The following is a 44928-nucleotide window of genomic DNA, read 5'->3' on the forward strand; positions in this document are numbered from 1 at the left end:
GGCGAGCTAAAGTCCATGCCCAAAGGAGCAACAGCACTGGATTTTGCCTTCCATATCCATACCGAAATAGGCATGAAGACACGAGGGGCCAAGGTGAACGGCAAATTGGTGCCTCTGGGTTCCGAACTGCAAAGTGGAGATCAGGTGGAGATCATTACCTCGGAAACCGCAAAACCCACCCAAAGCTGGTTGGATTATGCGCAGACCGCGCGGGCAAGGTCTAAAATTAAATCCTCTTTAAAAGAAGAGAAAAAGAGCGTTGCCGAGGAAGGGAAGGAAATTCTCCGCAGAAAATTGAAATCCCAAAAAATCAACCTCAACGAGGATACGGTCAACAAATTGGTCACGTATTTTAAACTAAAAACCAGTTTGGACCTGTTCTATCGGGTGGGCATTGGGGTCATCGACAATGAAAAACTGAAGGATTTTGCGTCCTCCTACCATAATGCGTTCCTCAATTTCTTCAAAAACCGCATCCGACGGACACCAGCTCCCAAGGATGTCGATAAGGATGAAATCACCACCAAGTACGACATGCTTGTATTTGGTAAGGAGGAAGAAAAATTGAACTACAAGCTTTCACAATGCTGCAATCCCATTCCCGGGGATGACGTTTTTGGTTTTGTGAGTGTGACCGATGGTATAAAAGTGCACAAAAAGAACTGCCCGAATGCCATTTCCCTCCAATCCAACTATGCCTATCGAATCATCAGTGCCAAATGGATAGATTCCACACAGGAAGAGTTTTCCGTGGACATTCAACTTACGGGAATCGATAACTTGGGATTGGTCAATGATATTACCAATATCATCTCGGACAACATGCACGTAAACATGAGAAACCTTAATTTCTCCTCCGATGGCGGCACCTTCAAGGGAAAGATCACCCTTGTGGTAAAAAACAATAACATCATTAAAAAGTTGATGGACAACTTAAAGCAGGTAGAGGGAATCGACAAAGTGACCAGAATTTAATTTTTAGCTGTACCTTTGTGCATTAGCATAGGTAAAAGCCATGGGAAACAACAAAAATCAGGAAATAGTAAAAAACGTGTTCACCGCTTTTCTTGAGGAAAAAGGACACCGCAAAACCCCTGAACGCTACGCCATTTTACAGGAGATTTATAATAGTGACGATCATTTTGACGTGGAATCCCTCTACATCAAAATGAAAACCAAGAATTATCGTGTAAGCCGGGCTACCTTGTACAATACCATTGAGCTTTTACTGGAAAGCAAACTCGTTCGGAAGCACCAATTTGGCAAAAATCAGGCGCAATACGAAAAATCTTATTTTGATCGCCAACACGACCATGTCATTTTGACCGACACTGGTGAAGTTGTTGAATTTTGCGATCCCCGTATCCAATCCATAAAGAAGACCATTGAAGAGGTTTTTGACATTAAGATCAATAACCACTCACTGTATTTCTACGGGACCCGAAACAAAGAAGAAAACCTAACTGAATAACCAAAACATTTCATGGTAGATTTATTGCTTGGACTCCAATGGGGGGACGAAGGAAAAGGAAAAATTGTTGATGTATTAACCAAGGAATACGACATCATAGCCCGATTTCAAGGAGGTCCCAACGCTGGGCACACCTTGGAGTTTGATGGCATTAAACACGTTCTGCATACCATTCCATCAGGGATTTTCCATGAAAATGCCATTAATATTGTGGGCAACGGGGTGGTCATAGACCCTGTAATCTTTAAAAAGGAATTGGAAAACCTTGAAAAGTTCAACATCGATATTGTATCCAAACTGCTCATTTCCAGAAAAGCCCACCTAATCCTTCCCACACACCGCTTATTGGATGCTGCATCCGAAGCCTCCAAGGGAAAGGCAAAAATAGGTTCTACCCTTAAGGGTATTGGCCCAACTTATATGGACAAGACCGGCCGTAATGGAATGCGTGTCGGGGATTTGGAATTTGACGACTGGAAGTCAAAATACCGTGCCCTTGCCGATAAACATGAAGCCATGATTGATTTCTACAACGTGGAGATCGAATACAATCTGGCCGAATTGGAAGCCGAGTTCTGCGAAGGTGTGGAAGCCCTCAAAAAGTTGACCTTTATTGATAGCGAGGAATATATCTTTAAGGCGCAGGCCGAAGGAAAAAAAATACTCGCCGAAGGCGCCCAAGGTTCCTTGTTGGATATTGATTTTGGGACGTACCCCTATGTGACTTCCTCCAACACCACCGCGGCAGGTGCTTGTACCGGGCTGGGAGTGGCTCCCAATAAAATTAAACGGGTTTTGGGAATTTTCAAAGCATACACCACCCGTGTGGGTAGTGGTCCCTTCCCTACCGAATTGTTTGATAAGGACGGGGAGACCATGGGACGTGTAGGCAACGAATTTGGTGCCACCACGGGCAGACCTAGACGATGCGGTTGGTTGGATTTGGTAGCCCTAAAATATGCAGTCCAAATCAATGGGGTAACCGAACTTATGATGATGAAAGCCGATGTCTTGAGCGGATTTAAGACCATCAAGGTCTGTACGGCTTACAAGTACAAAGGTCAAGAAATACAACACCTCCCCTACAATATTGAAAGCAAGCATGTAACTCCGGTCTACACAGCGTTGAAAGGCTGGGCCAAAGACCTCACCCAAATGACCCAGGCTGAGGAATTACCGCAGGCTCTCAATGATTATATCGCCTTTTTGGAGGAACAGCTTAATGTGCCCATCAAAATAGTCTCCGTGGGGCCAGACCGGTTGCAGACCATTCATAGGTAACCACTCAGGGGGCATTGTTTCTTTTTTAGTATTTTTAGATAGGGGAAAGTCACTCAGCACTGCTGTTGTGATGCTTCTTCTGCACTAACTAACTAAACAATGCTAACATGAACAAACTACTAGCTCTCGCTTGTATTGTAGGGTTTCTTATATCCTGTAGTCAAGAAACCGTAACGCTTTCCGTAACATCGCCCGGTAAAATCAATACTATTGATTTTCATCTTTCAGCGGATGGAGAACCCACTTATCTTGTGAGTCACAATGAGAAAGTCATCATTGATGCTTCTTCAATGGGCTTTGATTTTAAAGACCAAAAAGCGCTAAAGGATAATCTCAAAATCCTAAGTTCAGAAAAAAAAGCGGTTTATAAAACCTGGGAAATGCCTTGGGGCGAACAAAAAGAAGTTGTAAACAATTACAACGAATTGATGATTGCATTGGAAGAAAACTCAGCACCCCATCGCAAAATCAACCTGTATTTTAGAGCCTATGATGATGGAATAGGGTTTCGTTATGAATTTCTGCCACAACAAGGGGTGGACAGTCTGGTGATCATGGATGAGAACACCGAATTTCAACTCACTGAGGACTACACAACATGGTGGATTCCGGGAGATTGGGATATTTATGAGCATCTGTACAACACCACAAAACTCTCAGAAATTGATGCCACCACGAAAAGGAACAACCCCAATTTGGCACAGACCTACATTCCTGAAAATGCCGTGAACACTCCTGTTACCATGCGAGGTAGTGATGGCATCCACCTGAGCTTTCACGAGGCCAACCTTACCGATTATGCCGGAATGACCTTAAAAGTTGATACTACATCGCTTAAATTGACCAGCGAACTGGTGGGTTCGGACAGATTGGGGCACAAAGTAAAACGGGCACTCCCTTTTAAAACGCCCTGGCGTACCATTCAAATAGCCGAAAAAGCAACTGAGTTGATAGACTCCAAACTCATTGTCAACCTAAATGAGCCCAACAAAATTGGGGATGTAAGTTGGTTCAAACCAAAAAAGTATGTAGGTATTTGGTGGGAAATGCATATTGGAAAGTCCACTTGGGACTATGCGGGTTCCCAAGACATGAATTCGTTCACCACAGATGCAAAACCACATGGAAAACATGGAGCCACTACAGAAAACACCAAAAAATATATTGACTTTGCCGCAGAGAATAATATAACCGGAGTTTTGGTAGAGGGATGGAACACTGGATGGGAACATTGGATTGGGTTTGAGGACCGTGAAGGGGTCTTTGATTTTGTGACCCCCTACCCTGATTACGATTTGGAGGAACTCAACCAATATGCAAAGGATAAGGGCGTGGAAATTATAATGCACCACGAAACCTCTGCGGCTCCGCGTACTTATGAGCAACAATTGGACACCGCTTATCAACTCATGCACAAGTTGGGCATCCATTCCGTAAAAACCGGTTATGTGGGCAAGATCATTCCCAAAGGCGAATACCACCATGGCCAATGGATGGTGAACCATTACCGAAAAGTTTTGGAGACAGGCGCCAAATACCAAGTGGCCATCAATGCACATGAGCCCATTAAGGCAACCGGAATCAGAAGAACATACCCCAATGCCATTGCCCGGGAAGGTTTGCGAGGTCAAGAGTTCAATGCGTGGGCCGCAGACGGTGGCAATCCTCCAGAACACTTGCCCATTGTGGCATTCACAAGGATGCTGGCCGGGCCCATAGATTTTACTCCCGGGGTTTTTGACATTGGCCTTCCTTCCAAGGAAGACAACCACATCAGTACAACCCTTGCGCAGCAATTGGCCCTATACGTGGTCGTTTACAGCCCCGTACAAATGGCCTGTGACCTTCCTGAAAATTATGAAGGTCAACCCGCTTTTCAATTTATTAGGGATGTTGGGGTGGATTGGGACCAAACCGTGGTCTTGAATGGCGAAGTGGGCGACTTTGTCACCATTGCACGAAAAGAAAGGGAAACAGGCAATTGGTTTGTGGGTGGAATCACCGATGAAAACAAAAGGGAAATCAGTCTTGATTTTGACTTTTTGGACGAGGGTATCACCTATGACGCCATTATTTACAAAGATGCTGAAGATGCCCATTTCAAGACAAATCCAACGGCCATTGCTATTGAAAACATGGAAATCAACAAGGAAACATCACTTTCCATACCCATGGTAGAAGGGGGCGGTTTTGCCATTAGCTTGATTCAGAAAAACTAAAACACTCTGGACTTGAAGTCCAGAGATTTAGAAGGGCAATGAAATTGTCATGGTTATTAGGTTATTGAGTTATTCAATAATCACATGGTAACTCAGTAACCCAATAACTCATGGATACACAAAAATTTATAGAAACTAAAATAACTGCAATTAAACCTGACTGCCGTCAGGCAAGTTTGCAGGGTTTTAATCTTTAACTGGATAATAAAAAGGTTTTTCGGTTTGTGTGACTTAGGTCACTTCAAGAGCACCTCACATTCCATATCTTTCGGATTGAAAATATGCTGTGTCAGCGACCAATTTTTTGGTCTTCAACCTTAAAAATTATCACTTATGGCAAGTACCTTAAATCAAATCGGACTGGATAAAAAAGCCTCCGGTTCTTTAGCGGACAAATTAAATGAGCTACTGGCGAACTATCAATTGTTCTATATGAACGCCAGGGGTTTTCATTGGAACATAAAGGGCAATAAGTTTTTTGAACTGCACCTTAAATTTGAAGAATTGTACAACGATTCACTGGTAAAAATCGATGAAATCGCCGAAAGGATATTGACCCTTGGCTTTACACCGCTCCACACTTATGCGGACTATTCTGGGATTTCCAAGATCAAAGCGGCCAAAAATGTTTCCAGTGGCATTGAGGCCATCAAGGAAATTTTAAACGGGTATGAGGTACTGTTACCTTTGGAACGGGAATTATTGGAATTGTCCGGGGAGTCCAATGATGAAGGAACCAACGCCTTGATGAGCGATTACATCCGCGAGCAGGAAAAATTGATTTGGATGTATTCGGCCTATTTGGGGTAAGCAGACCAAGAGAAATCCTATTCGCAATTCCCAAAGCTTTCTAAAGGCTATATGCCACTTTCCCTAAAAACCCTACTTTTGGGCAAAATTCCATGGATTTTGAAAAGGATTTCTTTTTTCATTCTGTTCCTCACCTTTTTTATGGCCACTGCCCAAGAAGAAACCCAGGGTAGACAAATAAACATTGTTTATGGGGCCAACTTCACCAAAGATGAGGCCAAATTTCCAGGTGCATCCATCTTTAGCAAGGATGATGAACGCCAGGTACAGTTTGAACACCAGGGCGCAGACCTATGGTGCGATATCGCCATTTTTTACAATCAAGAAAATAGATTGAGGGCCATTGGTAATGTGCGACTTCAACAAGGGGATTCCATTGAGATGAACAGTGCAAAATTAGATTGGAACGGTAACACCAGTCTGGCCAAAGCTTGGGAAAATGTGGATTTATCCGATGGCAAAATGACCTTGACTACCGACACCCTTTATTTTGATCGCGAAAAACAGATTTCCTATTACAATTCAGGAGGCAAGGTAGTGGATTCTGCCAATGTGCTTACCAGTAAGATAGGCACATATTTTACAGAGCTCAAAAAAGTACAATTCAAGAATAAAGTTCATATTGACAATCCTGAATATATTATTGATTCAGAACAACTGGATTATTACCGCACCTCCAAAAATGCGTATATGTACGGGCCCTCTACCATAACTGGAGAGGATTACAAAATATACTGCGAACGTGGATTTTATGATACCAAAATTGAGCAAGGATATGGTATTAAGAACACGCGCATCGATTATGACAACAAAATCATTGAAGGCGATAGCCTGTATTTTGACAAGGCTACGGAGTTTGCATCGGCCACAAACAATATTAAAATAACGGACACTATCAATAATGGTGTGATCAGGGCCCACTATGCCGAAGTATTCAAGGCCAAAGATTCTGTTTTTGCCACCAAGAGAGCGGTTTCCATCAGTTTGGTGCAACAAGATTCGCTCTACATGCACGGCGATACCCTTATGGTCACTGGTAAAGAGGAAGAAAGGATTTTACGCGCCTTCCGAAATGCCAAGTTTTACAAAACGGATTTAAGCGGAAAGTGCGATTCCATCCACTTTAACGAGAAAACCGGAATCACCCAATTGATCACGGACCCCATCCTTTGGAATGTGGACAACCAGATTACCGGGGACAGCATCCACCTGATTTCGGATATGGAAACCGAAAAACTGGATTCCCTTAAAGTCATTGAGAATGCCTTTATCATTTCCTTGGACACCATCAGTAAAGAAGGGTACAATCAGGCCAAAGGAAAGAACCTGCTTGGAAAATTCATTGAAAATGAGCTAAAAATCATCGACTTGGTCCAAAATACCGAGGTCATATACTACGTATATAATGATGATGATGAACTGGTTGGCATAGACAAGACCATTTGCAGTAAAATTAGACTGCTCATGGCCAATAGCGATATTGAGGACATTACCTTTTTTGTCAATCCGGATGGGGATATTTTCCCAGAGACAGACCTTCCCGTGGAAAGCCGAAAATTAAAAGGGTTTGTTTGGCGCGGTGATGAACGTATTCTTACCAAAGACGATATTTTTGATGAGGATGACAACAACATCGAACTGGTAAAAATCCGGGGAATTGACAACCCCATCGATATTGATGCGGAAGAGAATGAACGCCAAAAAAATGAGAATGACCCCGTGAACGCAGTCAATTCCAAAGCGGTTAAACCCAAAAAGACCCAAGTAAAGAAAGCCCAGAGTCCCTAAATGAAGAGAGACGATTTTTTTACATACCAAGCCCAGACCACTGCCCACCCTTTAGGTTTGGAAATATCCCATGCTAAGGGAAGCTACATTTATGATACAGATGGCAACGCCCATTTGGATTTTGTGGCGGGGGTCTCTGCATGTGGGCTTGGACATGGTCATCCCCGGGTGGTAAATGCCATCAAGGAGCAGGTAGATGATTACATGCATGTGATGGTATATGGGGAATATGTGCAACAACCTGCTGTGGAATTCGCCAAGCTTTTGGCAGCCCATCTTCCCAAAACGCTGGAGACCACTTATTTGGTCAATTCAGGTACCGAGGCCATGGAGGGTGCTCTTAAATTGGCGAGACGGTATACAGGTCGTTCAGAACTCATTGCCGCCCACAAAGCCTATCATGGGAATACCATGGGCAGCTTGAGCTTGATGGGATTTGAGGAACGCAAAAGTGCCTTCAGACCATTGATTCCCGATGTTCGTTTTATTTCATTCAATGCTGAAGCGGATTTAATCAAGATTACGGAGCGAACCGCTGCCGTGGTGTTGGAAACCATTCAGGGTGGTGCCGGTTTTATTCTTCCGAAAAATGGGTATCTGGAAAAAGTGAGAAAACGCTGCGATGAAGTCGGGGCCCTGCTTATTTTGGATGAAATTCAACCTGGTTTTGGCCGGACCGGAAAACTTTTTGCCTTTGAACACTTCAATTGTGTACCCGATATTTTGGTCATTGGCAAAGGCATGGCCTCAGGATTGCCCGTGGGAGCCTTTGTGGCCTCCAAAGAAATGATGGCCACCTTGCAGGACAGTCCAAAATTGGGCCACATCACCACTTTTGGCGGAAATCCCGTTATAGCAGCTGCCAGTCTGGCAACATTACAGGAAGTCACTGAATCAGAGCTCATTGAGAGAACTTTGGAAAAAGAAAAATTGTTCCGAAATCGTTTGGTACATCCTTTGATTGATGAAATACGGGGCAAAGGATTAATGTTGGCACTGATGATGAAAAACAAGGAAATTGCAGATTATTTGATCCTCACTGCGGCCCAAGAAGGACTCATCCTTTTTTGGTTGCTCTTTGAGCCAAAAGCCGTTCGTATTTCGCCCCCATTGACCATTTCAATGAAAGAAATTGAGAAAGGTTGCGACCAAATCATTGCCATTTTAAATCGTTATAAACCTGCTACTGTTAACTAATTTGTTGATAACATACCCAAAAATTGGACTAAAACACCTAAGCAAAGGGTTAATTTTAAGTCCATAGTAAAACCAAACCCGTTCCTATGGCGTTAGATTCTAACGAGTATCCTGACAAATCCATTACCAAATTTGAGTCCATGCTCAAGACGGATGACGTCTACTTTTTTGATGCAGAGGACTTTGAGGAAATCATTCACCACTACCTGAACAACGGTAAAATCTCCTTGGGCAAAAAAGCCATTCAAATTGGTTTGGAACAACATCCAAATTCCTTGGAATTAAAGCTATTACAAGTAGAGGTATTGACCTTTGAAGACAAATACGAGGCTGCGGAACGCTTGTTGGATGAGATTCAGGTCATAGATGCCCACAATGAGGAAATCTATATCCAAAGGGCCAATATCCAATCCAAAAAAGACAATCATCAAGAGGCCGTAAATCTACTTTTGGAAGCCCTGCATATCAGCGAGAACAGTTTTGACATCCATTCCCTTTTGGGCATGGAATACCTCTTTATGGATGATTATGAGAAGGCCAAGCGCAGCTTTATGCAATGTGTTGAGTTTGATGACAGGGACTATTCCTCTCTCTACAACGTAGTATATTGCTTTGAGTTTTTGGAAGACTATGACGGAGCCATTTTTTACCTGAACGATTATTTGGAGCGAAATCCATATTGTGAGGTAGCATGGCACCAGTTGGGCAAAATGTATTATGCCATGGACTTGTTCCCCGAGGCACTGACCGCCTTTGATTTTGCCATAATTTCGGATGATTCCTTCATTGGTGCTTACTTTGAAAAGGGAAAAGTGCTCGAAAAATTGGGTCGATATAACGAGGCCATAGAAAATTATGAAACTACCATCACCATAGAGGACCCCACTTCGCATGCGTTCCTTCGTATTGGAAAATGCCATGAGAAATTGGGCAACTACGATTTGGCCAAGTACTACTATTACAACACGGTACATGAAGACCCCTTATTGGACAAGGGTTGGCTGGCCATTACCAATTTTCATTACAAACAGAAAGATCACGAAAAAGCTTTGTACTATATCAACAAGGCCATAAATATTGATGGTGAAAATCCGCTGTACTGGAAAAAAGCCGCCAAAATATACTTGGCCATGGATAATTTGGATGAGGCCGATTTTGCCTTCAAACAAACCGTTGATTTGGGCAACTATGAATTGGACACATGGCGAAATTGGGCAGAGGTATTGAAAAGAATCGGGGATTATGATTCCACCGTACAAGTCTTGATACAAGGTTTGGAATTTTACCCAGACAATGCAACACTGACCTATAAGCTGGCCGGTATTTACCTAAAAAATAAGGAAACCAAGGAAGCCAAAGAAAAATTGACTGAGGCCATGAAATTGGATATTGAAAAATTGCAATTATTTGATGAAGAGTTTCCAGAATTCAGCGAGGTAAAATGGTTGCAGGCCTTGGTTTCGCAAATTAAAAAGACCTCTACCTAGTTTTAGACCTCCACACGGTACCCCAACTCCATGAAAGCACGTCGATTAATTGACTATATTTTTATTACCCTGAAAGGAATGGCCATGGGAGCCGCAGATGTGGTTCCCGGTGTCTCGGGAGGCACCATTGCCTTCATCTCGGGCATCTACGAAGAGCTCATCACCTCCATCAACAACATCAACCTATCCCTTTTCACAACCTTAAAAAAAGAGGGGATCAAAGCAGCTTGGAACAAGGTCAACGGAAATTTTTTGTTGTCGCTCTTCTTTGGAATATTCATCAGTGTACTTTCTCTGGCCAAGTTTTTGAGCTGGCTGCTCGAAAATGAGCCCATTTTATTATGGTCTTTTTTCTTCGGACTTGTATTGGCAAGCATCTTTTTTGTAGGGAAAGAAATCACCAAATGGACCTTGGGAACCATTGTTGTATTCCTCCTCGGTGCTGCAGTGGCCTATTTTATCACAGAACTCCCGCCGAGTGAGAATGTGGACAGTCTCCCCTATCTTTTTCTATCCGGGGCATTGGCGGTCTGTGCCATGATTCTTCCCGGAATCTCTGGAGCCTTCATTTTGGTGCTTTTAGGGTCTTACAAAACCATTTTGGATGCTGTTCACGAACGGGACATCAAAATCATACTCACCGTAGGTGTGGGGGCTATATTTGGACTCTTGAGCTTCGCCCGATTGTTGAAATGGATGTTCAACCATTACAAGAACATAACCCTTGCGTTGCTTACCGGTTTTATTCTTGGTTCCCTGAACAAAATATGGCCATGGAAAAAAGTGTTGGAGACCAAGACATTCGGAGAAAAAACCATTGTTGTGGACGATATGAATGTCTGGCCATCCGCATTTGAAGGGGACAATCAGCTAATCCTTGCCATAATCCTAGCTATGATAGGTTTTTCGCTTATTTTTATCCTGGAAAAAGTTGCTTCCAAAAAATAAGAAAACCTATTGCCCACATGCATCAGCCTAGATCTTTTCTGGATAATTTCTTTTTGATAATAAAAGGCCTGTGCATGGGTGCCGCCAACAAGGTGCCCGGTGTTTCCGGGGGGATTGTTGCTTTTGTGGGCGGTTTTTACGAAGAATTCATCTACTCGCTGCAAAAACTCAATTCCAAAGCGGTGAAACTCCTTTTCAACGGAAGGTTCAAGAGCTTTTATCAGTATACAAACGCCCAATTTTTAATGCTCCTTATTTTTGGGATGTTGGTGAGTTATTTCAGTGTTTCCCGAATCTTGGATTATTTTTTGGATCACAACGAGCTTTTTGTTTGGGCCACCTTTTTTGGCATGATCTTGGGCTCCATTTATTACATCGCCAAAGATTATGATTCTTGGAACCAACGAACCATTCCCTTTGGTATTTTGGGGCTGATCATTGGTGTTTCCATCAGTTTTTTGAGTCCCGCCAAGGAAAACGACAACCTGCTCTTTATTTTTTTCTGTGGAATTGTTAGTGTCTCTGGAATGACCTTGCCCGGACTTTCAGGCTCGTTTATTTTGATTCTAATGGGGAATTATGTTTTACTGCTCGTTGATTCCGTGAATGCGCTATACGATACCTTCTCAGAAATCTTTTCTGGAGATTTTGGTTTTTTAAAGAATCCCGAACGTATACAGACCCTAAAAATATTGGGGATTTTCACCTTGGGCTCCGCCACAGGTCTAGTGACATTCTCCCATTTGCTGAGTTTTGTGCTCAAACATTACAAAGCCACCACCACCGCAGTTATTTTGGGATTTATTACGGGCTCTTTGGGCGTAGTATGGCCTTGGAAACGTACCATGTACAAAGTGGATGACATGGGCAATTTAATTCTGGATTCCAATGGAGATAAGATCGTTCTCAATTACGAACGCTATTTCCCCCACTTGGGACATGCAGAAACCTGGTGGGCCATTCTTTTTGTGGTTCTGGGAATTTTGGTATTATTGTTATTGGATTGGTATGGGAAAAACAGAAATGAAAAAAAACAGGTACGGACTTCTCGGTAGAAACATTTCATACTCCTTTTCCCAAGGCTATTTTACCCGAAAATTCAAGGAACTGGGCTTGGACGACCACAGTTATGAAAATTTTGACATTCCAGAAATTTCCGAATTCAAATCCGTATTGACCGAGCCCAATCTCAAGGGCCTTAATGTAACCATTCCCTACAAGCAGGACGTTATCCCCTATTTGGATGAGCTGGATGAAAAAGCGGCCAAAATCGGCGCTGTGAACACCATAAAATTCACTCAGAATGGTCTAAAAGGCTTCAATACGGATGCATATGGATTTAAGGTATCGCTTCAAAGTTTTCTTCAACCACATCATAAAAAAGCACTGGTTCTGGGGACGGGCGGCGCATCAAAAGCCATTTGTTTTGTGTTGGACGAACTGGGCATTGACCATGCCTATGTTTCCCGAAACAAAAAGAAAAACCAGTTCACCTACGAGGAGCTCACCAAAGATATTGTGGAAGCATATACCGTGATCATTAATTGCACGCCCTTGGGCACGCACCCCAATGTGGGGAACAAGCCAGACCTGCCTTACCAATATATTGGAAATAAGCATCTTCTGTTCGACCTTATCTACAATCCGGAAAAAACCACTTTTCTGGCTTTGGGGGAAGCAAAAGGGGCCACCATTTCCAACGGACTGGAAATGTTGTTGGGGCAAGCCGAAAAGGCTTGGGAAATCTGGAATACCCCCTAAAAAACAACAACCAATATACCTTTCGCGCCAATCCGCACAATAAAAATCTTGTGCAAAAGAAGGTTCAATACTTTTGTTATTAGGCAATTTAGTTGTTAAATTGGCTATAATTATCATCAATCCAAAGGAAAGGAGACTACTAATGCAGGAAAATGAACGCAAACTTCAGCAAGCTGAAGGTGGTACTGAGCATACATCGGACAATACAAAGACCCAATTGGAAGAAAGCCCCATTTCTGAACCAAAAGAGTCCGATGCCACTGTAGCTGAAAATACTGAAGAAACCAAATCTGAAAATGGTTCACCCCCCGAATCCAAAGGCGAAACCGAAAAAGCTTCAACCAAAGAAAACCCTGACGAAGTCCTAGACGAAATAGACGAATCCAATGCCGAGGATGCCGAGGATGCGGACAATGAAAAACGGCATTACATCCCCATGCTGGACTACCATGCCATGTCTATGGAAAACCTTGTGGGCGAACTGCAACGCTTGGTCAAAAATGAAAAAGTACAGGCTATACACAAGCATGTAAGCTCCATTAAATATGAGTTTGACCAAAAATTTCAGGAGTTTTTAGAGCATAAAAAAGAGGAATTTGTCTCCAAAGGGGGCAATGAGATTGATTTTAGGTACAATTCGGTTGCCAAAAGGCAGTTCAATGAGGTATATGGAGAATATCGTGAAAAACGGGACCAGTACTACAAGCAACTGGAGCAAAACCTAAAAAGCAACCTACAAAAGCGGTTGGAAATCATTGAGCAGCTCAAAGGGCTCATTGATGTGGAAGAGGACATCAACACCACCTATAAAAACTTTAAGGAGCTACAAGAAAACTGGAAGAATGCAGGGCCTGTTCCCCGAAGTAACTACAACGATGTTTGGCGTACCTACCACCATCACATGGAAATCTTTTATGATTTCCTCCACTTGAACCGAGAGTTGCGCGATCTGGACTTTAAGCACAATCTTGAGGAAAAGGAAAAACTGGTAGAGCGGGCCGAAGCCCTTGCCGATGAACCCGATTTGGGCAAAGCGTTCCGGGAACTCCAAACCCTGCACAAAATCTGGAAAGAAGATATTGGCCCTGTGGCCAAAGAGAAACGGGAGGAGATTTGGGAACGTTTTAGCAATGCCACCAAAGCCATGCACTTGCGTAGACAAGAGCATTTTCAGGAGCTGGAAAAGGTCTACGAAAAAAATCTGGAGAAAAAACAGGAAATCATTGGCGACATTGCCAAGATTGCCCATAATGTTGCAGATAACCACAGGGGAATCCAACAACAGATCAAAGAGGTGGAAGCGCTGAGGGACGCCTTTTTCAAAGCTGGAAAAGTGCCCCAAAAAGTAAATGAGGAAACCTGGGGTGCTTTCAAGGATGTTGTTCGGAAATTCAACAGAAACAAAAATGCCTTCTATAAGAACCAAAAAAAGGAGCAACACAAAAATCTGGAGAAGAAAAGGGAATTGTTGGAACTGGCCCAGTCCTTGAAAGATAGTGACGATTGGCCAGCCGTTACCCCACAAATGAAGCGCATACAAAGTGATTGGAAAAAGATTGGCCATGTGCCCCGCAAGTATTCCGACAAAATTTGGAATGAGTTCAAAAATGCCTGCAACCACTATTTTGACCGTTTGCACGCCGAAAAGAACGAAGCGCACAAGGAGGAATACGAAAACTTTGAAAAGAAAAACGATTGTCTAAATCGATTAAAGGCCTTTCAATTGAGTGGGGACAAGAAAAAGGATTTGGCCGCCATTAAAGAGTTTCTTGATGAATGGAAACAATATGGGCGTATTCCCTACAATAAAAAACACATCAATGGTAAGTTCAACAAAATCATTGATGCCCTTTTCAAGAAAGTGGGCGTAAGCAAGCAAGAATCAGAATTGCTCAAGTACGGCAATAAAGTGCAAGAGTTGGCCAAAACGGAAGATAATCACGCCATTGGCAATGAGCGGGTATTCATCCGAAGAAAAATAAATGAAAGTAAGTCAGAGATACGCCAATTGGAAAACAATTTGCAGTTCTTCTCCGACGATTCAGAGGACAACCCATTGGTAAAAGAGGTCATCAACAATATAAACAAACAAAAGGAGACCCTTCAAACCTGGAAGGAAAAACTCAAAAAACTCAACATCCTCGAAAACAGGCTGAATCGGGAAGCGGAGGAAGAAGAGGACGGCTCCGAGGAAGAATAACTAACCACACATTTTCCTGACCCTTCCAGATTATTATTGATGATTCGATTCTCTTCTGTTTTCTAAAAAAAGACAAGCAGATCTAACATGACGGATACTGGAAAATACTATAGAATTGCCTTTGGACTTGCCATATTTACCATTGTTTATAACGTTCTGGAAGGCCTTATTTCCACCTATCTTGGATTTGAGGATGAAAGTTTGGCCCTGTTCGGGTTTGGCTCGGATAGTTTCATTGAGGTCATATCAGGGCTCGGGATTGCCCACATGATCATTCGCATCCAAAAACGTCCCAACAGCAATAGGGACAACTTTGAACGCACTGCACTAAAGATTACCGGTTTTGCTTTTTATGCCCTGGTTCTGGCTCTTGTAGTGACCAGTATTTACAACATTTGGACAGGACACAAACCTTTGACCACATTTTGGGGAGTGGTCATTTCCCTAATTTCCATTCTGGTGATGTGGGCGTTGGTCATCGGAAAAAGAAGAGTGGGCCACAAACTGGACTCTGCACCTATTTTGGCCGATGCCAACTGCACCTTGGTCTGCGTGTACATGTCCATAATATTACTGGTAAGCAGTGGAATCTATGAACTTTGGGGAATTGGATATATTGATAGCTTGGGAACCCTGGGCCTTTCCTATTTTGCCTTCAACGAAGGGAAGGAGTGTTTTGAAAAGGCCAATAGTGACAAATATTGCGGCTGTGAGTAAGAACAAAAGCACTTTTGCTACCATTACAAATAGATAATACCACAGAAATGAATCCACTTGACCAAAAAATAGAAGAGCACTACCACAAAGAAGGCCTGTTTGAAGAAATTTTGGCCCGTCTTAAAAATCAAAATATTGATTTAGCCCATGTAAACCGTAGTGATATTTCCAGTGTGGACGAATTTCATGTAAGGGGTGCTGCGGTTTCCAAAGAGTTGGCCACGATGATTGATATTGATGGCAAAACGGTTCTTGATTTGGGAAGTGGTCTTGGCGGGCCGTGCAGGATGCTCGCAGATGAATTTAATTGCACAGCAACCGGAATCGAACTAAGCCCAGAGTTTGTGCGAACGGCCAATGCGCTTTCAAAATTGGTGGGATTGGAGGACAAAACCTTTTTCATCCAAGGAAATGCTACCCGACTTCCTTTTGAAGATAATTCATTTGATGTGGTCTGGACGCAACATGTGCAAATGAACATTCCCGACAAAAGTAAATTCTATGGCGAGGCCTACAGAGTTCTCAAACCCGGAGGACATTTTTTGTATTACGATATCTTCAGAAAAGATGATGGAGCCATTCAATATCCCATGCCATGGGCCGCACGAGAAAGTTTAAGTTTTCTCATCAAGAATGGTGAAATGGCCCAGATTGTTGAAGATTTGGGTTTACAACCCATCTCCAAAACTGATCAGACCCAAGCTGGAATAGAGTTCTTCACTTCGCTTTTGAAAAAAATCAATGAATACGGTCCTCCAAAAATTGGGCTGAACCTTATTATGGGTGATTCCACGGTTTCAAAACTCACCAACTTATTGGACCACTTACAAAAGGGGTTACTAATGTTGGAAAGCGGTGTTTACCAGAAATAACTTCTACTTGGCCACATTCACGGAACGGGTCTCCCTGATCACGGTCACCTTTACCTGACCGGGATAGGTCATGTCCGTTTGTATTTTTTGTGAAATCTCAAAGGAAAGTTCTGCGGCCTTGTCGTCGCTTACTTTTTCACTTTCCACAATCACACGAAGCTCCCTACCAGCCTGAATGGCATAGGCCTTTTGCACTCCGTTGAACCCAAAAGCGATGTCTTCCAAATCCTTCAATCTTTGGATATAGGAGTCCAAAACCTGTCTTCTTGCCCCAGGGCGTGCACCGCTGATGGCATCACATACCTGAACAATCGGAGAGATCAATGTGGTCATTTCCACTTCATCGTGGTGGGCACCAATGGCATTGCAAACTTCTTTGTTCTCACCATATTTTTGGGCCCATTGCATTCCCAAAATAGCATGGGGGGTTTCTACCTCCACTTCGGCCATGGGAACTTTACCAATATCATGCAGCAATCCGGCTCGTTTGGCGAGTTTTGGATTAAGCCCCAACTCGGCAGCCATTACCCCACAGAGTTTGGCCACTTCCCTAGAGTGTTGCAACAGGTTTTGTCCATAAGAAGAACGATATTTCATTCGCCCCACGGCTTTGATCAATTCAGGATGCAATCCATGGATACCCAAATCGATTACGGTACGCTTCCCAATTTCAGCAATCTCCTCATTGATTTGCTTTTCGGTCTTCTTAACGATTTCCTCGATACGGGCGGGGTGGATTCGTCCATCAGTGACCAATCGGTGCAACGACAATCGGGCAACCTCTCTTCGTACCGAATCAAAGCACGAAAGAATAATGGCCTCCGGGGTATCGTCCACAATGATTTCAACTCCAGTAGCAGATTCCAAGGCACGTATATTTCGTCCTTCACGACCAATGATACGGCCTTTTACATCATCAGATTCCAAATTGAACACAGATACACAATTCTCAACGGCCTCTTCTGTTCCTATACGTTGGATGGTATTGATCACAATTTTACGGGCTTCTTGTTGGGCGGTAAGCTTTGCTTCTTCCAAAGTACTCTGCATATAGGCCATGGCATCGGATTTTGCCGTTTCCTTTAAAGATTCCAACAACTGGCTCTTGGCATCTTCAGCAGAAAGTCCAGAAATGACTTCCAACTGCTGTACTTGGCTCTTGTGCAGCTTTTCCACTTCGGATTGTTTTTTGTCAAGGATTTCACTCTTATGGTCCATTTCCCTGATCTGCTGCTCCAATTGTTCGTTCAGTTTTTTGTTCTTGGCCAGTTCACTGCTTACTTGGGATTCTTTGTCTCTGGTTCGTTTTTCGGCCTCTCCTATTTTTTTATCCTTGCTGTTGATGACCTTTTCATGTTCCGCTTTCAATTCCAGGAATTTTTCCTTGGCCTGGAATATCTTGTCTTTTTTGATGCTCTCCCCTTCTTTCTCCGCTTCCCTTATAATGTCCGCTGCTTCTTTCTTGGCATTTGCAATGGTCTTCGTTGCTTTTCCCTTCTCCATCATCTTGGCAATTGCAAATCCTATCGCCAATCCAACAACAGCCGCTACGGCAACTAATATGATATTATCCATGTTGAATTATGTTTAGTTAAAAAAAAAGCCCACATTGATGGAAGTTTTGTACAAACTCCTAATTACAGGTTTAGGGCTAACAAGCTGCTCAAGGATCCCTATACAGGTAGGGCCTGCTTTTACAACCTAAACTCACCCTTTCTAATTGTTATAGTGTTGAGTTTGTCAAAAATTAATTACCAATGTGGGCAGTAACAATATTTTATTTAAAAGAACTTATTCCCCGAGTTTGGAATGCACCAAGTCGTTCAATGCCTTGAGACGTTCAAACGCTGCTTCGGTACTTTCCGTGCGGTCTATTCCACTTTGCTCTATTTTTGAGGCGAACTGAAGGGCACACATGGCCAAAACGTCCTGTTTGTCCCTTACCGCATAGTTTTGCTCAAATTTTTTGGCCAGATTCTCAATGTTCTTGGCCGCTTTGCGCAATCCTTCTTCCTGTTTGGGGTCTATCGTTAACGGATAAACCCTATCAGCTATGGAAAGCTTTATTTTGAGCTTCTCGTCCATAATTTCAGTTCAAACTAATCTGCAAGTTTGGCTATGCAAATATCCAATTCGCGGATCAATGTATTTATTTTGAGCTTAGCTTCTGTTTTACTAGTATTACCACCCAGCATTGAGCTTGCCATTTTTAAGGAATTGTACTTTTCTTCCCATTCCAAAATGGCGTTCTGTTGAATTTGGTTCTCCTCTTTTGCGAGGCTCAATTCTTCTTTTAACTTGGCGTTGGCCTGATGCATCAGTTCCATCTTGTGCAACAGTTTGCTAACCTTGTTCTCCAAAGAATCAACAATCTCAACTAGTTCGCCCATAATTGCAAACGTCAATGCGTATTATACAAAGTTAACCATCCTTGGATAACCTCGCAATAGTTTTTGGATATATTCTTAAAGTATTGGTTTAAGTTTTACAAGGCATTATAAATCGCTTTTTACAAATAAAAACATTGGTTACTTTCGTAAGCAATAACAGAAAATAATATGCGCCTCACTATTTTTGGAGTTCTTGTATTAACGACCTTGGTACTTTCTGCGCAAGAAAAATACCCTAAAGGTGTTTTTCAACCCCCATTGGAAATTCCTTTGGTACTTGCAGGTACATTTGGCGAGCTCCGCTCCAACCATTTCCATTCTGGGATGGACATCAAGACCCAACAAAGGGAAGGACTTCCTGTTTTTGCCATTGCCGATGGAACTGTAACCCGAATCAAAATCTCGCATTGGGGTTATGGAAAGGCACTTTATGTGGCGCATCCCAATGGCTACACTTCCGTATATGCCCACCTCAGAAAATTTGGCCCGGAAATAGAGGAATACATCAAAAAAATACAATACGCCAAGCAGTCTTATGAGGTAGAGGCTTTCCCCGATTATGGCGAACTAAAAGTCGCCAAAGGCAGCGTAATTGCATATTCCGGAAATACAGGCGGCTCCGCCGGACCCCACCTTCATTTTGAAATTCGTAGCAGCGTAACCGAAAAACCCACCAATCCCCTCCTCTATGGCTATGATGTAAGGGATGCAACCAATCCTACCCTACTCGGACTCTATGGATATCCATTATCCGATGACGCCTTGATAAACCAGAGTGCCAAAAAAATACAGCTCAATTATACCCGACAAGCGGACGGTTCTTTTTTGGCCGATAAGGTGACCGCTATTGGTACCATTGGATTTGGCATCGACAGTTTTGACCGTTTGGACATGGCCGCCAACAAAAATGGCGTATATGCCGTTAAGCAGACCGTCAATGGCAGGGTGTATTCAGAATTTGATTTTGAAACGTTTTCCTTTGGGGAGACCCGCTACATCAACACCTTGATCGATTATGAGCATTTTGGGAAGTTCAGGCAGCGTATCCAAAAATGTTTCAAAGAACCTTACAACCACTTAGGGATATACAAAACCCTTTACAGTGATGGAAAAATTGATGTGGAAGAAGGCCTGTCCTATACGGTTGAAATCCTTATCTCCGATATTCAGGGCAATGAAACCAAATTGGTCATTCCCGTGGAGGGAAAAAGGGAAATCCCAAAAATCACAAAAGACGAAAAAATCACCGAAAATTTTATCATTGCCAGCAAGCCCAACAATTTTGACCTGGGTGTTGCCAAGGTCTACTTTCCAGCCAATACCTTTTATGAAGATTTTTACATCAACCTAAAAAAGGGCAGGGATACGGTCACCATACACGACAACAGCGTGGCAGCACACCGAAACTTTACGATCAGTTTTGACCCATCCCAATACCCGCTTTCCGAAAGAAGACAATTGTTCATAGCAAGATTGGATGAGGATTTGAGGCCTTCCTATGCCACAACCTACAAACGGGACGGCTCTTTCACCACCCGAACACGGGATTTGGGGACTTACACCCTTGCCCGTGACAGTGTTGCCCCCACCATTTCCCCAAAAAACTTTAAAGAAAAGCAATGGCTCAGCAATTATAGCTATCTGAGCTTGGAAATAACCGATGATCTAAGTGGAATTGATACCTACAGGGCTACCTTGAACGGAAAATGGATCCTGATGGAGTATGAGCCAAAGACCAATACCATTACCTATGATTTTGATGATAATATCGTGGATGATACACAATGCGAACTCGAAGTTATCGTTACGGATAATGTAGGTAACAGCAGTACGTTTACCAGTACCTTTTTCAGAAAATAACATATTGACCCATTCAAAGCCCATAATTGTATTCCTTTTAATGCTTTGGGCCACCGTTCTCCAAGGTCAGACTGCCACAGTACTGGGAACGGTATTGGATGAAGACAGCCAACCCATTTCCAATGTAAACATCGCTGCCGGGAATTTGGGCACGGTTTCCGATGAAAACGGGAATTACGTCCTTGAACTGGTGGCAGATACGCCCAACACCATTACTTTTTCCCATATTGGCCATGGGAATGTGGTCTTGCAAAATCTCATTCTGAACACAAACGAAACCTTCGAGTTCAATCCGGTGATGAAAACGGATGCCATTCAAATTGCCGGTGTCGATGTTTCTGCCACTGGAAGAAAAAGTGTTGAAGGGATTACCACGATTCCCCCCGAAATAGCCCGGAAGATACCCGGGGCCAATGCCGGAGTGGAAAACATATTAAAGTTGTTGCCCGGCGTATCCTTTAACAATGAACTGAGTACGCAGTACAATGTTCGTGGTGGTAATTTTGATGAAAATCTGGTGTATGTCAACGGCATTGAGGTGTATCGGTCTTTTCTGATTCGTTCTGCACAACAGGAAGGGCTGAGCTTTGTGAACAGCGACTTGATCTCTGGTCTTGAATTTTCTCCGGGCGGGTTCCAGGCCAAGTATGGCGACAAATTATCCTCGGTTTTGGACATCACCTATAAAACTCCTACCTCATTCGAACTACGCGCCGACGGCAGTTTGCTGGGTGCCAGTGGAAGTTTGGAGACCATATCCAAAAACAAGAAGTTCACCACTATTTCTGGGGTTCGCTATAGGAATAATGGCCTGTTTTTGAACAGCCTTCAGACCCAAGGCAATTTCAATCCTAGGTTTTTGGATATTCAAAGCCACCTCACGTATCGGTTTTCCGAGAAGTTCCATCTTAATTTTTTACGGACATTTTCCATCAACGACTATAAAAATGACCCCCTGACCAGACAGACCAACTTTGGCACATTAAATGACCCAAGAGCCTTGCTGGTCTATTACCAAGGAAGGGAGAGAAATAAATACACCAATACATTGGGAGCGTTAAAGGCCGATATTTTTCCCAATGACCACACCAAATTGGAATTCACCACATCTACTTACCATACCCAAGAACAGGAATTCTCCGATATCATAGCGTCTTATGAACTGGGCGATGTGGACACCAATCTTGGCAGTGAAACCTTGGGGGAAGTGACCAACCCAAGAGAAATTGGCTCCCAATTCAACCGGGCCAGAAACCAATTGGATGCTTTAATCTTTACTATTTCGCACCGAGGGAAGCTTTCCAAAAATGGGAAAATCTTGGAATGGGGGGTAAAATTCACCCATGAGGACATCAACGATCGGTTTAGGGAGTCTGAGTTTATCGATTCCGCAGGATATATCATTCGTCCACCCAATTCCGAATTGGTGAACAATCAACCCGAGGAACCCTTTACTGGCGATATCATCCCTTATGAAAGTGTCCAAGCCATCAATGATGTACAAACAAACCGATTGTCCGGCTTTGTGCAATACGCAAGGCATACCCAATGGGGTGAACATGATATTTATTTTAACTTGGGTGTTAGAACCCACCATTGGGTTTTAAAAGGAGATGGTTTCAATACAAATGCCCAAACCCTTTTCAGCCCAAGGGGAAAATTCTCCATCAAACCCAATTGGGAAAAGGATATGTTGTTCCGCTTGGCCATTGGAAGTTACCAGCAACCCCCTTTTTATAGGGAGCTGAGGGATAGCAACGGAAATGTCAATCCCAACGTGGAGGCTCAAAAGTCCATTCATTATGTGTTGGGCAGCGAATATAGTTTTACCTTGTGGAACAGGCCTTTTACGCTCATCAGTGAGGCGTATTACAAAGATTTAACGAATGTCAACCCCTATACCGTTGAAGATGTGCGCATACGGTATGCTGCCCAGAACAATGCCGTTGCATACGCTTTTGGTTTTGATTTTAGGCTTACCGGTGCCTTTGTTCCGGGTACGCAATCATGGGTGAGTCTGGGGTATCTTCAAACAGAGGAAAATTGGGATGACCGTGGCTACATTTCAAGGCCTACCGATCAGCGTCTAAAGTTTGCGGTATTGTTCCAAGATTATGTGCCGAGTATCCCCAATGTAAAACTCTATCTTAACCTTGTTTACAATACCGGTGTCCCTGGTGGAAGTCCCAATTATGCCGATCCCTATAATTTTCAGAATAGATTAAGAGATTATAGAAGGGCGGATATGGGAATTTCCTATATTTTTGCAGACGAAAAAAATAAACATCCGCAAGGGCATTGGCTGCACAAGTTCAAGGAGTTCAGTGTTGGTTTTGAAATTTTCAATATGTTCAACAACCAAAATTCCATTACCAATACCTGGGTCAGGGATGTGGACACCCAAAGGCAGTTTGCTGTGCCGAACTATTTGACAAGTCGTATTCTGAATCTAAAATTTGGGGTGCGTTTTTAATATTTACCAATGAAAAAAATCGTTTCCATAATTGTGTTCTTGGCCGTCACCATGGCATCGGCACAGAAAAACATTTATGAGAACAGAAAGTTCGATGAGCTTACGGAAGAGCACGAAGTGCTGGCCATAATGCCCTTTATTGCCTATCTGGAACTGAAAGAGGTTGTGGACCGTGATGAACTGAAGGTGTTGGCCGAACGGGAAGGATATGCCGTGCAAAATGCATTGGAAACCTATTTTTCCAAGCGAAAGCAACGCAAAAAGTTCAATGTGGACTTTCAGAACATCAACAATACCAATGCCCTTCTGGCCCAAAATGGTATTGATTACGACAACATCGATATCCATACTACACAAGAGTTGTGCAAAATTCTTGATGTGGACGGAATCATCAGTGGAAACCTCAACCTGAACATTCTACTTTCCGAAGGTGTGCCCACAGACTTCAACCTTCTGGATTATTTTAGCGGGGATGCCAATTATGGGCGCATCGGGGTGAAAATAAGCGATGGGGAATCTGGAAAATTGCTCTGGAAATACGAAAATGAAATCTCCAAAAAAACCGGAAAGAACACCACCGAACTCATCGACAAGATGATGAAGGCTGCGTCCCGTAAATTTCCATACGACAAAGAAAAGAAACGAAAGAACAAAGACTGATCAATCAACTCTCTGCAAATTCCTTGAGCACCTGAACGGTATAGTCCAATTCTTCCTTGGTGTTGTACTTGGAAAATGAAAAGCGTAGAGAAGGCTTTTCCAATTCCGCTCCTGAAAGAATCTCCGTAAGCACATGCGAGCCCAAATTGCTCCCGGACTGGCAGGCACTTCCTTTGGAACAGGCAATGCCTTTCATATCCAAATGAAACAGGAGCATCAACCCTTTTTGTTTGTCAAACGGAAGTCTAACATTCACCAAGGTATAGGTACTTTTTTCCAAATCCCCTGACAGGCCATTGAAAATTGCATCCGGGATTTCCTGTTTCACCCTATCGATAAAATACTGTTTCAGCTCTTTTACCGTTTGGGTCTCTTCATCCAAATGCTCATAGGCCTTTACAAAAGCCTCTTCCAAGCCCACTATATTATGGAAGGATTCAGTGCCTGCCCTATGGCCTCGTTCCTGTGCCCCGCCGAAAATCAGGGGCTTCAATCCGGAGTTTTTACGGATAAAGGCAAAGCCAATGCCCTTTGGCCCATGGAATTTATGCGCCGCTGCGGTCATAAAATCAACAGGGACGGCTTGTACATCCCAAGGGTAATGTCCAATGGATTGCACTGTATCGGAATGGAAAAGCGCTCCATGTTCCCGGCACAGCTCTCCAATGGCCTTTATGTCGCTAATATTTCCAATTTCATTGTTTACGTGCATTAAGCTCGCCAACTTTTTGGAATCATCTTGGGTCAGTAAAGTTTCCAAGTGGTCCAATTTGGGATTACCGTTTTCATCCAAATCCACAAATTTGAGGGAAATGCCATATTCCTTTTCCAATTCTTCCGCGGTATGGAGCACGGCATGGTGTTCTATTTTGGATGTGATCAATGTCTGCACTCCCAAATCACGGACCGCACAGCGTAAAATCATATTATCCGCCTCAGTTCCACCGGAGGTGAAGATAATTTCCGAAGGTTGTGCATTCAAGGTTTTGGCAATGGTTTTCCGAGCTTTTTCAACAGCGGTCTTTGCCGATCTACCAAAGCTGTGGGTAGACGATGGGTTTCCGTAGTACACGGCCAAGGCCTCTTGCATTTTTGCAATGACCTCATCCCTTACCTGGGTTGTCGCCGCATTATCCAAATACACTTTTTGCATGGGCTGCAGTAGTTTTTTAAGCCCTCAAAAATACGGGAAATAAAGTTAATTTCTTTTAAAGTATTCCCTAGGATTGGGCTATTAAAATGGAATTGCTTTAAATTTGGCGCATGGGAAAATATTTCTTTTTGACCCTCTGCGCAGGGATGCTCCTTTCTTGTAGTGATGGTGACCTACAAATTGAGACTATAGATTTTGACAGTGTTGCCATTCAATATTGTACTGCACCCATTAGGAACGCTAAAAACATCATGTTCAAAATAAATGAGGATGAGGCCTTGATTTTGGAGCTTAGAAGTGGTGTGCTGAACAATGGCGTTGTTGGGGAGACTATAACTACTGAAAGTGCCGTTCCCGGTCAATCCCAAATTACCTACCGTATCTTTTCTGACGGTGTCACCAAAAATTATTTTTGCGATGACATCCCTACAACCGAACCTGCGGTTGTAGAGGAAATTGAAGCCCAAGACGGTACCGTTATTGTTGAAACAACGGCCAACGAAGACAATACAGAGTTTGTGCACACCATTCGCTTGAGCGGTATTTCTTTTGTCACTGATACCGATGAACGGATTACCGACCTTACCATCAGTGAATTTGGGGAGGTGACCACAGCCATCCCCGAATAACAACCCTAGCCATTCTGAAAAATATAGACTTCCGTGGCCCCCAAACCGTATTTTTGATATTCCGCATCGTAATACTTGAGGTTGTCATACTTTTTGAAGAGGTAGTACAGTTCTTCCTTGAGGATTCCCTCCCCTACTCCGTGGATAAAAACCACTTTTTGGATACGCTTACTGATTGCAAAATCCAACTGTCGTTTGGCGGTTTCCAACTGAAGGTTGAGGATATCAAAATTACTGAGCCCCTTACTTGATTTCACCAATTGGTGAATATGGAGGTCCACTTCCATTTTGGGAGCATTCCGCTCTTTGGGTTTGGTACTTGTAGACCGCCTTTTTTTGGGTTGTTCCTTTTCTTTCTTGACCTGGGCAATTTCAAAATTGGAGACTTTTATACCTTTTTCAACCTTAACCAATTCCTTCAAGGGGTATTTCAGCGGAAAACCTTCAGGGGTCATTACGGTGGCCGTGTCACCATCGATGGATTCCACCCGTCCTGAAATGGGCTCATCCAGCACTTCGACCTTATCTCCAATAGCAATCCTGGCCATACTTCAATCTTTGTTAAAAAAATCCCGGAAAGTTAATCCCATAAGCAAAAATAATAGTATTTTTCTTGACCGTTACAGTGATGATGCACCTACAACCAACCATTTTTTTAGTCAATTTGGAGGACTATATGCTACCCTGTCTCAACAAGAAATTGTTTGGATTGGACTGTCCTGGCTGTGGTATGCAACGCTCGGTACATTTACTTTTACAAGGTGAATTTTTGGACGCTTTTAAGATGTTCCCCGCCATTTATCCCCTTATGCTATTATTGGCCTTTTTGGTCTCAACCCTTTTTATAAAATTCAAATTTGCAGACCAAATAAAGTTAATACTCATGCTTACCACGGCGGGAGCCATATTGGTGAGTTACCTTATAAAAATGAACATCCTTTTTAACTAAAAAATAAATTATGGAACAACAAAAACTCCCTAATGCAACGCTGATTCTAATCTTTGGTATCGTTTCCATCGTAACCTGCTGTTGCTATGGTATTCTTGGGCTCATATTTGGTATAATCGCTTTGGTTTTGGCCAACAAAGCCCTAAAACTTTATGCAGCCAATCCAGAAATGTATGAAGGTGTACAAAATGTAAAGACCGGTAGAATATTGGCCATTATAGGAATAGTGCTAAACATCTTGTTTATAGCCTACATTGTTTGGATCTATTCTACATTTGGGTGGGATACCATGCAAGACCCGGATGCTCTTCGTGAAGCAATCGAAGATTTATTTGGGCAGTAATTGATTCGTACCCAAGCAAATCATTTTCTTTAAAGTCCATTCTCTGGTTGGAGTGGCAAAATGGTATGGCATTTGAGAAAACAAAATGATTTTTTAAACAACACCAATAAATACTAAAACCAATGGAAAACAACCAAAACATGCCGCCAAAGCCAAACAATTATATGGTTTTGGCCATTTTAAGCACCATTTTCTGCTGTATTGCAACAGGAATAGCCAGTATCATTTATGCCTCCAAGGTAAATGAACACTATGCAAGGGGAGAATACGCAGAAGCACAAAGTGCATCAAAAAACGCCAAGATGTGGGCTCTTATCGGCTTAGGTGCAGCAGCACTGATATGGATTGTATATTTTGCCATCTTTGGCTTGGCAATTTTTGGAAGTTTGGCCAATGCGGGGAACTATTAAAAAACCAATAGTACTTTTAGGTTTGGGAGTATTGTCAGTTATGGCAGTACTCCTTTACTTTTCTTTCAACCCTGAAAAGGGGTTGTTTTTTCCAAAATGTCCGTCTTACCAATATCTGGGCATCTACTGTTCCGGTTGCGGAAGTCAGCGAGCCATACATGATTTGCTCCACTTGCGCCTTGGCGACGCCATGAACCATAATGTACTGTTGCTTCCCGCCTTATTTGTGATTGCACAGCATGGGTTGGTGAAAACAGGCATTCTTAAAACTCGAAGTTTCCTCAATTATAGGCTTGCTCCTATCATCGTGTTGGTCATTGTCCTACTCTTTATGTTCCTTCGGAATCTTAACATGGCCCCTTTTGCGTATTTGGCCCCTTAATTCGCCACTTCACTTATAAATTTTAAGCGGTAGAGCCTGAGTTCTTCATCCTCGTAATCCCCTTCAAACTCTTCAATGGCATCAGAAATGGAATCTGTATCGGCTTCCAGAAAATAGTCGTGGATTTCTTCTTGCTGGTCTTCATCCAAAATTTCATCGATCCAATAGCCAATATTCAATTTTGTACCGCTGAACACTATCTGCTCCATTTCTTTGATGAGATCGGGCAGTTCCAAACCCTTTGCCGAGGCAATGTCATCCAAGGGCAACTTTCTATCAACACTTTGGATCACATACAGTTTTAAGGCTGAATTGGCTCCGGTACTCTTTACCACAAGATCATCTGGACGGATAATCTCATTTTCTTCCACATATTGGGCAATTAGGCTCACAAAGGGCTGCCCATATTTTTTAGCCTTGCCTTCACCCACCCCCTGAATGTTGAGAAGCTCATCCATGGTAATGGGGTATTTAAGGGACATATCTTCCAAAGATGGGTCTTGAAACACTACAAAAGGTGGAACCCCAATCTTTGTTGCCTCCCTTTTCCGAAGGTCTTTGAGCAATTTCAGCAAGTTTTCATCCGCTACGGCCCCACCAGACTTGCCGGCAGTCACCACGGTATCATTGCTTTCCTCAGTGTATGTGTGGTCCTTTGTCATTTGGAAGGATTCCGGTTTTTTGAGAAATTCCTCCCCGGCCTTGGTCAAATGTAGAATTCCATAACGTTCTATCTCCTTTTTCAACAACCCGGCCACCAAAACCTGCCTTGTCAGGGCCATCCAGTACATTTTATCTTTATCGGCCCCAATGCCAAAAAATTCCTTTTCATCGGTTTTATGGGACGATATCATGGCATTGGTCTTCCCAACCAAAATGCGCACAATCTCCTTGGTCTTGAATTTTTCATTGGTGTCGCGCACCACACTCAGGAGTTTCACCACCTCATCCTTGGCTTCTTCTTTGGGCTTTGGATTTCGGGCATTGTCGTCCATATCGGCACCTTCGCCATTGACTTCGTCAAATTCCTCACCAAAATAGTGGAGGATGAACTTTCTTCGGGATATGGAGGTTTCGGCATACGCTACAATTTCTTGAAGTAAAGCGTTGCCAATTTCCTGTTCGGCAACAGGTTTACCGGACATAAATTTTTCAAGCTTTTCAACATCTTTATAGGCATAGAAGGCCAAACAATGCCCTTCACCGCCATCTCTTCCTGCTCGACCAGTTTCTTGATAGTAACTTTCTATGCTCTTGGGAATATCATGATGGATCACAAAGCGAACATCGGGCTTGTCTATACCCATTCCGAATGCAATGGTGGCCACAACCACATCCACTTCCTCCATCAGGAACATGTCCTGATATTTAGATCGTGTCTTGGCATCAAAACCGGCATGGTACGGCACGGCACTGACCCCATTGACCTGTAGCACTTGCGCCAATTCCTCTACACGCTTCCTGCTTAAACAATAAATGATTCCCGATTTCCCCTGATTTTTTTTAACAAACCGGATAATATCGGCATCTACATTTTGGGTTTTGGGTCGGACTTCATAAAACAAATTGGGCCGGTTAAAGGATGCCTTGAATACCTTGGCATCTGTCATCCCCAAGTTCTTGATGATATCTTCTTGTACTTTTGGCGTCGCCGTGGCGGTAAGGCCAATAATGGGAATATCATCACCCAATCTGTTGATGATGCCTTTAAGGTTACGGTACTCGGGCCTAAAATCATGTCCCCACTCCGAGATGCAGTGCGCTTCGTCCACAGCCACAAAGGAAAGGGTCACTTTTCTTAAAAAATCAACATTTTCTTCCTTGGTCAAGGATTCCGGTGCCACATACAACAGTTTGGTGACGCCATTGGAAACGTCCTCCTTTACCTGTTTTATCTCGGTCTTGGTCAGGGAAGAATTCAACACATGGGCTATCCCTGTCTGTTCAGAGATGCCACGGATGGCATCAACCTGATTTTTCATCAAAGCGATCAAAGGGGAAACCACAATGGCCGTACCTTCCTTCATAAGGGCCGGGAGTTGGTAGCAAAGTGATTTTCCGCCTCCTGTGGGCATTATTACAAAGGTGTCTTTATTGTCAAGAATATTTTGAATTACTTTTTCCTGTAGCCCTTTAAATTTTGAAAACCCAAAATATTTTTTCAGGGAAGCATGTAAGTCAGTGTCCGCTAGGCTCATTTCCGCATTTTTCATTTATTGCAAGCAACCTAAAAAGGTGTTGAAGCTGTTATTTTTCACATCAATCAAAAGTAGGAAGTATTCTATCTTCCATAATGGTACATAAAAGATAGTTTGATTAGTTTTGTAATCTTAAATATAAGACATTCTTTTAGGAATACAATTAGTTAAATCTGTTTATTATCTTGAACGACGCCAAGTCAATTTTAACCATCGCCAAAAGAACCCTTGAGATAGAGAGCAAGGCCATCTTCAACTTGATCGACCAACTTGACGACCAATTTGCACATGCCGTGCAATATATATTGGAATCCAAGGGAAGGGTTGTGGTCTCGGGCGTTGGCAAAAGTGCCATTGTGGCCTCCAAGATCGTGGCCACCCTCAATTCCACAGGCACCCCGGCCTCTTTTATGCATGCCGCGGATGCCATTCACGGGGATTTGGGCACCATACAGGAAAACGATGTGGTGGTGTGCCTTTCCAAAAGTGGGAACACCCCAGAGATCAAAGCTTTGCTTCCGCTCATAAAAATCGCCAAGAACAAATTAATTGGGATTACCGGCAATATGGATTCCATTTTGGCCAAACAGGCCGATTTTGTTTTGAGCACCTATGTGGAAAAAGAGGCTTGCCCCAACAATTTGGCCCCTACCACCAGTACTTCGGCACAAATGGCCATGGGCGACGCGCTTGCCATCTGCCTTTTGGAACTGAGAGGGTTCAGTAGTTCGGATTTTGCCAAATATCATCCGGGTGGATCATTGGGTAAAAGGCTATATTTGCGGGTGGCGGACATTGTGGTGAACAATCAGAAACCACAGGTCGATGTCAACTCAAGCGTAAAAGAAGTAATTGTGGAAATTTCTGAAAAAATGTTGGGGGTCACCGCAGTGATGAAAGAAGGAAATGTGGTTGGCGTGGTTACCGATGGAGACATCCGAAGGATGTTGAGCAAATATGACAATATTAGTGGACTGACTGCCCAGGACATCATGACCTCCAATCCAAAAACGGTAGAGGTGGATACCTTGGCGGTAAAAGCGTTGAAAATGCTCCAGGAAAGTGGAATTTCCCAACTCCTGGCCTTTGAAAATGGCGACTACGCTGGCGTGGTCCATATCCATAACCTTATAAACGAGGGAATCCTATAATGGCAAAAAAAGACAAGAAAAGCCCAGATGAAATGTCCTTTTTGGACCATTTGGAGGAATTACGGTGGCATTTGATCAGATCCACCTTGGCGGTAGTTATTGTGGCCTGTGTTGCATTTGTGATGAAAGACTTTGTCTTTGGAATCATCTTTGGTCCAAAGAGCATGGATTTTCCCACCTATCGGTTTTTCTGCAACATTGCAACCTTTTTTGGTATTGATTCCGATTTTTGTGGTGATGAACTTCCGTTTACCATTCAAAGTAGGTTGATGGCCGGTCAGTTCTCCGCCCACATCTGGACCTCAATCTGGGCGGGTGTAATTATTGGGTTCCCCTATATTCTTTGGGAAATATGGCGTTTTATCAGCCCGGGGCTCTATGAAAAGGAAAGAAAATATTCCAGAGGATTTATTTTTACTGCCTCGTTATTGTTTTTCATAGGAGTATTGTTCGGATATTATGTGGTTGCTCCGTTATCCATCAACTTTTTGGGCACCTACAAAGTAAGCGACCTGGTCAGTAATGAGATTGATTTGGCTTCCTACATCGGAACTGTGCGGGCTGCTGTGATAGCCTGCGGTATCATGTTTGAACTGCCCATTATCATTTTCTTTTTGACCAAGGTGGGATTGGTAACTCCGGAAATCCTTAAAAAATATAGAAAAATTGCGCTGGTGATCGTATTGATTCTTTCGGCAATTATCACACCTCCCGATATTACCAGTCAAATTGTGGTGGCCATTCCTGTATTGATCTTGTACCAGATAAGCATCTATATTTCCAAAGTGGTCGTAAAAAGAGAAGCCAAAAAAGAAAAAGAAAGGAAAAATGCCAAATCATAAAGTAGACGAGTTCAATGCCTATCGTTCCAAAATGAACGAAAAACTCTTGGCGGACAACAATAAACTCATCAAACGTATCTTCAATCTGGATACCAACGCCTATATGGCCGGTGCGCTTGATGTGAAAACCAAAGAACTTTTGGGCTTGGTGGCATCGGCGGTCCTACGTTGCGATGATTGCGTGAAATACCATCTGGAAAGCTCCAAAAAGGCAGGCGCCAATAAAGAAGAGGTCATGGAAACCTTGGGCATTGCCACCCTGGTAGGTGGCACCATAGTAGTTCCCCACCTAAGAAGGGCCTACGAATTTTGGGAAGCTTTGGAGGAAAACGAAGCTTAAAAAAATCCCAAAGACCCTTTCCTTGAAGGAGAATATGTTTAGTTTTGGCAAATTCCTATGAAGCTACGCGCAGAAAATATCATGAAGGCCTACCGTGGCCGAAAAGTCGTTAAGGGCATATCGCTCGAAGTAAACCAAGGTGAAATTGTAGGGCTTTTGGGACCCAATGGGGCCGGGAAGACCACCTCTTTTTATATGATCGTGGGCCTGATAAAGCCCAACGGGGGCAAAATTTTCCTAGACAATATGGAGATAACCTCCTTCCCCATGTACAAAAGGGCCCAAAACGGTATTGGGTATCTGGCACAGGAAGCTTCTGTTTTTCGAAAATTGAGCATTGAAAAGAATATTCTTAGTGTACTCCAATTGACCAACTTGAGCAAAAAGGAACAGCACATGAAAATGGAATCGCTCATTGATGAGTTTGGTCTGGGACATATTCGCAAGAACCGAGGCGATTTATTGTCTGGGGGGGAACGCCGCCGTACCGAAATTGCCCGAGCCCTGGCCACAGACCCCAAATTTATTCTGTTGGATGAGCCTTTTGCCGGGGTTGACCCTGTTGCCGTGGAGGACATTCAGCGGATTGTAGCCCAATTGAAGAACAAAAATATCGGTATTTTGATCACCGACCACAACGTACAGGAAACCTTGGCCATTACCGAACGTTCCTATTTAATGTTTGAGGGTGGAATTCTTAAAGCTGGAGTTCCCGAGGAATTGGCCGTGGATGAAATGGTGCGGAAGGTGTATTTGGGGCAAAACTTTGAGCTCCGAAAAAAGAAATTGGATTTTTAATCCTTTCTCTTCTTCATTTTTACCACTATTGAAGGTGACAGCGATTTTAAATGTTCAATAAATCCCATCTTATCTTTCGGGGAAATCACCACACTCTTGTATTTACCATACAATATTTCCAAACGATCCAATGATGCCGCAGGCGATGATATCAGGGTATTGGTTTCCACCATCCCAGTAATGGAATCAATGGGTATTACTTTTCTGAACCAAAAGAATACTTTAACTACCAAATTCTTTTCATTGACTTCGTAGGAAATAGAGTTAAAAAGAAGGACTACTAAAAGTAATATTCCAGTTTGTATGGCCAAATCTACCCACAGACCTTGATCAATTGTATGGTATATGCCCACACCAAAACCTAAAAGTACAATTGCGAGTAGACCCCAGCCTACTTTTGAGGGATATACCTTATGATTTTTATTTTCCATCTTTTTTAGGAATTAAAATCGATGCTAGTAGATAAAAAACAATAATTAAGGGGATGGCCAAAAATTTTAGGGTCAACAGCATCACCAAACTTCCGATCAAGAACAAATATTTAACCCCATTGTCCTTAAAACTCCAATTATCAAATTTTAGGGCGAAAAGTGCTATGGGAGAGTTCAACAAATAGGCACTTACCACGGTCAACCCCATCAAAAACCATTGGTTGAGAATGATGCCACTGAGCACTTCATTATTATGGTAGAGCAAAATCAAAGGAAGGGAAAGAATCAACAAAGCGTTTGCCGGAGTGGGCAAGCCCTTAAACGACGAAACTTGGTTCTCATCCACATTGAACTTGGCCAATCGATAAGCAGATGCCAAGGTGATCATAAAACCGAAAAAGGGCAGTACCGTCATTTCATCATCATGGCCAAAAAAACCGAGGTTCCATCCGCCCCGCTCGGCCATATTGAGCAATTGGAACATGACAATGCCGGGGACCAATCCACTGGTGATCACATCGGCCAAGGAGTCCAACTGCACCCCTACCTCACTTTTCACATTCAGGGCACGAGCTGCCAATCCATCAAAAAAATCGAAAAATATGCCAATGAAAACAAAGAGTGCGGCCAATTCCAAATGGTTGAGCACGGCAAAAACAGTGGCCACACAACCACTAAAAACATTCAATAAAGTTAGCAAGTTGGGAATATAGGACTTCATACAGTTCGGTTTCCGTAAAAATACAGTAAAAAACAAACTGTTGGATTTTGATGTTCGGCAGAGTCGTATTTATTCTGATATTTGCCGAGACAATCTTGAAAATGAAACAACGGCTTTTCTTTTTTCTATTGCTGCTCTTGGTTGGGTTCCAAACATTTTCCCAGGCACCCCAACTCTCAGAGAAATCCCAAATAAGCCTGCTCACCTGTGCTGCCGGGGACGAACTGTATTATGCCTTTGGCCATAGTGCGTTCCGGGTTCAGGACCCTGTTTTGGGCATTGATGTGGTCTACAACTATGGCACCTTTGATTTTAACCAACCCAATTTCTACCTCAATTTTGTTAAGGGAAGAATGATCTATTCCCTTTCCAGAAGGAGCTTTGATGATTTCCTTTTTGAATACGAATTGGAAAAAAGATGGGTCAAGGAACAGATTTTGGACCTTACATTGGAAGAAAGAAACCAATTGCTTGCCTTTTTTGAGGAAAACTACCTACCGCAAAATCGGGACTATTTGTACGACCCGCTATTGAACAACTGTTCCAGCATTACGGGCAAAATTTTAAAGCAACAATATGGCGATGCCATAGTATTTGATGGTTCTTATTTGGAAGAACAGTATAGCTTCAGACAGCTGGTCAGGCAATTTTTGGACAACAATTCATGGTCCATGTTCGGTATAGACCTCGCTTTTGGATCCAATGTGGACCGAACGGCTACCGTTCAAGAACACATGTTTCTACCGTATTACGCCATGATGCAAATACGACATACCACCAAAGATGGGAAACCCCTTTTGAAGCGAGAGCGGACTATCTTGGACTATAATGAACATGAAGGGCAAAACTTTTTCCCGCTTACACCCTTGTTCTGGTTTGTTTTGCTCTTGGTGTTCACCGGAATTGTCACCTATTTTGACTACAAACATAAGGCCAGAAGCCGTTGGTTGGATTTTTCGTTGTTCTTCATCACAGGTTTGATAGGAATCTTTTTGGTTTTTCTTTGGTTCGCCACGGACCATACCTCAACCCCAAACAACTTCAACATTTTATGGGCTTTCCCTCTCAATGCCATTGTGGCCTTTATTTTTGTGTTTGAGGACAAACTACCCGAATGGTCCATAAAATATTTGTACACTGCCTTAGGCCTCATGGGAATTATGTTGGTATTATGGATATTCCATATCCAAATTTTTTCACCCGTAGTGATTCCCGTACTTTTGACCTTGGCAATTCGGTATAGCTATCTAATCAGATATACCAAACTTTAGGATTGGCCTTTAATCCATACCCATGAACTTACTAACAGTAGAGAACATATCTAAATCTTATGGGGAATTGGTCCTGTTTTCCGGTATTTCCTTTGGAATCAACAAGGACCAAAAGATTGCATTGATCGCCAAAAATGGGAGTGGAAAGACCTCCATTCTCAACATCATGTCCGGGAAGGATACTTCGGAAACCGGTCAGGTAACGGTTAGAAAGGATACCAAAGTCGCTTTTTTGGAACAAGAGCCTAATCTTAATCCCAATTTGACCGTTGAAGAGACCATTTTCACTACGGACAATGAGATTTTAAAGGTTATCGCCACCTATGAAAAGGCCATGGAAAATCCTGAGGACACGGATCGTTACCAGAAGGCTTTTGAGGCCATGGAACGTCATAATGCATGGGATTTTGAGACCCAATACAAGCAAATTCTATTCAAATTGCAGTTGACGAAGCTGGATGCCAAGGTGAACACCCTCTCCGGTGGACAAAAAAAGCGGTTGGCCTTGGCCAATGTTTTGCTGAACAAACCAGATTTGCTGATCATGGACGAGCCCACCAACCATTTGGACTTGGAAATGATCGAATGGCTGGAAGCCTATTTTTCCAAAGAAAACATTACGCTGTTCATGGTGACCCACGACCGTTATTTTTTGGACCGGGTCTGCAATGAGATATTGGAGCTGGACAACAATCAACTTTACACATACAAAGGGAATTACAGCTATTATCTTAGGGAAAAAGATGCCCGAATGGAGCGCGAGGCCGTGGAACAGCACAAATCCAAACTATTGTTCAAAAAAGAACTGGACTGGATGCGAAGACAGCCCAAAGCCCGAACCACCAAATCCAAATCGCGTATTGATGACTTCAACGAAATCAAAAAAAGGGCGCATCAACGAAGAAAAGAGCACGAGGTAGAGCTGGAACTGAACATGGAACGCCTGGGCAGTAAGATTTTGGAACTCCATAATGTCTCCAAAACGTATGACGATAAGGTCATCTTAAATAAGTTCGATTATAATTTCAGCAAAGGGGAACGTGTGGGGATCATCGGGAAAAATGGCACCGGAAAGTCCACTTTTTTGAATATACTTACGGAAAGGGAAGCTGTTGATGGTGGAAAAGTGGTAGTAGGCGACACCCTAAAATTTGGCTACTATACCCAAAAGGGAATTCCCGTAAAAGAAGGCCAAAAGGTCATTGATGTCATTCGTGAGTTCGGCGATTACATTCCCCTGAAAAAAGGGAGGCAAATTTCGGCCCAACAACTGTTGGAACGGTTTCTCTTTGACCGCAAAAAGCAGTATGACTTTGTTGAAAAACTCAGTGGTGGGGAACGAAAACGGCTCTACCTCTGTACCGTGCTCATTCAAAATCCCAATTTTTTGATTCTGGATGAACCTACCAACGACCTGGACATTGTTACCCTAAATGTGTTGGAAAGTTTTCTGCTCGACTTTCCCGGCTGCCTCATTGTGGTTTCGCACGATCGTTATTTTATGGACAAGATCGTGGACCATTTGTTCATTTTCAAAGGAGACGGGGTGATAGAGGATTTTCCCGGCAACTATTCCGATTATCGGGTGTATGAAAACAGCAAGGTCATTGAAGAACGGGAAAACAAAACCGCTTCCTCCGAAAAAACGGAAAATACATGGAGAGATACTAGTAATGGCAAACTATCCTATTTGGAACAAAAAGAATACAAACAATTGGAAAAGGATATTCAGAAATTGGAGGAGCAAAAAGAGGTTCTGCAAAACAAATTTTCCAATCCTGAACTGAGCGGTGATGAGATTGATCAACTTTCCATTGAGCTTAAGGAGGTTTCCGATGCCATTGAAGAGAAAACAGAACGTTGGTTCGAACTTTCTGCCATTTTAGAGGGATAAATTGTCCCCTTGAAGGGACTTTAGGGGTGTTTTATGTACTACAAGTTGATTTCTTATCTCAAATTTCTCATTAAGTCTACTAACGAACATGGTGTGCACTCCCCTTTTGTCTTCAATTTTGTAACAAAATGTTTGTATTCCAAAGAAAAAATGAGCAGCAACAAGACCATGAATGTGTTGTTGAAGAGCATTGGTTACTTCAATTATAAAAAAGTCCTAATCGATAATTCTCCCGAGGTTGAAGAACGGGTTAGGGACACATTTCAGGATATGTATTTTGATAGATCCACCGTGGATATTGTTTATACGGACCACATGAATATATCAAAATTCACCACGCTTCTTTCCGAAGGAAAACTCCATAATGGCAGCATGGTTTTGGTGGATGGGATTTACCATGACAAAAAGAGGTTGGAAGATTGGGAAAATCTGATTGCTTCACCCAACATCACGGTAAGTATGGACATGTTCCATTGCGGTGCCATCTTCATCCGAGAGGAGCAGGTGAAGGAACATTTCACTATTCGAATTTAAAAAAGTAACTTTAAGTTATGGAAAATGCAGCAACGGATAACACTATTTGGTATGTTCTTGCGGTTTTGGGACTGATTTATTTGATCATTCTGTTTCGGAACAAAAGAGCGACCCGTCGCAGAAAGTCCCGCAGGTTTATGGAAGGAAAGCGAAAACGTGAACGCGACAATGAACAATAATCAATGAACAATCAACAGTAAACAATGAGCAATAGATAGCTATGCATTGATAATTGTTTATTGATAACTGAAAACTGATTCATGAAGATTTACACCAAAACCGGAGATAAGGGCACCACGGCATTGTTTACAGGTACCCGGGTACCCAAGCATCATATCCGCATAGAAAGCTATGGTACCATTGACGAGCTCAATTCGTTTTTAGGATTGCTCCGCGATCAGGATATGGATGCCCGTTCCAAAGAGATTCTAATGCTTATTCAGGAAAAATTGTTCACGGTCGGTTCCATTTTGGCCACTGAGCCGAAAAAGGACAAACGGCTCAAGATTCCAAGAATTGGCCAAGAAGATATTGAACTTTTGGAAAAAGAAATGGACCAAATGAACGAAAATCTTCCAGAAATGACACATTTTATTCTTCCTGGTGGCCACACCACCGTGTCATACTGCCATATTGCCAGAACCGTTTGTCGCCGTGCAGAGCGAATGATTTCATATTTGCATGAAAATGAGCCTGTTCCAGCCCCGTTGCTGTCCTATATCAACCGTCTCTCCGATTATTTGTTTGTATTGGCACGGAAGTTGTCAAACGACTTGAAAGCCCAAGAAGTAAAGTGGATCCCGAAGGAGATGGACTAAAAAAATCGTTTTTTTAACGCAATAGTTTTGTCAACTCCAAAATAATTTTTAATTAATACTGTTTTTACTTGACTAATTGAGTTTAAAAATTATTTTTGCAAAAAATTTAAAATCAAACCGTTACTATGTACTGGACACTCGAACTAGCCTCATATTTAAGTGATGCGCCTTGGCCAGCCACCAAAGACGAACTGATAGATTACGCAATCCGTACCGGAGCGCCATTGGAAGTTGTAGAAAACTTGCAATCCATGGAAGAAGAGGGCGGCGAGATATATGAGTCCATTGAGGAAATATGGCCCGACTATCCTACCGAAGAAGACTATCTTTGGAATGAGGATGAATATTAATTTCGGAAAACACAAAGCACGTTAAAAAGTCTCATTTGAGGCTTTTTTTTATGTAATTTTGACAGCCCAGCAAAAGAATTCCATCATATTCTTATCAATGGAACAGCTTTTGCCATTCTAACGAAAAGACATTTCATGAGTTTTATTAATTCCGTACTGAAGGTTTTTGTAGGTGATAAATCAGAAAAGGACGTTAAGGCCCTGCAACCTTTGGTAAATGAGATAAAATCCTTTGAGCAGGAGCTTGAAGGGTTGAGCCACGATGAACTGAGACAAAAAACCGTTTCCTTCAAAGCACAGATAGCAGAGGATTGCAAAGAGATCAATGACAGGATCGCTGCCCTGGAGGAGGAAGTGGAAAGCTCCAATGACATAGACCGCAATGAGGAAATCTATGCTGAAATTGACAGGCTCAACGAGGAAGCCTACCAAATTTCAGAAAAGACCCTCAACAACATACTTCCCGAGGCCTTTGCTGTAGTAAAGGAAACTGCCAAACGCTTTGTGGCCAATGAGACCCTTACTGTAACGGCATCGGAATTTGACAGATTACTTTCGGGTTCCAAAGATTACGTAACTCTTGAAGGTGAAAAAGCCGTTTGGAGCAATTCTTGGGATGCCGCTGGCAAGGAAGTCACTTGGGATATGGTACATTACGATGTGCAATTGATAGGCGGTATTTCCCTGCATCAAGGGAAAATTGCCGAGATGCAGACCGGTGAAGGTAAAACATTGGTGGCCACACTCCCGCTCTACTTGAATGCATTAGCAGGAAAAGGGGCCCACTTGGTCACCGTTAATGATTATCTGGCCAAAAGGGACAGCGCTTGGATGGCGCCCATTTTTGAATTTCATGGACTTTCCGTGGATTGTATTGATAAGCACCAACCCAATTCTGATGGCAGACGGGCCGCTTATAACGCAGACATTACCTACGGTACCAACAACGAATTTGGTTTCGATTATTTGCGTGACAACATGGCGCATACCCCTGGGGATTTGGTGCAACGTCCGCACCATTACGCCATTGTGGATGAGGTGGATTCCGTACTGATTGATGACGCCCGTACCCCTTTGATCATATCCGGCCCCGTTCCTGAGGGCGACCGCCACGAATTCAATGAGCTGAAACCAAAAGTGGCCGATATCGTTCAAAAACAACGGCAACATTTAACAGGCGTTTTGGCCGAGGCCAAAAAACTCATCGCCGAAGGTGATACCAAAGAAGGTGGATTCTTATTGCTTCGGGTACACCGAGGATTGCCAAAAAACAAGGCGCTCATCAAATTTTTGAGCGAAGAGGGCGTAAAACAATTGCTACAGAAGACCGAGAATTTCTACATGCAGGACAACAACCGGGAAATGCCCAAAGTAGATGCAGACCTGTTGTTCGTCATTGATGAAAAGAACAACCAGATTGAACTTACTGACAAAGGGGTCGATTATATTTCCGGTGATCAAGACAAGGACTTCTTTGTGATGCCCGACATCGGTAGTGAAATTGCCAAAATTGAAAATCAGGACCTCGAAATAGAAAAAGAAGCCGAACTCAAGGAAGATCTCTTTAAGGATTTTGCCATAAAGAGTGAGCGTATCCATACAATGACCCAGTTGTTGAAAGCCTATACCCTCTTTGAAAAAGATGTGGAATACGTGGTAATGGACAACAAGGTGATGATCGTGGATGAGCAGACGGGTCGTATCATGGATGGTAGAAGATATTCTGATGGATTGCACCAAGCCATCGAGGCCAAGGAAAATGTGAAGATTGAGGCGATGACCCAGACCTTTGCCACCATTACGCTTCAGAATTACTTTAGAATGTACAACAAGTTGGCCGGGATGACAGGTACAGCTGTTACCGAAGCTGGCGAATTCTGGGAGATCTACAAGTTGGATGTGATGGAAATTCCAACCAACAGACCCATTGCCCGTGATGACAGACACGATTTGATCTACAAGACCAAACGCGAAAAATACAACGCCATCATAGATGAGGTCACCAAGCTTTCCCAAGCTGGAAGACCTGTATTGATCGGTACAACATCCGTTGAAATTTCAGAATTGTTGTCCAAATTGTTGAGTGTACGGAAAGTACCGCACAACGTATTGAACGCCAAATTGCACAAAAAAGAGGCCGACATTGTTGCTGAGGCCGGGAAATCCGGTGTTGTTACCATTGCCACAAACATGGCCGGTAGGGGTACCGACATTAAATTGAGCCCTGAGGTGAAGAAAGCCGGTGGTTTGGCCATTGTGGGTACGGAACGCCATGATTCACGTCGTGTGGACAGACAGTTGAGAGGTCGTTCTGGACGGCAAGGAGACCCAGGTAGTTCCCAGTTCTATGTTTCCTTGGAGGACAACCTAATGCGTTTGTTCGGATCGGACCGTGTGGCCAAAATGATGGACCGTATGGGCTTGGAAGATGGTGAGGTCATTCAACATTCCATGATGACCAAATCCATAGAACGCGCCCAGAAGAAAGTGGAGGAAAACAACTTCGGTATCCGTAAACGCTTGTTGGAATATGACGATGTTATGAATGCACAGCGTGAGGTGATCTACAAAAGAAGAAGGCACGCTTTGCAAGGGGAACGCTTAAAGGTGGACATCGCCAATATGATGTACGACACTTGTGAAGCCATTGCCGAGACCAATAAAATGGCCGATGATTACAAGAACTTTGAGTTCGAGCTCATTAAATACTTCTCCATTACTTCACCGATCAGCGAAGAGGAGTTCAAAAAAATGAGCTTTCAGCAGATTGCCAATATCATCAATGATGAAGCCTACGATTTCTACAAACAGAAAATGGAGCGTAGCGCCACAGTAGCCTTTCAGGTCATTAAAAAAGTATATGAGGATGAATCCAACAAGTTTGAGCGCATTGTAGTTCCCTTTACGGATGGCATCAAAACCCTTAATGTGGTTACCAATCTGGAGAAGGCCTACAAGACGAATGGGAAGCAATTGATCACCGATTTTGAGAAAAACATCACCTTGGCGATTATAGATGATTCTTGGAAAACCCACTTGCGCAAAATGGATGAGCTGAAACAATCCGTGCAATTGGCCGTTCACGAGCAAAAAGACCCCTTGTTGATCTATAAGTTTGAGGCTTTTGAGCTTTTTAAGGAGATGATGGACAAGGTGAACAAGGAAGTTATCTCGTTCTTGTTCAAGGGAGAATTACCTTCAGAGAACACCAATCAAATCCAAGAGGCCAGAAGCGTTCGCAGGCCAAAGGAAAAACTTCAAACCACCAAAGAAGAAATTCCAAACAGCGACGAACTGGCCGCCCAGAACAGGGCCGCAGGACAGACCCAACGGCAAAGACCACAGGTAACCGAGACCATTGTTCGCGAAAAACCGAAGATTGGAAGAAACGAACGCGTCACGATCAAAAATATCATGTCCGGAGAAAGTAAAACCTGTAAGTACAAGCAGGCCGAACCGCTCATTGACAAAGGTGAATGGGTGCTTGTGGAAGACTGATTCCGAAGAAAATAGTACAACCTTGCGGCAGCTAATATTAGCTGCCGCTTTTGATTATATCAAAAAACATATTTAGATTTACAACCGAAACACCCCGTAACAAGCTACTTTTACTACTCCATTTCACAACCTTGACCGTAGTAGTGAAGAACAACCAAGCGTAGTATATGAAGACTCCTTTTAAGGATAAACAACGTTTACAAGACAAAGTCGATTTGATACTTAAGGTCAACTATAGTTCTTCGCTATTTGCGTTCATTTTGGGCCTAATTTGCCTATTCTTTCTGAATATTGAGGGCATAATACCCTATGCATGTTTTGTTTATGCGGTTTTAAACCTTGTGAACACCCTCCTTTACAAGCAACACAAGAGGTTGGTGCTTACATACAACATCACCTCCATCCTATCCATGATCGGGGCAACCATTGTTACTGTTTATAGTGGCGGAATCCAGAGTCCTTTTATTTTTGTGCTCGCCATTGTGGTCTTTGCCGGATATGTGACCACCAAGGTTTTCGGCCAACTCTACCTCATCGTTAACTTGGCCGTGCTCGCCATCTTGTTTTTATATGACGTTGGAGATTTCAGGATTTCTGAAAATACCGTTCCCTTGGAATCCAGAAGCTGGTTTGCTTTCTTAAGCGCAGTTTTTGCCGTGTATCTTTTGGGAGGCGTTTTTGGGAAAAATCTATTGCGGGCACATCACAAGCTATATAAATCCCGTAACGAGATACAGGAGCGTATTGAGGAAAAAGAAATTTTGTTGAAGGAAGTCCACCATAGGGTCAAGAACAACCTACAGACCGTTTCCAGTCTTTTGAGCCTACAATCCAGGGCACTTGCAGATGAAAAAATCAGCAATATCATAAAAAGCAGTCAAAACAGGGTAGTATCCATGGCCATGGTGCACGAAATGCTCTATAAACGTGATGACTACCTGTCAAAGGTCGAGCTTAAACCCTACGTAAAAGAGCTGTGCGACTATCTGGTGCGTTCCGTAAAAGGAAGCAACAACAATATTAAAGTAGACTTGGACATTGATGACCATAAGCTCAGTATCGATACGGTAATCCCCCTTGGTCTTATCATTAATGAAACCATTACCAATGCCCTCAAGTATGGTATATCGGAAGGTTCTGATGGCGAAGTCCATGTTTCATTGCAAAAGCTTTCCAACAATCGCTATGAAATGTATCTGGGCGACAATGGCATTGGCTATTCGGAGGATATCAACCCCAGGACCTCAAATTCCCTCGGTTTAAAGTTGATCTATAACTTAGCCCGACAATTACGGGGCAGCATAACACGGGATTACGAAAAAAAGGGCACCTATTACCGGATTGAATTTGAAGAAGTGATTGAAGAATTTAATTCTGTGGATTGATCTGGGGGCAATTTTAGAAGTACACCTCTGCAAACCAAAGCCCATTTTGGAAAGTTTACCTAAACTTTTTGGCTCGAAAGGAAAACACTATCGATGCAACCACAAAAGCAAAACTCAAGAACAGTGTAAATGGAATCAGTAGTCCTAAAATCATAATTAAGCCAATTTTGCTTTGTTTCTCTTAGTTCTGAAGGCAAGTTCCTTTTTAACCCTGGAGTTTTTGAATTTGTACAATCTGGTCATTTTTCTGTCCTTCTTAATTTCGGCTTGTACAGCTTCGCTCAACTCCACATCTGTAAATTTGGTCTCTACGTTTACTTCTTTTGAAATATCTTGGGCCATGGCCATTGTTCCGAAAAAAGTTACTGCGATGATGGTTAAAATTGTTTTCATGATTTGGGCTTTATTTACTTTGTAAAATTACCCACGCATGACCCCTGGGGCCGATTTGTGTCGCTCAACCCCCCCTTTTTTTCGTTGTAGAAACTTTTCTTGGATGAAGTGTTTTTTATCGTCGATGAACGTTTTTGGGTCCAAAAACAGCATGTCGACGGCATGTGCATTTCATCGATCGTTCAAAGAAAAGTGCTTCCGTAAATTGCTGATATCAAAGAACTTATTTGTAAGAAAAAGAATACTTATTGTAGGAATAAGATGTATTTTCTATTAAAAAATGGTCTTTCAATCCCTTTTTCAA

The 44928-nt window shown here is 42.9% G+C and carries 43 protein-coding genes and 1 other RNA gene (1 of these 44 cut by a window edge); 34 read left to right on the forward strand and 10 right to left on the reverse strand.

Annotated elements, in window-relative coordinates:
* From A7D14_RS09485 to A7D14_RS09550, 14 genes are all read left to right on the forward strand, one after another.
* A protein-coding gene (locus A7D14_RS09485; protein ID WP_067033374.1) for a RelA/SpoT family protein crosses the window boundary here: on the forward strand, positions 1-975 show its 3' portion. 1230 nt of this gene lie to the left of the window's left edge; the window shows 975 of its 2205 coding nt (coding positions 1231-2205); its start codon lies beyond the left edge, outside the window; the stop codon is at positions 973-975.
* A gap of 40 nt (positions 976-1015) precedes the next feature.
* The gene (locus A7D14_RS09490) at positions 1016-1471 is read left to right on the forward strand and encodes a Fur family transcriptional regulator (protein WP_067033379.1); all 456 of its coding nucleotides are present in this window, start codon (positions 1016-1018) and stop codon (positions 1469-1471) included.
* A 12-nt stretch (positions 1472-1483) separates the two neighbouring features.
* Positions 1484-2752, forward strand: a complete 1269-nt coding sequence (locus tag A7D14_RS09495; RefSeq protein ID WP_067033382.1) for an adenylosuccinate synthase — start codon at positions 1484-1486, stop codon at positions 2750-2752.
* 107 nt (positions 2753-2859) lie between these two features.
* Positions 2860-4971, forward strand: coding sequence for a glycoside hydrolase family 97 protein (locus tag A7D14_RS09500; protein WP_067033384.1), 2112 nt, complete (start codon positions 2860-2862; stop codon positions 4969-4971).
* A gap of 333 nt (positions 4972-5304) precedes the next feature.
* The gene (locus A7D14_RS09505) at positions 5305-5781 is read left to right on the forward strand and encodes a Dps family protein (RefSeq protein WP_067033388.1); all 477 of its coding nucleotides are present in this window, start codon (positions 5305-5307) and stop codon (positions 5779-5781) included.
* Positions 5782-5922: 141 nt separating this feature from the next.
* On the forward strand, positions 5923-7569 hold the full coding sequence (locus A7D14_RS09510) for an OstA-like protein (RefSeq protein ID WP_141673335.1): 1647 nt from the start codon (positions 5923-5925) through the stop codon (positions 7567-7569).
* The gene (locus A7D14_RS09515; RefSeq protein WP_067033391.1) at positions 7570-8766 is read left to right on the forward strand and encodes an aspartate aminotransferase family protein; all 1197 of its coding nucleotides are present in this window, start codon (positions 7570-7572) and stop codon (positions 8764-8766) included.
* Between the two features lie 86 nt (positions 8767-8852).
* Positions 8853-10253, forward strand: a complete 1401-nt coding sequence (locus A7D14_RS09520; RefSeq protein WP_067033395.1) for a tetratricopeptide repeat protein — start codon at positions 8853-8855, stop codon at positions 10251-10253.
* Between the two features lie 30 nt (positions 10254-10283).
* Positions 10284-11201 (forward strand): DUF368 domain-containing protein, encoded by a 918-nt coding sequence (locus tag A7D14_RS09525; protein WP_067033398.1) that lies wholly within the window; start codon positions 10284-10286, stop codon positions 11199-11201.
* A 17-nt stretch (positions 11202-11218) separates the two neighbouring features.
* Positions 11219-12256, forward strand: coding sequence for a DUF368 domain-containing protein (locus A7D14_RS09530; protein WP_067033401.1), 1038 nt, complete (start codon positions 11219-11221; stop codon positions 12254-12256).
* On the forward strand, positions 12225-12962 hold the full coding sequence (locus A7D14_RS09535) for a shikimate dehydrogenase family protein (protein WP_255307427.1): 738 nt from the start codon (positions 12225-12227) through the stop codon (positions 12960-12962). Before A7D14_RS09530 ends, A7D14_RS09535 begins: the two co-directional genes overlap by 32 nt.
* Before the next feature lie 142 nt (positions 12963-13104).
* Positions 13105-15162 (forward strand): DUF349 domain-containing protein, encoded by a 2058-nt coding sequence (locus tag A7D14_RS09540; protein ID WP_067033548.1) that lies wholly within the window; start codon positions 13105-13107, stop codon positions 15160-15162.
* Positions 15163-15249: 87 nt separating this feature from the next.
* Positions 15250-15879, forward strand: a complete 630-nt coding sequence (locus tag A7D14_RS09545) for a cation transporter (protein ID WP_067033408.1) — start codon at positions 15250-15252, stop codon at positions 15877-15879.
* Positions 15880-15926: 47 nt separating this feature from the next.
* On the forward strand, positions 15927-16751 hold the full coding sequence (locus A7D14_RS09550) for a class I SAM-dependent methyltransferase (RefSeq protein ID WP_067033411.1): 825 nt from the start codon (positions 15927-15929) through the stop codon (positions 16749-16751).
* 3 nt (positions 16752-16754) lie between these two features.
* Here the strand turns inward: A7D14_RS09550 and rny are convergent, their stop codons facing one another.
* The 4 genes from rny to A7D14_RS09570 form a co-directional block, all read right to left on the reverse strand.
* Positions 16755-18326: a ribonuclease Y gene (gene rny, locus A7D14_RS09555; protein ID WP_067033414.1), complete on the reverse strand. Its 1572-nt coding sequence runs from the start codon at positions 18324-18326 to the stop codon at positions 16755-16757.
* Positions 18327-18378: 52 nt separating this feature from the next.
* Positions 18379-18488, reverse strand: a non-coding RNA gene (gene ssrS, locus A7D14_RS09560) — 6S RNA.
* Between the two features lie 54 nt (positions 18489-18542).
* On the reverse strand, positions 18543-18836 hold the full coding sequence (locus tag A7D14_RS09565; protein ID WP_067033424.1) for a cell division protein ZapA: 294 nt from the start codon (positions 18834-18836) through the stop codon (positions 18543-18545).
* A gap of 14 nt (positions 18837-18850) precedes the next feature.
* A complete protein-coding gene (locus A7D14_RS09570) occupies positions 18851-19141 on the reverse strand; it encodes a hypothetical protein (RefSeq protein WP_067033427.1) in 291 nt (96 codons plus the stop codon).
* 168 nt (positions 19142-19309) lie between these two features.
* Here A7D14_RS09570 and A7D14_RS09575 point away from each other — a divergent pair, with 168 nt between their 5' ends.
* From A7D14_RS09575 to A7D14_RS09585, 3 genes are read left to right on the forward strand one after another with little or no spacing between them, the layout of a single operon-like run.
* Positions 19310-21001 (forward strand): M23 family metallopeptidase, encoded by a 1692-nt coding sequence (locus A7D14_RS09575; RefSeq protein ID WP_067033430.1) that lies wholly within the window; start codon positions 19310-19312, stop codon positions 20999-21001.
* A gap of 40 nt (positions 21002-21041) precedes the next feature.
* A complete protein-coding gene (locus tag A7D14_RS09580) occupies positions 21042-23474 on the forward strand; it encodes a carboxypeptidase-like regulatory domain-containing protein (protein WP_067033433.1) in 2433 nt (810 codons plus the stop codon).
* A gap of 9 nt (positions 23475-23483) precedes the next feature.
* Entirely contained in the window at positions 23484-24134 is a 651-nt protein-coding gene (locus tag A7D14_RS09585; RefSeq protein ID WP_067033436.1) for a hypothetical protein, read from the forward strand.
* A 4-nt stretch (positions 24135-24138) separates the two neighbouring features.
* Here A7D14_RS09585 and A7D14_RS09590 read toward each other — a convergent pair whose 3' ends face one another.
* Positions 24139-25287, reverse strand: a complete 1149-nt coding sequence (locus tag A7D14_RS09590; RefSeq protein WP_067033439.1) for a cysteine desulfurase family protein — start codon at positions 25285-25287, stop codon at positions 24139-24141.
* Positions 25288-25397: 110 nt separating this feature from the next.
* Here A7D14_RS09590 and A7D14_RS09595 point away from each other — a divergent pair, with 110 nt between their 5' ends.
* On the forward strand, positions 25398-25916 hold the full coding sequence (locus A7D14_RS09595; protein WP_067033442.1) for a hypothetical protein: 519 nt from the start codon (positions 25398-25400) through the stop codon (positions 25914-25916).
* A 5-nt stretch (positions 25917-25921) separates the two neighbouring features.
* On the opposite strand, the gene A7D14_RS09600 is transcribed toward A7D14_RS09595, so the two are convergent.
* Positions 25922-26464 (reverse strand): Smr/MutS family protein, encoded by a 543-nt coding sequence (locus tag A7D14_RS09600; protein WP_067033446.1) that lies wholly within the window; start codon positions 26462-26464, stop codon positions 25922-25924.
* Positions 26465-26529: 65 nt separating this feature from the next.
* On the opposite strand from A7D14_RS09600, the gene A7D14_RS09605 reads away from it, so the two are divergent.
* The 4 genes from A7D14_RS09605 (at position 26530) to A7D14_RS09620 (ending at position 28000) form a co-directional block, all read left to right on the forward strand.
* Complete coding sequence (locus tag A7D14_RS09605; RefSeq protein ID WP_313790840.1) at positions 26530-26865, forward strand: DUF2752 domain-containing protein; 336 nt, start codon at positions 26530-26532, stop codon at positions 26863-26865.
* A 10-nt stretch (positions 26866-26875) separates the two neighbouring features.
* Positions 26876-27208, forward strand: coding sequence for a CCC motif membrane protein (locus tag A7D14_RS09610; RefSeq protein WP_067033455.1), 333 nt, complete (start codon positions 26876-26878; stop codon positions 27206-27208).
* Between the two features lie 122 nt (positions 27209-27330).
* Positions 27331-27618 (forward strand): CD225/dispanin family protein, encoded by a 288-nt coding sequence (locus A7D14_RS09615; protein ID WP_067033459.1) that lies wholly within the window; start codon positions 27331-27333, stop codon positions 27616-27618.
* Between the two features lie 40 nt (positions 27619-27658).
* Positions 27659-28000 (forward strand): DUF2752 domain-containing protein, encoded by a 342-nt coding sequence (locus A7D14_RS09620; protein WP_176712398.1) that lies wholly within the window; start codon positions 27659-27661, stop codon positions 27998-28000.
* On the opposite strand, the gene A7D14_RS09625 is transcribed toward A7D14_RS09620, so the two are convergent.
* On the reverse strand, positions 27997-30198 hold the full coding sequence (locus A7D14_RS09625) for an ATP-dependent DNA helicase RecQ (RefSeq protein ID WP_067033552.1): 2202 nt from the start codon (positions 30196-30198) through the stop codon (positions 27997-27999). The two genes, A7D14_RS09620 and A7D14_RS09625, sit on opposite strands and share 4 nt — an antisense overlap.
* A gap of 185 nt (positions 30199-30383) precedes the next feature.
* Between A7D14_RS09625 and A7D14_RS09630 the strand changes: the two genes are divergently transcribed.
* Genes A7D14_RS09630 through lptB form a run of 4 tightly spaced genes read left to right on the forward strand, consistent with a single transcriptional unit; the run spans position 30384 to position 33329 of the window.
* A complete protein-coding gene (locus tag A7D14_RS09630; RefSeq protein ID WP_067033465.1) occupies positions 30384-31349 on the forward strand; it encodes an SIS domain-containing protein in 966 nt (321 codons plus the stop codon).
* On the forward strand, positions 31349-32191 hold the full coding sequence (tatC, locus tag A7D14_RS09635) for a twin-arginine translocase subunit TatC (protein WP_067033469.1): 843 nt from the start codon (positions 31349-31351) through the stop codon (positions 32189-32191). Before A7D14_RS09630 ends, tatC begins: the two co-directional genes overlap by 1 nt.
* Positions 32178-32531, forward strand: coding sequence for a carboxymuconolactone decarboxylase family protein (locus A7D14_RS09640; RefSeq protein ID WP_067033472.1), 354 nt, complete (start codon positions 32178-32180; stop codon positions 32529-32531). The genes tatC and A7D14_RS09640 overlap by 14 nt, the downstream gene beginning before the upstream one ends.
* Positions 32532-32588: 57 nt before the next feature.
* Positions 32589-33329: an LPS export ABC transporter ATP-binding protein gene (lptB, locus tag A7D14_RS09645; protein ID WP_067033475.1), complete on the forward strand. Its 741-nt coding sequence runs from the start codon at positions 32589-32591 to the stop codon at positions 33327-33329.
* On the opposite strand, the gene A7D14_RS09650 is transcribed toward lptB, so the two are convergent.
* Positions 33326-33760: a PH domain-containing protein gene (locus tag A7D14_RS09650; protein ID WP_067033479.1), complete on the reverse strand. Its 435-nt coding sequence runs from the start codon at positions 33758-33760 to the stop codon at positions 33326-33328. The genes lptB and A7D14_RS09650 overlap by 4 nt on opposite strands.
* Positions 33750-34481, reverse strand: coding sequence for a CDP-alcohol phosphatidyltransferase family protein (locus A7D14_RS09655; RefSeq protein ID WP_067033482.1), 732 nt, complete (start codon positions 34479-34481; stop codon positions 33750-33752). Before A7D14_RS09655 ends, A7D14_RS09650 begins: the two co-directional genes overlap by 11 nt.
* A gap of 101 nt (positions 34482-34582) precedes the next feature.
* Between A7D14_RS09655 and A7D14_RS09660 the strand changes: the two genes are divergently transcribed.
* The 8 genes from A7D14_RS09660 to A7D14_RS09690 all read left to right on the forward strand — a co-directional run bounded on the left by A7D14_RS09660 (position 34583) and on the right by A7D14_RS09690 (position 44231).
* A complete protein-coding gene (locus A7D14_RS09660; protein ID WP_067033486.1) occupies positions 34583-35752 on the forward strand; it encodes a DUF4105 domain-containing protein in 1170 nt (389 codons plus the stop codon).
* 22 nt (positions 35753-35774) lie between these two features.
* Positions 35775-37646, forward strand: a complete 1872-nt coding sequence (locus A7D14_RS09665) for an ABC-F family ATP-binding cassette domain-containing protein (RefSeq protein ID WP_067033490.1) — start codon at positions 35775-35777, stop codon at positions 37644-37646.
* A gap of 150 nt (positions 37647-37796) precedes the next feature.
* Entirely contained in the window at positions 37797-38180 is a 384-nt protein-coding gene (locus tag A7D14_RS09670) for a hypothetical protein (protein WP_141673333.1), read from the forward strand.
* Positions 38181-38197: 17 nt separating this feature from the next.
* Complete coding sequence (locus tag A7D14_RS20040) at positions 38198-38359, forward strand: hypothetical protein (RefSeq protein WP_176712399.1); 162 nt, start codon at positions 38198-38200, stop codon at positions 38357-38359.
* An 81-nt stretch (positions 38360-38440) separates the two neighbouring features.
* On the forward strand, positions 38441-38998 hold the full coding sequence (locus A7D14_RS09675; protein ID WP_067033497.1) for a cob(I)yrinic acid a,c-diamide adenosyltransferase: 558 nt from the start codon (positions 38441-38443) through the stop codon (positions 38996-38998).
* 125 nt (positions 38999-39123) lie between these two features.
* The gene (locus A7D14_RS09680) at positions 39124-39348 is read left to right on the forward strand and encodes a DUF2795 domain-containing protein (protein ID WP_013551418.1); all 225 of its coding nucleotides are present in this window, start codon (positions 39124-39126) and stop codon (positions 39346-39348) included.
* Between the two features lie 135 nt (positions 39349-39483).
* A complete protein-coding gene (gene secA, locus A7D14_RS09685) occupies positions 39484-42846 on the forward strand; it encodes a preprotein translocase subunit SecA (RefSeq protein WP_067033500.1) in 3363 nt (1120 codons plus the stop codon).
* Positions 42847-43187: 341 nt separating this feature from the next.
* Entirely contained in the window at positions 43188-44231 is a 1044-nt protein-coding gene (locus A7D14_RS09690; RefSeq protein ID WP_255307428.1) for a sensor histidine kinase, read from the forward strand.
* Positions 44232-44387: 156 nt separating this feature from the next.
* Here A7D14_RS09690 and A7D14_RS09695 read toward each other — a convergent pair whose 3' ends face one another.
* Positions 44388-44624 (reverse strand): hypothetical protein, encoded by a 237-nt coding sequence (locus A7D14_RS09695; RefSeq protein ID WP_067033508.1) that lies wholly within the window; start codon positions 44622-44624, stop codon positions 44388-44390.
* Positions 44625-44928 lie beyond the last annotated feature (304 nt).

The organism is Allomuricauda sp. CP2A, assembly GCF_001683915.1.
Classification (GTDB): Bacteria; Bacteroidota; Bacteroidia; order Flavobacteriales; family Flavobacteriaceae; genus Flagellimonas.

Bases quoted from the DNA above. Each gene is read 5' to 3' on its own strand.
- A7D14_RS09570 (WP_067033427.1), bottom strand. From the start codon at position 19,141: ATGGGCGAACTAGTTGAGATTGTTGATTCTTTGGAGAACAAGGTTAGC.
- A7D14_RS09530 (WP_067033401.1), top strand. From the start codon at position 11,219: ATGCATCAGCCTAGATCTTTTCTGGATAATTTCTTTTTGATAATAAAA.
- A7D14_RS09670 (WP_141673333.1), top strand. From the start codon at position 37,797: ATGAGCAGCAACAAGACCATGAATGTGTTGTTGAAGAGCATTGGTTAC.
- A7D14_RS09660 (WP_067033486.1), top strand. From the start codon at position 34,583: ATGAAACAACGGCTTTTCTTTTTTCTATTGCTGCTCTTGGTTGGGTTC.
- A7D14_RS09495 (WP_067033382.1), top strand. From the start codon at position 1,484: ATGGTAGATTTATTGCTTGGACTCCAATGGGGGGACGAAGGAAAAGGA.
- A7D14_RS09680 (WP_013551418.1), top strand. From the start codon at position 39,124: ATGTACTGGACACTCGAACTAGCCTCATATTTAAGTGATGCGCCTTGG.
- A7D14_RS09575 (WP_067033430.1), top strand. From the start codon at position 19,310: ATGCGCCTCACTATTTTTGGAGTTCTTGTATTAACGACCTTGGTACTT.
- A7D14_RS09540 (WP_067033548.1), top strand. From the start codon at position 13,105: ATGCAGGAAAATGAACGCAAACTTCAGCAAGCTGAAGGTGGTACTGAG.
- lptB (WP_067033475.1), top strand. From the start codon at position 32,589: ATGAAGCTACGCGCAGAAAATATCATGAAGGCCTACCGTGGCCGAAAA.
- A7D14_RS09655 (WP_067033482.1), bottom strand. From the start codon at position 34,481: ATGAAGTCCTATATTCCCAACTTGCTAACTTTATTGAATGTTTTTAGT.
- A7D14_RS09620 (WP_176712398.1), top strand. From the start codon at position 27,659: ATGGCAGTACTCCTTTACTTTTCTTTCAACCCTGAAAAGGGGTTGTTT.
- rny (WP_067033414.1), bottom strand. From the start codon at position 18,326: ATGGATAATATCATATTAGTTGCCGTAGCGGCTGTTGTTGGATTGGCG.
- A7D14_RS09565 (WP_067033424.1), bottom strand. From the start codon at position 18,836: ATGGACGAGAAGCTCAAAATAAAGCTTTCCATAGCTGATAGGGTTTAT.
- A7D14_RS09550 (WP_067033411.1), top strand. From the start codon at position 15,927: ATGAATCCACTTGACCAAAAAATAGAAGAGCACTACCACAAAGAAGGC.
- A7D14_RS09500 (WP_067033384.1), top strand. From the start codon at position 2,860: ATGAACAAACTACTAGCTCTCGCTTGTATTGTAGGGTTTCTTATATCC.
- A7D14_RS09510 (WP_141673335.1), top strand. From the start codon at position 5,923: ATGGCCACTGCCCAAGAAGAAACCCAGGGTAGACAAATAAACATTGTT.
- A7D14_RS09515 (WP_067033391.1), top strand. From the start codon at position 7,570: ATGAAGAGAGACGATTTTTTTACATACCAAGCCCAGACCACTGCCCAC.
- A7D14_RS09585 (WP_067033436.1), top strand. From the start codon at position 23,484: ATGAAAAAAATCGTTTCCATAATTGTGTTCTTGGCCGTCACCATGGCA.
- A7D14_RS09525 (WP_067033398.1), top strand. From the start codon at position 10,284: ATGAAAGCACGTCGATTAATTGACTATATTTTTATTACCCTGAAAGGA.
- A7D14_RS09665 (WP_067033490.1), top strand. From the start codon at position 35,775: ATGAACTTACTAACAGTAGAGAACATATCTAAATCTTATGGGGAATTG.
- A7D14_RS09695 (WP_067033508.1), bottom strand. From the start codon at position 44,624: ATGAAAACAATTTTAACCATCATCGCAGTAACTTTTTTCGGAACAATG.
- A7D14_RS09675 (WP_067033497.1), top strand. From the start codon at position 38,441: ATGAAGATTTACACCAAAACCGGAGATAAGGGCACCACGGCATTGTTT.
- A7D14_RS09595 (WP_067033442.1), top strand. From the start codon at position 25,398: ATGGGAAAATATTTCTTTTTGACCCTCTGCGCAGGGATGCTCCTTTCT.
- A7D14_RS09535 (WP_255307427.1), top strand. From the start codon at position 12,225: ATGAAAAAAAACAGGTACGGACTTCTCGGTAGAAACATTTCATACTCC.
- A7D14_RS09610 (WP_067033455.1), top strand. From the start codon at position 26,876: ATGGAACAACAAAAACTCCCTAATGCAACGCTGATTCTAATCTTTGGT.
- A7D14_RS09625 (WP_067033552.1), bottom strand. From the start codon at position 30,198: ATGAGCCTAGCGGACACTGACTTACATGCTTCCCTGAAAAAATATTTT.
- A7D14_RS09490 (WP_067033379.1), top strand. From the start codon at position 1,016: ATGGGAAACAACAAAAATCAGGAAATAGTAAAAAACGTGTTCACCGCT.
- A7D14_RS09615 (WP_067033459.1), top strand. From the start codon at position 27,331: ATGGAAAACAACCAAAACATGCCGCCAAAGCCAAACAATTATATGGTT.
- A7D14_RS09505 (WP_067033388.1), top strand. From the start codon at position 5,305: ATGGCAAGTACCTTAAATCAAATCGGACTGGATAAAAAAGCCTCCGGT.
- A7D14_RS09520 (WP_067033395.1), top strand. From the start codon at position 8,853: ATGGCGTTAGATTCTAACGAGTATCCTGACAAATCCATTACCAAATTT.
- A7D14_RS09580 (WP_067033433.1), top strand. From the start codon at position 21,042: ATGCTTTGGGCCACCGTTCTCCAAGGTCAGACTGCCACAGTACTGGGA.
- A7D14_RS09640 (WP_067033472.1), top strand. From the start codon at position 32,178: ATGCCAAATCATAAAGTAGACGAGTTCAATGCCTATCGTTCCAAAATG.
- secA (WP_067033500.1), top strand. From the start codon at position 39,484: ATGAGTTTTATTAATTCCGTACTGAAGGTTTTTGTAGGTGATAAATCA.
- A7D14_RS09650 (WP_067033479.1), bottom strand. From the start codon at position 33,760: ATGGAAAATAAAAATCATAAGGTATATCCCTCAAAAGTAGGCTGGGGT.
- A7D14_RS09590 (WP_067033439.1), bottom strand. From the start codon at position 25,287: ATGCAAAAAGTGTATTTGGATAATGCGGCGACAACCCAGGTAAGGGAT.
- A7D14_RS09600 (WP_067033446.1), bottom strand. From the start codon at position 26,464: ATGGCCAGGATTGCTATTGGAGATAAGGTCGAAGTGCTGGATGAGCCC.
- A7D14_RS09545 (WP_067033408.1), top strand. From the start codon at position 15,250: ATGACGGATACTGGAAAATACTATAGAATTGCCTTTGGACTTGCCATA.
- tatC (WP_067033469.1), top strand. From the start codon at position 31,349: ATGGCAAAAAAAGACAAGAAAAGCCCAGATGAAATGTCCTTTTTGGAC.
- A7D14_RS20040 (WP_176712399.1), top strand. From the start codon at position 38,198: ATGGAAAATGCAGCAACGGATAACACTATTTGGTATGTTCTTGCGGTT.